General features: G+C 59.1%; 46 protein-coding genes and 1 CRISPR repeat array (2 of these 47 running past the window's edge). Of the genes, 18 read left to right on the top strand and 28 right to left on the bottom strand.

The annotated features are described in order from the left end of the window. The 5 genes from TGR7_RS09040 to cas1 form a co-directional block, all read right to left on the bottom strand. Positions 1–586, bottom strand: partial view of a hypothetical protein gene (locus TGR7_RS09040; RefSeq protein WP_012638368.1) — the 5' end (the start) only. Its footprint begins 716 nt before the window's first position; 586 of the gene's 1,302 nt are visible here — the first part of the coding sequence; the start codon lies at positions 584–586; its stop codon lies off the left edge, out of view. Between the two features lie 569 nt (positions 587–1,155). Next, positions 1,156–2,361: a TIGR02221 family CRISPR-associated protein gene (gene csx2, locus TGR7_RS09035; protein WP_012638367.1), complete on the bottom strand. Its 1,206-nt coding sequence runs from the start codon at positions 2,359–2,361 to the stop codon at positions 1,156–1,158. A 289-nt stretch (positions 2,362–2,650) separates the two neighbouring features. Beyond that, positions 2,651–3,373, bottom strand: a complete 723-nt coding sequence (locus TGR7_RS17120) for a transposase (RefSeq protein ID WP_012638366.1) — start codon at positions 3,371–3,373, stop codon at positions 2,651–2,653. A 166-nt stretch (positions 3,374–3,539) separates the two neighbouring features. Continuing rightward, positions 3,540–4,141: a CRISPR direct-repeat array (repeat unit 36 nt; unit sequence GGTTTCAACAGCCTTAACGGCTTCCCGGGTAGGGAC). 257 nt (positions 4,142–4,398) lie between these two features. Continuing rightward, the gene (cas2, locus tag TGR7_RS09025) at positions 4,399–4,683 is read right to left on the bottom strand and encodes a CRISPR-associated endonuclease Cas2 (protein ID WP_012638365.1); all 285 of its coding nucleotides are present in this window, start codon (positions 4,681–4,683) and stop codon (positions 4,399–4,401) included. A gap of 3 nt (positions 4,684–4,686) precedes the next feature. Next, a complete protein-coding gene (gene cas1 / locus TGR7_RS09020; RefSeq protein ID WP_012638364.1) occupies positions 4,687–6,762 on the bottom strand; it encodes a CRISPR-associated endonuclease Cas1 in 2,076 nt (691 codons plus the stop codon). Positions 6,763–6,870: 108 nt separating this feature from the next. On the opposite strand from cas1, the gene TGR7_RS09015 reads away from it, so the two are divergent. Further along, on the top strand, positions 6,871–7,410 hold the full coding sequence (locus TGR7_RS09015; RefSeq protein WP_148211486.1) for a hypothetical protein: 540 nt from the start codon (positions 6,871–6,873) through the stop codon (positions 7,408–7,410). A gap of 52 nt (positions 7,411–7,462) precedes the next feature. Here TGR7_RS09015 and TGR7_RS09010 read toward each other — a convergent pair whose 3' ends face one another. The 11 genes from TGR7_RS09010 to TGR7_RS08960 all read right to left on the bottom strand — a co-directional run bounded on the left by TGR7_RS09010 (position 7,463) and on the right by TGR7_RS08960 (position 18,183). Next, positions 7,463–8,617 (bottom strand): Card1-like endonuclease domain-containing protein, encoded by a 1,155-nt coding sequence (locus TGR7_RS09010; RefSeq protein WP_012638362.1) that lies wholly within the window; start codon positions 8,615–8,617, stop codon positions 7,463–7,465. Between the two features lie 3 nt (positions 8,618–8,620). Beyond that, entirely contained in the window at positions 8,621–8,944 is a 324-nt protein-coding gene (locus TGR7_RS09005) for a YddF family protein (protein ID WP_012638361.1), read from the bottom strand. After that, the gene (locus tag TGR7_RS09000) at positions 8,941–9,798 is read right to left on the bottom strand and encodes a hypothetical protein (RefSeq protein WP_012638360.1); all 858 of its coding nucleotides are present in this window, start codon (positions 9,796–9,798) and stop codon (positions 8,941–8,943) included. Before TGR7_RS09000 ends, TGR7_RS09005 begins: the two co-directional genes overlap by 4 nt. Continuing rightward, a complete protein-coding gene (gene cmr6, locus TGR7_RS08995; protein ID WP_012638359.1) occupies positions 9,795–10,613 on the bottom strand; it encodes a type III-B CRISPR module RAMP protein Cmr6 in 819 nt (272 codons plus the stop codon). Before cmr6 ends, TGR7_RS09000 begins: the two co-directional genes overlap by 4 nt. Then, entirely contained in the window at positions 10,610–11,008 is a 399-nt protein-coding gene (gene cmr5 / locus TGR7_RS08990) for a type III-B CRISPR module-associated protein Cmr5 (protein WP_012638358.1), read from the bottom strand. The genes cmr6 and cmr5 overlap by 4 nt, the downstream gene beginning before the upstream one ends. Further along, positions 11,005–11,889 (bottom strand): type III-B CRISPR module RAMP protein Cmr4, encoded by an 885-nt coding sequence (gene cmr4 / locus TGR7_RS08985; RefSeq protein ID WP_012638357.1) that lies wholly within the window; start codon positions 11,887–11,889, stop codon positions 11,005–11,007. The genes cmr5 and cmr4 overlap by 4 nt, the downstream gene beginning before the upstream one ends. A 19-nt stretch (positions 11,890–11,908) precedes the next feature. Then, positions 11,909–13,066 (bottom strand): type III-B CRISPR module-associated Cmr3 family protein, encoded by a 1,158-nt coding sequence (locus TGR7_RS08980; RefSeq protein ID WP_012638356.1) that lies wholly within the window; start codon positions 13,064–13,066, stop codon positions 11,909–11,911. After that, positions 13,059–14,972, bottom strand: coding sequence for a type III-B CRISPR-associated protein Cas10/Cmr2 (gene cas10, locus TGR7_RS08975; protein ID WP_012638355.1), 1,914 nt, complete (start codon positions 14,970–14,972; stop codon positions 13,059–13,061). Before cas10 ends, TGR7_RS08980 begins: the two co-directional genes overlap by 8 nt. Beyond that, entirely contained in the window at positions 14,969–16,126 is a 1,158-nt protein-coding gene (gene cmr1, locus TGR7_RS08970) for a type III-B CRISPR module RAMP protein Cmr1 (RefSeq protein WP_012638354.1), read from the bottom strand. Before cmr1 ends, cas10 begins: the two co-directional genes overlap by 4 nt. An 11-nt stretch (positions 16,127–16,137) precedes the next feature. After that, positions 16,138–17,274: a CRISPR-associated ring nuclease Csm6 gene (gene csm6, locus TGR7_RS08965; protein WP_012638353.1), complete on the bottom strand. Its 1,137-nt coding sequence runs from the start codon at positions 17,272–17,274 to the stop codon at positions 16,138–16,140. Between the two features lie 456 nt (positions 17,275–17,730). Beyond that, entirely contained in the window at positions 17,731–18,183 is a 453-nt protein-coding gene (locus tag TGR7_RS08960; protein ID WP_041441398.1) for an RDD family protein, read from the bottom strand. Between the two features lie 269 nt (positions 18,184–18,452). On the opposite strand from TGR7_RS08960, the gene TGR7_RS17115 reads away from it, so the two are divergent. After that, positions 18,453–19,238, top strand: coding sequence for a hypothetical protein (locus TGR7_RS17115; protein WP_012638351.1), 786 nt, complete (start codon positions 18,453–18,455; stop codon positions 19,236–19,238). Between the two features lie 89 nt (positions 19,239–19,327). On the opposite strand, the gene TGR7_RS17460 is transcribed toward TGR7_RS17115, so the two are convergent. After that, positions 19,328–19,570: a hypothetical protein gene (locus TGR7_RS17460; protein ID WP_148211484.1), complete on the bottom strand. Its 243-nt coding sequence runs from the start codon at positions 19,568–19,570 to the stop codon at positions 19,328–19,330. Between the two features lie 353 nt (positions 19,571–19,923). Between TGR7_RS17460 and TGR7_RS17625 the strand changes: the two genes are divergently transcribed. Then, positions 19,924–20,070 (top strand): hypothetical protein, encoded by a 147-nt coding sequence (locus tag TGR7_RS17625; protein WP_187148393.1) that lies wholly within the window; start codon positions 19,924–19,926, stop codon positions 20,068–20,070. Between the two features lie 233 nt (positions 20,071–20,303). Here the strand turns inward: TGR7_RS17625 and TGR7_RS08955 are convergent, their stop codons facing one another. Then, on the bottom strand, positions 20,304–21,302 hold the full coding sequence (locus tag TGR7_RS08955) for a helix-turn-helix transcriptional regulator (protein ID WP_012638349.1): 999 nt from the start codon (positions 21,300–21,302) through the stop codon (positions 20,304–20,306). 172 nt (positions 21,303–21,474) lie between these two features. Here TGR7_RS08955 and TGR7_RS08950 point away from each other — a divergent pair, with 172 nt between their 5' ends. Next, the gene (locus TGR7_RS08950; protein ID WP_012638348.1) at positions 21,475–24,831 is read left to right on the top strand and encodes a TM0106 family RecB-like putative nuclease; all 3,357 of its coding nucleotides are present in this window, start codon (positions 21,475–21,477) and stop codon (positions 24,829–24,831) included. 1,099 nt (positions 24,832–25,930) lie between these two features. Here TGR7_RS08950 and TGR7_RS08945 read toward each other — a convergent pair. From TGR7_RS08945 to TGR7_RS08930, 4 genes are all read right to left on the bottom strand, one after another. Next, positions 25,931–26,230: a hypothetical protein gene (locus tag TGR7_RS08945; RefSeq protein WP_012638347.1), complete on the bottom strand. Its 300-nt coding sequence runs from the start codon at positions 26,228–26,230 to the stop codon at positions 25,931–25,933. Between the two features lie 78 nt (positions 26,231–26,308). Then, positions 26,309–27,130, bottom strand: coding sequence for a uracil-DNA glycosylase family protein (locus TGR7_RS08940; protein WP_012638346.1), 822 nt, complete (start codon positions 27,128–27,130; stop codon positions 26,309–26,311). A gap of 15 nt (positions 27,131–27,145) precedes the next feature. Continuing rightward, positions 27,146–27,418 carry a hypothetical protein gene (locus TGR7_RS08935; protein ID WP_012638345.1) on the bottom strand — a complete coding sequence of 91 codons (273 nt, stop codon included), beginning with the start codon at positions 27,416–27,418 and terminating at the stop codon, positions 27,146–27,148. Between the two features lie 24 nt (positions 27,419–27,442). Then, positions 27,443–28,318 (bottom strand): hypothetical protein, encoded by an 876-nt coding sequence (locus TGR7_RS08930; protein WP_012638344.1) that lies wholly within the window; start codon positions 28,316–28,318, stop codon positions 27,443–27,445. Between the two features lie 537 nt (positions 28,319–28,855). Between TGR7_RS08930 and TGR7_RS08925 the strand changes: the two genes are divergently transcribed. The 10 genes from TGR7_RS08925 (at position 28,856) to TGR7_RS17455 (ending at position 46,650) form a co-directional block, all read left to right on the top strand. Beyond that, positions 28,856–31,255, top strand: a complete 2,400-nt coding sequence (locus TGR7_RS08925; protein ID WP_012638343.1) for a type I restriction-modification system subunit M — start codon at positions 28,856–28,858, stop codon at positions 31,253–31,255. Beyond that, positions 31,246–32,505: a restriction endonuclease subunit S gene (locus TGR7_RS16780; RefSeq protein ID WP_012638342.1), complete on the top strand. Its 1,260-nt coding sequence runs from the start codon at positions 31,246–31,248 to the stop codon at positions 32,503–32,505. Before TGR7_RS08925 ends, TGR7_RS16780 begins: the two co-directional genes overlap by 10 nt. A gap of 143 nt (positions 32,506–32,648) precedes the next feature. Beyond that, on the top strand, positions 32,649–33,257 hold the full coding sequence (locus TGR7_RS08910) for a DUF6088 family protein (RefSeq protein ID WP_012638341.1): 609 nt from the start codon (positions 32,649–32,651) through the stop codon (positions 33,255–33,257). Continuing rightward, positions 33,257–34,237 carry a nucleotidyl transferase AbiEii/AbiGii toxin family protein gene (locus tag TGR7_RS08905; RefSeq protein ID WP_012638340.1) on the top strand — a complete coding sequence of 327 codons (981 nt, stop codon included), beginning with the start codon at positions 33,257–33,259 and terminating at the stop codon, positions 34,235–34,237. Before TGR7_RS08910 ends, TGR7_RS08905 begins: the two co-directional genes overlap by 1 nt. Before the next feature lies 1 nt (position 34,238). Then, positions 34,239–37,364, top strand: coding sequence for a type I restriction endonuclease subunit R (locus TGR7_RS08900; RefSeq protein WP_012638339.1), 3,126 nt, complete (start codon positions 34,239–34,241; stop codon positions 37,362–37,364). Beyond that, on the top strand, positions 37,364–38,080 hold the full coding sequence (locus TGR7_RS08895; RefSeq protein ID WP_012638338.1) for a M48 family metallopeptidase: 717 nt from the start codon (positions 37,364–37,366) through the stop codon (positions 38,078–38,080). The genes TGR7_RS08900 and TGR7_RS08895 overlap by 1 nt, the downstream gene beginning before the upstream one ends. Positions 38,081–38,152: 72 nt before the next feature. Further along, entirely contained in the window at positions 38,153–42,880 is a 4,728-nt protein-coding gene (locus TGR7_RS08890; RefSeq protein ID WP_012638337.1) for a DUF3320 domain-containing protein, read from the top strand. A gap of 83 nt (positions 42,881–42,963) precedes the next feature. Beyond that, positions 42,964–44,823 (top strand): 3'-5' exonuclease, encoded by a 1,860-nt coding sequence (locus TGR7_RS08885; protein WP_012638336.1) that lies wholly within the window; start codon positions 42,964–42,966, stop codon positions 44,821–44,823. 123 nt (positions 44,824–44,946) lie between these two features. Further along, positions 44,947–45,600: an NADAR family anti-phage protein gene (locus tag TGR7_RS08880; protein WP_012638335.1), complete on the top strand. Its 654-nt coding sequence runs from the start codon at positions 44,947–44,949 to the stop codon at positions 45,598–45,600. 87 nt (positions 45,601–45,687) lie between these two features. Then, on the top strand, positions 45,688–46,650 hold the full coding sequence (locus tag TGR7_RS17455; RefSeq protein WP_012638334.1) for a hypothetical protein: 963 nt from the start codon (positions 45,688–45,690) through the stop codon (positions 46,648–46,650). A 27-nt stretch (positions 46,651–46,677) separates the two neighbouring features. On the opposite strand, the gene TGR7_RS08865 is transcribed toward TGR7_RS17455, so the two are convergent. From TGR7_RS08865 to TGR7_RS08855, 4 genes are all read right to left on the bottom strand, one after another. Continuing rightward, positions 46,678–47,382, bottom strand: coding sequence for a PD-(D/E)XK nuclease family protein (locus TGR7_RS08865; protein ID WP_012638333.1), 705 nt, complete (start codon positions 47,380–47,382; stop codon positions 46,678–46,680). Positions 47,383–47,433: 51 nt separating this feature from the next. Further along, positions 47,434–48,267, bottom strand: coding sequence for a hypothetical protein (locus TGR7_RS08860; protein ID WP_041441381.1), 834 nt, complete (start codon positions 48,265–48,267; stop codon positions 47,434–47,436). Continuing rightward, positions 48,264–48,545, bottom strand: coding sequence for a hypothetical protein (locus TGR7_RS17450; protein WP_012638331.1), 282 nt, complete (start codon positions 48,543–48,545; stop codon positions 48,264–48,266). Before TGR7_RS17450 ends, TGR7_RS08860 begins: the two co-directional genes overlap by 4 nt. Positions 48,546–48,639: 94 nt before the next feature. Beyond that, positions 48,640–49,731: a helix-turn-helix transcriptional regulator gene (locus TGR7_RS08855; protein ID WP_012638330.1), complete on the bottom strand. Its 1,092-nt coding sequence runs from the start codon at positions 49,729–49,731 to the stop codon at positions 48,640–48,642. Positions 49,732–50,017: 286 nt separating this feature from the next. Between TGR7_RS08855 and TGR7_RS16775 the strand changes: the two genes are divergently transcribed. Both TGR7_RS16775 and TGR7_RS08845 read left to right on the top strand, forming a co-directional pair. Further along, complete coding sequence (locus tag TGR7_RS16775) at positions 50,018–51,985, top strand: AAA family ATPase (protein ID WP_012638329.1); 1,968 nt, start codon at positions 50,018–50,020, stop codon at positions 51,983–51,985. Between the two features lie 133 nt (positions 51,986–52,118). Beyond that, on the top strand, positions 52,119–52,448 hold the full coding sequence (locus TGR7_RS08845) for a hypothetical protein (RefSeq protein WP_148211483.1): 330 nt from the start codon (positions 52,119–52,121) through the stop codon (positions 52,446–52,448). A 212-nt stretch (positions 52,449–52,660) separates the two neighbouring features. On the opposite strand, the gene TGR7_RS17445 is transcribed toward TGR7_RS08845, so the two are convergent. Continuing rightward, a complete protein-coding gene (locus tag TGR7_RS17445) occupies positions 52,661–52,840 on the bottom strand; it encodes a hypothetical protein (protein WP_148211482.1) in 180 nt (59 codons plus the stop codon). Between TGR7_RS17445 and TGR7_RS08840 the strand changes: the two genes are divergently transcribed. Both TGR7_RS08840 and TGR7_RS08835 read left to right on the top strand, forming a co-directional pair. Next, positions 52,833–53,966, top strand: a complete 1,134-nt coding sequence (locus TGR7_RS08840) for a metallophosphoesterase family protein (RefSeq protein ID WP_012638328.1) — start codon at positions 52,833–52,835, stop codon at positions 53,964–53,966. The two genes, TGR7_RS17445 and TGR7_RS08840, sit on opposite strands and share 8 nt — an antisense overlap. Positions 53,967–53,969: 3 nt before the next feature. Beyond that, positions 53,970–56,612: an AAA family ATPase gene (locus TGR7_RS08835; protein WP_012638327.1), complete on the top strand. Its 2,643-nt coding sequence runs from the start codon at positions 53,970–53,972 to the stop codon at positions 56,610–56,612. Between the two features lie 397 nt (positions 56,613–57,009). Here the strand turns inward: TGR7_RS08835 and TGR7_RS08830 are convergent, their stop codons facing one another. After that, positions 57,010–57,671, bottom strand: partial view of an integrase core domain-containing protein gene (locus TGR7_RS08830; protein WP_012638326.1) — the 3' portion only. Its footprint extends 94 nt past the window's final position; 662 of the gene's 756 nt are visible here — the last part of the coding sequence; its start codon lies off the right edge, out of view — the gene reads right to left on this strand; it ends in the stop codon at positions 57,010–57,012.

Here is a 57,671-nt window from a genome sequence, read left to right as displayed (position 1 = left end):
TGAATGGCGTGATTACGTACCATCCGCCATCCCCTGAAGGACGCGCTACGCGCACGTTCTCAGGCCCAGAGACCAGGTTACCATCCCGAGAGTACCCCGGGTAACTGTTCAGGGGCACGCGATAGTTGCTGCGCTGCGACACCTCAACGAAGATACCGGTAGGGCCAGTCAACACGACACCACCGCTCTGGATGACACCCACATTACGCAGAACCTGACCCTCGCCATCCACCTGGTAGAAGACAGTGAACACGCCGCGACGAGAGTCAGTCAGATCCACGTGCGGCTGGCGCACTGCAACCAGATACCCTTCGTCATTCTTCAGGAAGCCCTGAACATTACCGTAGCCACCCTCGACGATGAACCGACGCCCCTTGATGTAAAGGGCCGCCTCACCATCGGGTCGATACTGCCCAGGCACCCAGACGGTTTCAGCAGGCTGAAGGCCCACCTCCTCACTGGATACCGTGCGGGTCATGTCGACAACGTTCTGCTGTGCGGCAGGGCGGACATTCTCGACGCCGCCCACACAGCCAGCCAATGCGAGCACAGCCGAGGCCACGAACATGGATCTGAACTTCATCATTCTTGATGTATCTCCCTGTAATGATTCGAAATGCGTTGTTGAGACGTCGCAAATTGAACTTTCTTGTTGATCTGAACGCACAGGGCCGCTTGCAGATCAGGCAGGATGATCATGCAACTCTCAGCGCAACACTTGGATTGATTGCCAGATCGAAACCAGGGCTGGGTGATCAAGTCAGGTACACCTGATTCTTGTTCCTACGGCCACTGACCATGAAGCGAATCCACCCACCCGGCTTATCAGGTGATCAAATTCGCTTATTCACATCCTGTGTTTCAGTGCCCATCACCTGCCGCCAAACGCATCGCTCTCCAGCCTGTACTTGCAGGCATTGATCTACGCATCGCGATTGGGTCCCCTCAGCACTGGGCGACCGATCCGGCGGCGTGATTAAACAGGGTGGGGATTCATGGAGCTACTGTTGCGGTCATGAGCGGGTGAATTTTCTCGCTGAACGGTTGGCTGCGAATAGGCTGGGTGACATCAACACATCACCCGCCTGGATGACAGGCCGCGGCGGGGTGGCCGCGCCTGTCGGGGGGAGGGGGGCAGTCCTTCCGCCTGTGGCTTCAATCCAACAGACGTTGGAGGGACTCGGTGATGAACCTGCGGGTGTCCTGTTCGGACTTCAGCACCCTGAGCAGATCCTTGTCCTTGGGCGGGTTTCCGTGGGCCAGCGAGTTGCGCAGGTTCTTGATGGTCCAGTAGGCCTGCACGAAGTCCCTATCGCGTATTCCATTTCTGACATCCGCGTCCAGATCCTCGGCGGCGGCCTTGCGGCCCAAAGCGAAATCTCGTGGATCCCTGCCCGTGGCCAGGCAATGCCGGGTGATGACCGCCTCCCAGCCGAAGATCACGGCGCGTACGAAATCGCCCATGTGCAGGTAGGCCCTGGAGAGGCGTTTCTGGTAAGCATCCAGGCTGCTTTCCCGACTCCATTCCAGGTGCCTGAGGAGCACCGCCTGGAAAAGTCCCGAGGCGCCGCCCAATGGCGTATCGAGTACCGGCAGGAAGGTGCGCAGCTTGCGCACGGCATCCAGGAGATTGAAGGTGCGTTCGTGGAAGGCCGCCTCTTCCAGGCAGCGGGCCTTGTCCTCGGCCACGCCATCGGCCACCAGCAGCGATGCGAACACGCCGTAGTCGCCAGTGGCCTCGAAATGCGAGAGGGCCTCGATCCAGTGGCGCACGGCGGAGAGCCCGTCCAGACGCACTACCGGCGTGATGTTGTCCCGGCTCATGTCCAGGGCGCCATACCAGAGCCCGCGCACCCGCAGGTGGCCGATGCGCTCGAGCATGAAGGCGGACAGAAAGCCCAGCATCCCCATGTGACGGAAGCCGTGGGTGAGGTCGAAGCTGACCTCGCCACCGGGCACGTGGGTGGCTATGGTGTCGAGGATCGCCAACTGCTCGTCCTGAGCCTCGCCGAAGGGAATCAGGCAGGGGGTGAGGGGAATCCCCACGGCCCGTTCCATCAGGGGCCTGACACGTTCCAGAAGACGGGGTGTCACCGCGCCCTCGGACACCGCCTCCATGAGGGCCAGACGAGCCTCCTCGTCCTCCCCTGAACCGGCCAGGGATTCCACCAGCAGATCCCACTGGCTGGAACGTGTGCCGAGTATGAGCAGACGATCCGGCGCCAGGTGCTGGGCGAGCAACAGGCCGAAGAAGGCACCGCTCCGGTCCCGGTCGGCAAAGCGATAGGTGGTGCTACGATAACCGGTGTTCGGGTCCCGGGCGCCCTTGCCCAGGAAGGTGATGAGGGTGTGTCGGTTCATGGTAATGGCCGCTGTTCGAGTATCTGCGGCGATTATTCATGAGCTGAGAGTGAGAACCAAGGCTGCGGTGGTCCAGGGCTCCCGATTCATGCCATCCTCATCATAAAGGGGTCGGTGACAAATGCATATCATTCGCACCTGATAGACGTCAGGCTTGGGTGTTCACGCATGTCTGTTTAGGAAAGAAGAAACGCGAATCACCCTTCATCTATGCGTGATTACGGTGATGCCCGCTGACTTCACAAGCTTACTTGTATGGAATTGGGGTGCATGGCGCGAGCAATACAGATCAAGGCCCATGTGTCTTGATCGGACGCCCCGAAAATTGCTTTCTTGGTGGGCGGCCTGGCGCGTCCCGCCCAAGCTTTCTGCCCAGATGTCTTTCGATCTGTTCCTTGAATCGGTCATTTCCGAGTGGCATGCCTGCTTGACTGGCTCTGCGGATGGCGCGCAGCTCTGTGTCGCTGTGGTGGCCGCGAAACAGTTCCCGATAGGCAGAACACCGCTCCAACGCAGATCTTCCCAATGCCAGATATAGAGGATGCGGGCTGATCAGTGGATCGGTTCGACCGAGAGCGTTCGCGTGGAAACTTGACCAGGCATACTCACCCGGATGTTCAACCATACCGGCCCGGACCGGATTGAGTTCAATGTAGCGACTGCAACGGAGCAGATACTGCTCCTCCTGGATAAGGCATGCCTTATGGCGGCCTTCCCACAGCGTACCGGTGCGGCGATAGAGGTGATTGACGTACTGCACATAACGCCGGCCGATGGATTGAACCAGGCGCGATATCCCATCTTCGTCCTGCGGTGTCAGCAGGAGGTGGACATGATTGGTCATCAGCACGTAGGCATGAATTTGCACACGATAGCGTGAGGCGGCCTGGGCGAGGCAATCGAGGTAGACGCGGTAATCGTCGGGAGAGAAGAAGGTGGCTTCGCGATTATTGCCGCGTTGAACGAGGTGGCAAGGCACGCCTGGGACGTACATCCTGGGTTTGCGGGGCATGGTGAGTCCTTTCACGCATGTGAGTGTGGATACTGGGGAGGTTAGCAGGAAGCTGGAGAGAGGTGAAAGTGTTGACGCGAAGGGGTCGGTATCACGAGGAAATGATTCTCGTTTGTCACCGACCCCTTTTTTCTTTTCATAATCATTGACTTTCCCGTTATTCGGGTGTTTCAACAGCCTTAACGGCTTCCCGGGTAGGGACCGAGAAGAAAGCCAACGGTGAAGTGATTACCCTTTCGGGTTTCAACAGCCTTAACGGCTTCCCGGGTAGGGACCAAATGAGGTGTCTCATGACTGCTCTTATCGCTTGGTTTCAACAGCCTTAACGGCTTCCCGGGTAGGGACAGGAGAAATAACATGGCAGCATTTTCTGTTTGTGTTGTTTCAACAGCCTTAACGGCTTCCCGGGTAGGGACAAGCCATTCCCGTGCGCATGAAATTCAGTCAACGGTTTCAACAGCCTTAACGGCTTCCCGGGTAGGGACGCCGGTTTTACGATGACGTTGTTCTGCTCGTAACCAGGGTTTCAACAGCCTTAACGGCTTCCCGGGTAGGGACTCAGTGATGAGCAAGAAACTGGAAGTTTTGAAAGGGGTTTCAACAGCCTTAACGGCTTCCCGGGTAGGGACCATGAACATGTTCAAAATAATCGTGGCCGAAGAGGTTTCAACAGCCTTAACGGCTTCCCGGGTAGGGACGAACGAGTACATGAATAAAGTACTCAATATGCTAGGTTTCAACAGCCTTAACGGCTTCCCGGGTAGGGACAGCATGCCCTTTTTCTCCAGTTGGATCAACAGCCTGCAAGCCTTCCTGGTGAGCCCCCCACTGCGGGCAAGCATCGACCCGCCGCTGCAGCCGGAGTTGCTCCCTCAATACCGCGCAAGCCCTTGATTCCACTGCCTTGGTGGCAAATCGTTCACGCGCGTTTTCACCACCCGTTTCGAAGCCTTTGAAAACATGAGCAGAATCTCGAGCGCCACGGCTTGCGGACTCCGAGGATCGCATCGCGCCACCAGGCATCGTCACAGGATGATCACCGCAGGCAGGGGCGAGAGGGGCTCGCCGGACAGGGTGGCCGACTGGCGGCGGCCTTCCTCGGTGAGCCGCCAGGCGCGCAGGTCGGCGCCTTCCTCCTCGGCCAGTTCCTCGCGCAGGCGGGCGAGCAGATCACGCAACTGGGCCTCGCCGCGCACGTGGATCTCGAACACGGAGCGCTGCACCCGGGTGCCGTAGGCCTCCAGGGCCTTCATGGCCCGGCGCCGGGCGCGGTTGCCGCTGATGTCGTAACCGATGATGAAGGTCTGCATGGTTCAACGGGTCCGGAAGGGTTCGAAGGCCGGGGCCTCCTCGCGAATCCAGGCGATCAGGCTGCGGGCCTGGCGATGCAGGTGATCATGCAGGCTGCGGGCCTCGCTGTCACCCCGGGCGCGCACGGGGGTGAGCAGGCGCTCGCTGAGATCGGCCAGGTAACGACGGCGGGCCCCGGCTTCGATGCGGCAGGCATCACCCTGCTGCGCGAAGTCGCTGACACGGATGCGTCCCCGGGCGACGACATTGAGCGCAACCCGCTCCACCAGGTGGCGGAAGGGTTCCATGAGGTCCGAGGCGAGCGCCGGGTGCAGGCCATGGGGCTGGTGGTAGAAGCCGCGCCAGGGGTAGAGACCGTTGAGCCGCACCACCGTGTCCACGTGGGCGTGGAGTACGGTGTAGCCCAGGGAGAGCAGGACATTGAAAGGGTCCCGGGGCGGGCGGCGGTTGCGTCCGGTAAAGCCCAGTTCGGGGGGCAGCAGTTCAGCGAGGGCACCGAAGTAGAGTCGGGCGGCCTGGCCTTCCAGTCCGTTGAGACTGGCCCGGTCGGAGGCCGCGGCGGTCTTGGCGATGAGCCGGTCGAGGCGCGGCAACAGGTCGTCGCAGCGTTCCGGTGACATGCGGTTGCGCAGTACTTCACGCTGCTGGCGCAGGCGCGCATCCACCACGGCGCGGGCGGCCTCGAGGGCCCGGGCGTCATCCTCGAAACAGGCCGCCTGGCGCATCCATAGCCCGGGACCGGCATCGCCCGGGACGCCGTTCCAGAGCACGCCGCGCAGGCGACCCTGGCCCGTGGCCAGGGCCAGGGGGATGCCCCGGTCCAGCAGGGCGCCCAGCAACTGGGTGCTGACCTGGTGCGGGCCGAGGAGGGTGACGCCGGCGAGGGTTTCCAGGGGCGCGGAGAGGAGTTCGGCTTCACCCCGCTGCACCCGCAGGCGTCCGCCATCGAGGCCGACCCGGGCCGGTTCCCCGGCCAGCAGCAGCTGGGTGCCTTCGGCGGCCGCCTGGCCCAGGGCCACGGGCAGGTTCTCGGCCTCCATGTCGCCGAACCAGTCGATCTCCTCGGCGCTGCCTGGGGTTTCGTCCAGTCCGAACCAGTCGATGTCATCGCCGGTTTGCGCGCCAACGGGGTCGGCTGGCGCGACGGGTTCAGCGGGCCCTACCGGTCGATCACTGCCTACGGGCTGCTCGATGCCCCATTCGTCTTCCAGCCGGTAGCGTCCCCAGCCGAAGCTGCGCCGCTGGCCCAGTCCCAGGTGGCGGCCAAGTGCCAGCAGCGTGAGCAGTTCAGGCGCCAGCCGATCCGGTTGCAGTTCCAGGCTGGCCAGCAGGCCGCCCATGGGCTGGTCGCGGCCAGCACCATCACGGTAACCATGGTCGATCCAGCGCGCCTCGAGGACCTGTCCCGGCACAGGACCGAGGTCCAGGCGCGGCGGTGGCGCATGCCCGTGGCGGCGCAGGATGTCGGCCACGGTGTCGTGGAGCCGGGCGAACAACAGTGCCGGGGTCAGGTGTGCCGCCTCGCTGCAGTAGCGGGCCTCGCCTTTCGCATCGCCGCGCAGTGCCTTGGCCTTGAGAAGACGCACCGGGGAGGTGAAGCACAGCTGCAGGGAGGTCTGGCGGGCGAGGATCCGCACTTCGTGCTGCAAGGCTGCATCGTCCCAGGGCTGAAGGTCGGTGGCATGCTCCACGAACGCACGGGTGAAGCCGTCGAACAGTTCCAGGCAGCGCAGGTTGTCGCGCACCGGAAGGGGCTGGTCAAGACGCGGCGCGCTGCCGGGCAGGGCGCGCAGGCGATCCACGGCGCAGGCAAGCAGCGCCTCGCCGCCGGGCAGGGCGATGAGCGTGGCAGTCAGGGTGGCACCCTCGACCCAGGTTTCTCCCTCGGGGACCTGATCGACGCGCAGGCTCATGAGCCGGTCGAAATCGGCGGGGCTGCCCAGCAGGCTGCGCAGGAAGGCAGTGAGGGCGGGCTCCAGCCAGGACCTCGCCGGCGTGTCCTCGGTGAAGGCGAGGGTGAAGCCCAGTGCGCGCAGGGGCAACAGGGGGGCGATCCAGTGGTCGGCGTCGTGATTCATGGTGATTCAGCCACAAGCTTGCGAAGCCGGATACAGGCGAGCCGGGCCGGTAGTATGGACCCCGTTGACACACAACGAGAAATGAAACTCATCAGGGAGAACACCATCATGATCAAAATGATTCGAGTTGTACCGATCCTGTTCCTGCTGCTCCTCGCGGGCGGCGCCAAGGCGGAGACGGAGGCCGTGACCGTGCTGGGGCTGACCATGGGTCAGTCGACGCCCAAGGATGTGCGGGATGCCTTCCAGGGGGTGAGACAAACCGGTGTGAACCGCTACAGCAACGGGCCGATGCTCAACACGCGCGGCGACGTGGGTGTGCGCGGGGTGAAGGAGACCACCTTCATCTTCTCCGAGGACGAGCGGCTGGTGGCGGTCCTCATCGAGATGCCCAAGCATCGTTTCGAGGAGATCGTCGATGCCCTGGGCGCCCAGTACGAGCTGGTGAGGTCCCAGGGGCTGCGGTCCCGGGTGGGCAACCGCTCCGCCGAGTTCCGCCGCGGGGATGTGAGCATCAAGCTGGATGCGCCGCATATGTCCTTCGACATGAGCCTGCTCTACGCGAAGGAGGCCTTCCTGGCGCGGTTCGATGAGACGCAGCGCAGGGAGCAGGAAGCGGAACGGGCACAGGAACGCGGCCGTCTCTAGGACGGCGGCGGGGCAGGGAAGCCGAGGGGCCGGAAGGGATTCCGGCCCTTTTTCATTGGGCCGCGAGGCGAGCATGCAGGTGCCGGTCGAGATCGTCGAAGTCCCTGTAGGTGAGGGCGCACAGACGAGGGTTGTTGTCGATGCGCCGTTGGTCATTGACGCCGATGGGCAGTACGTTGACGAGCATGCCCCTGGCCAGGATGCCACCCAGCGGCGTGAGCAGGGCCTCGAGCTTGTAGAGGCTTTGCCGGGTGGCCTGATCCACGCGGTTTTGCGGAGCGAAGGTGTTGCTGGCCTTGCATTCCAGCACCCACAGGCGATTGTCCAGCAGCAGGGCGACATCCAGTTCGTTCTGCACGTAGCCGTTGTCGGTGTTGCGGCGGACCACCACGTTGGCAGCCAGGTCCTGCATGGCAGGGAGACTGTCTTTGAGTGCGAGCAGCCGGCTGAAGAGGTACTCCTCCAGCCACACGCCGTTGACCAGTCTTCTCGCCTGCTCGTCCGGGAACACGAGCCGTGTGCCTTCCCAGGACAGGAGTCCCTGCTCGGCGAACAGGCCCGGCAGCTCGTTGAGGAGCCTCTGGTGCTCAGGGGAGATTTCCTCGGAACGCAGGGTCTCCCTGGCGCCTTGGGCGTAGCGGTTGAGCAGGCCAATGCTGCCGTGCTTCTTCCACCGGCCACGCAAGCGGACGATCTCTTCATAGAGTGCCAGGCGCGACGCAGGGGCCGCTTGCCTTGAGAGATGGTGCACCGATGCGCCGTGGGCCTCGAGGAAATCCTCCAGGCCGACCCGGTCAGCGATGGCCTGCGCGGGGATGCCGGTGGGGTGGAGCCAGTCGAGGGTGTCGGTCCGGGGGTTGACGTAAAACACGCCCTGATCGGCATGGGCGAACACCTCGAAGGCCGCGATGCTCATGGGCTTGCTACCGCCGGAGACATTGACCGCAACGGGTTCGGTGCAGCGCTGCAGGTAGGAACGGAAAGATTGCCTCAGGCTGTCCAGGTCGTAGGCATCGTCCAGTGACAGCCGCTCGCAGTGCACGCCGTGACGTTCGAGCACGGTTGTGAGCCATCGGGCCTGATGTTCCGCCTGGGGCGTGACGGCGAGCACCGCCCGCTCGGGGCGGATGTCCGGATCCAGGGCCGGTGTGAGGTTTGGAGTGGCCTGGTCGGAGACCAGGTAGACATGGGTCTGGTAGCGGGTCACGGTTCAGGCGGTCCTGGTCAGCAGACCCAGCTCGAAGGGAAACTCGCGCATCTCCGACGCATCGAGCACCCGGCCTTCGGGCAGGCGGGCATTGAGGCGCAACACCAGGGCGCTATCTCCAGCCTGCATCTGGATGCGCGTGCGGTTGACGGGTACCGCTTGATCCAGCAGTTCGCTCATGAAGGCGGCAGCGGCGTCATGGCCGATGGCGGACACGAAGCCCTGCGAGGCCAGTTCACGGGCCTGTTCCGTGGAGAGGGGGCCCTCGAAGCGCCACTGGCCGTAGTCGCTCAGCACGGGGGAGTTAAGCAGGTAGAGGGTGCTCACAGCATGGTCCCCAGGTTGTCGCGGGTGGTAGCGGTGACGTTATAACTCAGCACGCTCTTGTTGCCCTCGGTGAGCACATATTGGAACGATGCCGATGGATGGTAGAGCGTTGCCAGAGCGCCGCCTATGGTGGCGGTCTTGGTGCCACCGGTGATGTCGATCACGATGTCTTTTTCTTGATAACCACTCTGGCGCAGGTCTTCAATGGCCTTGCGGATCGCAAACAAGACGTCATCGGGTTCCGCAAAACTGACCGAAGGCAGGGACTCGATATGAACATCGGGGAGGTAAAAGGCCAGTAGCCTGGCGAGGTCGCCGGCCTGTGAGTGGGAGCCTCCTTCACCACTGGAAACCAGCAAACGAATTTCCTTCAGGCTCTGTTTGTGAGGTTCGATGGCGCGCAGCAGGGGTGTCCAGTTCCAGCGCGATACTTTGTCCAGAGTGGAATAGTCGCGTTGCAGGTCTGCCGTCAGCGGAATGGGCGCTTGGTCGTCACCATTGCGCGACATGAACTTCAGGCTGGCCTTGTCGCCTTCCCGCAGGAAGTCGAACCGATTCGTATTCGAGACGGACAGGATGAGCGCCTTTTTGGATTTGATTTGTGCCTTGGGCTTTAGGATGTCCACATACTGGAAACGCGTGCTCAGGACATAGGCAAGTACCAGCGATGCCATCAACAGCATGGGCGCGATCAGCCATTCCAGCCAGTGGCCAACGAGCTCGGGATGGCGCACCCAATGGATCATGAGGTCAGTAGTCCAGCTCGAGCTGATGATAAACAGCACGGCGGTAAATGCGATCAGCATGAACCGCCGGGGAGGATGCTTGAGCAGGGCGTCTGGTGTGAGTCTCATGCGATGTCCCGCATCCGCCCATAGCCCGCGGCGGTCTTGGCGCCCGCGCCAAGCCAGTCCAAGGCATCGCCGAGCGCCTCCATGACCTGATCCAGCTCCCCTTTGTGCGCCGGGTCCCGGGGGGCGATGGCGAAGCGCAGGTGCGGCTTTTGCGCCACCAGGAAGGGGACCGGGATCGGGTCGTGCCAGTCGGCGGGCACCGCTTCGGGTTGCCGGGCAGGGTCTTCGATGTTGCCGCCCTGCTCGTACCACTTACCCGCGTGCGGCGTCATGACATCACGCACCAGCGTGACTGGCTTGATGGGCAAAGCATCGAAGAAGATGAAGCCGCCGGTCCGGAAGCCTTTCGGGTTGCCGGTGTCATCGGAACCGAACCAGTCCAGCAGGCGCTGCTTGCGCGCCTCCTCGCTCGGTGCATCCCACCATTGGGAGACCCAGGCACGCACCAGGCCCTTGACCGCGGCGCCGGGCAGATAGGGCACGCCGAGGGTGTGATGCCAGAGGAAGCCGTTTTCCACCGGGTGGGCGAGACCGAGGCCTGTGACGAAACGCCAGTCGGCCTCGAAGTCCTGGCTGCGGCCACCCAGATCCTTGGCCAAGCTGGACTGACGGTCCGTGGCTGCGCGCAGGGCCTCCCGGTCGCCGTGATCTTTTCCGGCGATGCTATCGATCCATCCGGATTTCGCGGTGCTATCGCCAAGCTGCCAATCGGCATCGAAACGGTCGAAGAAGCGCTCGAACCACAGGCCGGCGTGACCGCCGGAAGGGAGGCCCAGCGGTTCGCCGCGGGCGGCTTCATAAAGCGGACGGTTCATGATTCGGCTCCCGCGGCGGTGGTCTGCTCATCCTCGATGAACGCCCTGGCAAAGCGCTTGACCCAGGGCAGGTACGCGAGGGCCTCGGCCTGGGCGAGACGGTAGTGGTGCATGTCGCCCGCGGTGATACCCGCCAGCAGATTCGGCTGGCCGTGGTAGACACTGCCCTCGCCGCACAGCCACTCCGACAGGAGTCCATAGAGGGCCTTGTGTTCGGGCGTGTCCTTGCCCTGGCAATAGGCGGCCGCCTGGCCCAGGCCGTTCATGAGGATCAGGGCGGGCAGGTCGTTGGCGGCGGATTTGAGCGCCTTGTTGTCGATGCTGCCATCGATGAGGCGCGCCTGGACCCAGGCCAGGGCATGGGCGGCGCGCCGCTGCTGCTGGGTCTGTCTCATGCGTTTTGCCTCTCGATGAACTTCACGCTGCACCAGCCCATGCCCACGGTTTCATTGCCGCCCAGCTGCAGCCAGGGATGATCGCCGAAGAGTTTATCGGTGATGAGCTTCAGGACTTGCCCGGCTTCGAGCGCATGGCCCTGCCTGCGCGAGGGCAGGGCCATGAGGGGCGCATAGAGCAGGGTCTCGGGGGGCAGGGTCTCCTCGTACCAGAGGGCGCCGCGTTTGACGGTCTTGTTTTCGTCCAGGGCCACGTGGGCATTGACCGGGGTCGCGGTGCGAGCCAGATGGCTGAACATGTCGTCGTGGATGACGGTCAGGCGCTGTTCCAGTTGCTCCACACCGTTGTCGCGCCCCAGCAGACGGTGCAATGTAGTGATCAATCCGTCCAGGCCGGCATTCTTGGTCGTGAAGCGATATTCCTCCAGGAACAGCGACTCTCCACCGCCCGTGGACACCAGGGCCGTATCCTCGTCAGTCACGCGAGGGGTGTTCCAGTTTCCGGGCGAGAGTCCCAGCCGCTCGCAGTCCTTGTAGAGGCGGTCCAGGGCGCCGGGGCAGGTGACCCAGCGGAAGGTGCCGGTGAGCGAGCGCACCGGCAGCAGCAGCAGGCGCGCATCGCCCACGGTCAGCGCGCCGGCATGTTCCGAGGCATTGCCGGTGGCGGGACCGAATGCGGCCAGCACATCGGCTGCGTCCTGACCCATGCGCTGTTCGGCTCGGGTGCGCAGGGCGCCCTTGACGGCGGAGCCGAACACGCAGGGCCAGCCGGTGTGGCCCTCGCGCTGGATGGGCAGGTCGATGATGTCGCCCGAACTGCCGGTGCCGGCGTGCAGGCTGGTGTCCGTGGTCAGTGCCAGCAGTGCGGTGGCCTGATGCATGGTGTGTTCTCCTGGAGGTTCAATTCTGATCTTCGGATTTTTGCCACAGGGCGCAGGCCAGCAGGCCGCGCCCCAGTTCGGTGTCGCCGCCCACCTGGGTGCCGTGCAGTGCGTCGATGGCAGCAGCCACCGTGCCGCTTTCCACCCGGCAGTACCAGGCGCTGCCGGCGGGCAGCAGGCTGGCGACGGGGCGCGGTTCGCGCCGCGCCATGTCCCAGCCGCCTTCTCGCAGGGGCTTGCCGATCACGGCGGCATGGATGCTCAGTCTGATGCCGCTCAGTTCGCCCCGGAAGCAGAGCGCGTCTTTCGTTTCGACCTTGTCAAAGCCCGGCGGCAACCAGGTGCCGGGGTCGACCCGGGCCGGGGTGAGCAGGGTGAGGATCAGGCCCACCGTGTCGGCATCAGGTCGCGGCGGCGCGGGCAGGGCGGCGGCCGGCTTGCCCATGTCGAGATGGGCCATGCGGCCCTCACCGCCCAGGCGCACGAGGCCGTCGAACGCCGGCAGGCCCTCGGGCAGGCCGTCGATGTCCAGTTCCAGATGCATCTCCGGCACGGGGCGCAGATGGCGGGTCTGGTAGAGCAGGCCCTCCTGGGCGGTGCGGGTCTGGTTGTTACGGCCGATACCGAGGCGCGGTTCCGCGCTGAACAGCTCCGCCGAGTGGTGGATCTGGTCCGGGGCGGGGCAAGCGCCGGACAACACCTGTGCCAGACCGTCGGCGGTCAGCCAGTGATCGTCCAAAGGCTTCAGACCGCGCTCGCCGCCAGGCAGGGTGGGCAGGCGCACGGTGCCGAGATGGGTTTTGGCAGCCTTGCCGATCTGCAGCCTGGCCAGGCGTTTGAACTGATCGGCGGCCAGCAGGTAGAGCGGCGCCGGGTAGAGGCGTTCGCCCGCAAGGCAGGGCCAGGGGCCGCGCAGCCGCAGGACGCCCGGGTCCTGGCCGTCGCCGATCAGGTCCTTGAGGCAATGTCCTCCGATTTCATAGCCATCAGGGTCCTTGTGAAAAGCCGCCCAGTCCACCCCCAGGGCCTCGGCAATCCGCGCCTTCACGGCACCGGCCAGGGCGCGGGGTGGCGGCGGGAACACACTCGCCAGCTCGCTGCCACCGACCGCATCGAAGGGACGGGATTCACGGAAGAACAGGGTGTCGAGCGCGCTGATGCTCAGGGTGTTAGCCATGGGCGGTCTCTCCCCCGGTCTCGCCGTACTGGGCCAGGAAGCGCAGCACCCGAAGGCCGTCGCGCTGAAAGCCCGGTTCGACTCGGATCTCCACCTCATCCTGTTCGTTGCGCACCCGCTTCTGTGGGCGGCACTGTTTGATCAACGCGTCCATCAGAGCTTCCACCACCTTGAGATCCAGCCGCTTTGCGCGCAGGGTGGTCAAGTACTCGGCCATCACCAGGGCCTTGAGCGTGGCATCGTCGAGCGCCATGCCGCCCTGATCGCCAGAGAAGGGTTCGAAGCGTTCCATCAGGCGGTAGAGGAAGCGGTGGCTGAATTGCTCATCCCCATGGCTCGCGTTGGTCAGATGCCGGGCGAGGGTTTGCAGAGCCGGCTCATTCTCGGCAAGAGCGACCTCCCAAGGCTGACTCCACTGATGGGGCGCGCCGCCCGGTTTCCAGATGCGGCAGGCCACGGCGTCTCGCCCGGTGCGTTCTTTGGCTACGTCATCCAGCAGGCTGTGAGACTCGTGCAGCACGCGGGTGAGCGGCACCTGCACGTGCGCATAGATGATGGCGGCGGAGATGCTGGTCTGCACAGGCTTGTTCTCGAAGCACTGGAGATAATGTTTGCGTAGGGCTGCGGCCGCGGGCAGGGCGTCTGCCACAGGCAGGAGGGCGAGCACGTCGTCGCCGCCGGCGTAGACCAGGAAACCGTTGTGCTCGTAAACCCGTTCCTGCACACCGTTGGTGAATTTGGCAAGTCCTTCTGTGATGTGCTGCTGCTTGCCGGCATCACTCATCTGCTTGCCCAGTTCATCGCCGTCCATGAGCAGCACGGCGTAGAAGGGTGAGGGCCGGCCGCAGCCGCTTTCCCTATAGATGGCACGCAGATGTTCGAGCGTCTGTTGGGCCTTGCCGGTATCTGCCCAAAGGCGCTTGTTCTCCAGCATGTGTTCGTAGAGCACCGAGCCGTCCAGGGCCTTCCAGAGTTTGCGCCCCGGGGCCTCTCGGATGCAGCAGATGTTGCTGTCCATCTCGCCATGGGCGCCGGTGAGTTCGTAAGCCTCATCATGAAAGCGCTGCAGCAGGTCTTCCTGTTTTTTGATATGGGCCCAGTGGAACACCCGCGCAAGCCAGGGGGCGGCGGCCAGGTAGTGGGTGGAGGGCACGCCTGCAGGCAGTTTCCAACCGTGCAGCGTCCAGCCACCGGGCATCTCCGGCACCTTGATTTGTTCGAAACAACGTACAAAGCGGCGTTTGACGTAGGCGATGGCGCACAAGTGCTCACCTTCGCGCAGGTCGGTCTGGATGCCCGTCAGTCGGCTGTTGCGCAGTTTCTCCCAGAACGACCGCAACTGCGGCATGCCGGGCGCGCTCGCCCCCGAGAGCTCCTGCCAGCCGTCCATCATCATGCATTTCACACCCGGCTCATCCGGGGGCAGGTGGGTGCGCCAGTTTTTGAGACGGTCGAGTACCGCGGAGTCAGTCGCGTCCTCGGTCACGGCCCAGCTGATGTCCCAGAAGGCGTCGATCTGGCGGTTCCAGATGGCTTGGGTCTGTCCCTGCGGATCGAGCTGGTCGAGCCGGTCGTCTTTGAACACAGCCATGGCCAGCTCACGCCAGGCCCGGTGGACTGCCTCGGCGACGGGTTCTCCGTCGAAGTCATCGCCGACCTCTGCCATGAAGCGGTTGGGTACGTTGCCCTGTTTGGGGGCATTGCCCTGCTTTCCTTCGATCGCAGCGAGGAAGGCCGCATCCGGCTGCGGGAAGCGGATCGTTCCACCTAGCGCCATGGTTGTACGCATGGCCACGGTGGACAGCCAGGAGAGGATGAACGAGCCCGCCCAGAAGTCGCGAGTACGACGCGCCTGGGCCACGAAGCCCTGCACGGGGCCGAGGGTGAAGTGGAAGTAGCGGCTCATGGGAATAGTGGCTCACTCATTGAAAAACGGTCCATGTAAGCGTGAAGTACCTGCCAGTCTGGATCGGGGGCCGGAACCGGAAACTTGCCCCGATTGATTTTGGAACCCTTAGGCAAAAAGCGAGCGATCATCATGGTCTGTACCAGAAGGCACTGACCGTTTGGCAGGGCTTGAATGTGCACAAGCAAGGGCGACGCGCGGCGCGTGCGGCCCGCATCGGAGGGCGCTATGTCCATCTTCTTTTTGATCGAAGAGAAGAAATAGTTGTGTGGCAGGCCGAAGACAGTGCGGCGGGGCAATTGATTGCTCTTTTCCTCTCGATTGATCGCCCTGAAAATCAGATCGTGATCGTCTCTGAAGTTCTGCTCTGCCTTTTTTCCATTGACCTTGTTCTTGCGTCCGAAGCTGCGAAAGAGCTGCATTTCCTCACCAGCGCGAGACAACAATGCCGTGGCCGAGGAATCGGTGTCACTGACATCGATTCGAGTCTGCGTAGAAAAGGCACTATATGGCGGAATACCGGGATACGCCTGACTGCCATTGAGTAGACTGCGAAGCGTGTCGAAATAGGTATTACGGTCAGCAGGCGTCTGACGGCCTTCATGATCGCCTTGAAGATCCGTGATGGATACCGAACCCCACCCTCGACGACTGCGGCTGCCGAGACCCCCCAGGAGTCCGAATAGCAACAGGGTATCCGCCAACTGTCGGCGTTGCTCGTCTGATACGCGTGGCCGCAGACGCAGGCGCAGGGTGAATGAGCCGGAAATCAATGCATCGCGCGTGGGTCCGTTCCTGAAATGGTGAAGCCCCTGGCCAAGCAGATACGCTTGACCGGAATCAATATTATTCGGGCGACCTGTCGTCTTGACATCTGATTCGACCTGCAGCAGGAACTTACCCTGACCGCCGCTTTTTTCGTCTGCCGCAGCACCGAACAGGGCCGCCTCTTCCCGGTGTACTTTTTTCAGGGTACTGGCCTCATTCCCATCATAGAGGCGCGACCAGGCCATGGCACGCCACCAGAAGCGCAGGGCACCCTTGACAGAGGGAGGACGAATCGCATCGGCGACCCGTTTGGCGTCACCATCACCCAGAAACATGGGGGTGACGATTTGATAGCTAGCCTCGATTTGGTGTGTTCCCTGACCCATGTGAAGTCTTCCTACGCGAAATGGATGGCGTCGGGCGGCAGACACAGTTGATAGCGGGTCTCACCGCGTTTCCCAACGGATTCAATCAGGTACGGTTTGGAAAGTGTTGAACCCAGCTCGTACATAATGGCCTTGTTGGTTCTGGATTTCGTTTGCTCCAGGTAGACCTTGAGCTGCTCCAGGTGTGCGCTCTTGCCATTGATCTCGGGAAGCGTTTCGGTACCAAGTTTATCTATCTTGAAACCATCCCTGATCACTTCGGCATACTTTTCAAGAAGCTCTTCGCGCAGGCCGTCATCCTCATAGCGCACACCAGACAGGCCAGAAGCGCATCGCCACGCAAGCCAGCGGTAGAAGCTGTACTTGATGGGCTCCAGGTTGAAAGTCTTGTCTCCGGCAGTGATCCGGTAACCCTCGTGAAAGGTCAGTTTCACCTGCTCCGGTTCCAGGGCGCGCTGGGCCGCCTGGATGACGTCGCTGAATCCGGCCCTGCCCGATCGCAGTTCATCAGGCAGCCCTTGACGCATGCGCACGAAGGGAATCAGCCCCAGGCTGACCTTGGCCTCCTGGGCGTCGATAGGACGCCGCTCCGGTTCCCGGGTGTAGATGACCTGGCGATAGGGCGTCGGGTAATAGAAATCCTTGTTGCTTTCGAAGGGCTCCGAGACAAGGACATGTGACAGACGGTCCTGGGGGCGACCACATAGCGACAGGGCATAGCCGGCGTAATAGCCCATGGTCTTGCGCCCTCCAGCGATGGAGACATGGACGGCACTGTGTTCGTCTGCCGTCAGCTGGCGCAGGATGTCGAGGATGGTATCCGCGGCATGCTGGTTGTCTGCCTCGCTGCGGATGTCATCCATCGGCAGGCCGTCGGCGTTGCGGATAACGTGAATCGTGTCCTTGTCGAAACGGATGTCGGGCAACCCGTAGTCCTTGCGCAGGCGGTGAAACCAGCCTGGGTCGGGACTGAGCAGTGTCAGATCCGCGCGTTTGGCGCCTTCGGATGTGGTGATCAGGTGGATCTCTGTGGGGATGAAGGGTTCCGCCTGTGTTGCAAGTGCGTAAAGCGTCTCGGTCAGGATCTGGGGCGAGAGTCCGGTCACCGCCACCAGGATTCTTTTGGGGAATTCCGCAGGTTTTTTCATTGTCGAGTCAGGTCGTAGCAGATGTTGGTTTATGTAATGCCACAGTACAGCGACCTGACAGGCCGTACCGGGATGGAAAGCTTGCTAAACCGGTAGGTCTCGGAGTCAACACCAGGAATCGAAAAGTGACTGTTTGGTACTTCCATGACCTTCGAATGGTTTGAATCTAGCCCTTATCTATTAATGACCACCCTTGGCCACATGGATCTGTAGTGCATCTGGCCAGTGGGTGAAGGGGCTATGAGGCACGGTCCTCATACGCGGTGAGGAAGCGCCTGATTGCAGTGTGACCATAGCCCTCTAGTTAATGTGAGATTGTTCACATCAGAGCTATCGTCCAGCAAGCCGGATGCGGATGAACGGTCGAGTTATTGGGATCAGTGGGATATGTCCCGAGGGGTGATTCACTGGCCACGAACCGTTCGCCGGGGCTTGCCCCGGCGAACGGTGGCCCCCTTAGGCCCGGTTGGTGACCAGGGTGCCCGCGATCATGTCGTGCAGACCCTGCTTGCGTGCCGTGAAGGCGACCATGATGAAGCCAATCAGCAGGATCAGTCCGGAGAGAATCTTGGCAAAGAACCGCCCGGAAGCCTTGCCAAAACTGATCTGCTCACCATTGGCGTCGCTGACCTGGATGGAAAGGGCGCGTTTGCCCAGCGTGCCTCGCCAGGAGGAACTCTCCATCACGGCGAAATACAGCCATGCCATGATGAACGTCGCGACCTGGGCCAGGAATTCGGCACCAGCGGCGGCTGGCTCGATTTCGCTGAAGTCGGTGACCCCGCTCATCACCACGAAGCCGATGATGCCCCCCAGGATCATGCTGGGAATCAGCAGGATCAGTGCATCGATCAGGTAGGCGGCGACGCGCTTCCAGAAGCCAGCATAGGTGATGTTTTCAGTGCTCACGTGGTGTTTCTCCCTTTTATATGGATATTTTTGACTGCCTTGGGCCTTGGCCATGACCCGGTCGGTGCCGGACAGGTTTCGGCCTCGGATGACATGATGCCTGCCAACCATGCGGGTTTCCGGAATGACAAGCTTGCGGGGCAATGTCCGAGCCAAGTCCCGGATGGATGTTGGATATGAGGCCGTTGAGGAATCCAGCCTATGTCGATGAATGGTCGAACTGAAGCGACGGAGTGGATTGGATTATTTCCACTCCCATGATTCACTGAATGTCAATTCCTCAATATAGGAACTTGACATTCACGCCAAGTAAGTCGGTTAGTGCTTGTTTTTTCGCGTTGCTCACCACAAATGCATCGATTACAGCAGGCGTTATCCACAAGGAGAAACCAGTGCCACTGAGTAATACACAAGTACGTAGTCTCAATGCAGCGATAACCAACTATGGATTTCCAGCGGTATATTTTGATTTCAATCAAAATGCGCCAGTTGAAGCCGCAAATATCGCGGCAGTCGAAGAGCACATACGCAGTCAGCTAAAATCCGAGAATCAACAAAGGGTTTTGCATGGGTTAGCCAATGTTCTTTACTGGGGCTACGCACAGATTGGCTATCGTGAAGTACGTGTAAATAATTTCCTAAAAGGCGCTAATACTGCCCATGCATCAGCATTTAAAAAGTTGCTGGTTGGAGGAGTTATACCAAGCTTGTGTCAAATAAAAGATATCCACATGCCGCAGTTTTCTGGCATATCGTTCATTTCAAAAGTACTGGCATTTTTAGACCCGGATAATTACTGCGTACTTGATCAACAATTGGCGCGTATAGCCAATGGGGGAGGGAATAGAGCCTTAAACCAACTTGTACAGGGACAGCAGCTTAGGGTCACAGCCAACAATCAAGCAGCTTATGACGTGTGGCGCAATGAGTGTTCGGCAATATCTGATACATATTTCCAAGGCGCTTATCGAGTTGTCGACATCGAGCGAGGTTTCTTCCATCTTGTACAAACAGATCAATTACAATTGGCTCAATTAATTTACACAAATGCATAAGATAGCGCTCAAGCCATCCCGTTAGGAAACGTGTGATTAAGTGATTTCCGGTAGCTAGCCGGCATACATAAAGGACGAGATTTCCTTTACTAAGTTCGATATTTTGCTATTGAGTTGAAAACACAAAGAGTGAAGATGCCAAAATAAGCCCCACCAATATAGCCAGCAACCCTGGATGACGTCTCCGAAACCCCCCAAATGTCGGCTAATGCCATGGTTAGACCAAAGCCCCAGATGGACCCTGCAATAACACCGGCCATCATGAAACCACCGACAACGACGATGCCGAGCAGGTTGGCAAGAAATGCATGAGTCTGGACAAGGAAATTCATGGTTTTATCTGATCTGTGCAGTGACTATGTTTCCTGAAGTCTCGTTGGAAGCTCAACCGGCTGAGCGTCTAGTATCAGCCGAATTGTTTCCAGTAATTATTTAAGGCATACAGTCGACGAGAATCACGCGATATTCCTGGGCACGCGCACCCAAGCCAATCAAGTACATCGGAAAGGTCTGAGCCTGATTCGAGGATTAAACGCCCACACATAAGTGCTGCACGATCTCTCGATTCGTGACAGTGCATGACGACGCAGCCGCCTGCATCGAGTGTTCTCTGAAAAATTCGAGAAATCCCATTCCAGTACGAATCAAAACAGACATCAGGTAGCGTGCCGGGTAGCAGAGGTACATGAAACCAACCGTGTCTACCAAATATGGCACGTGCCTCAGTACCGAGATACTCAAGGCGCAGATTGTGAATCTCGGTCACATCAAGCAGTGTGATCAGGATATCGGTGCCTTGATTCTTGAGCGTGATGAGATCCTGGTTGAGTAGGTGTCTGTTCACCACCCTGCGTCCTCGGTGCCTCAAACCTGGACACCCTGAGATACCCACCCGACCTTGATTCGGCAGCTCGAAGAAATCGACTGCAAAGTCTGTTGTGGGCTGTACCTCGTTCCTTGTGGTTTCTTGGGAGCTCATTTGGGCCAATCCTCCTGGGTGCAGGAAGATTACGTCCGTGGTGCGACATAATGCGTCGCATAACGAGCCCCAGCCGGACGTGAGAATCAGGCTTCGTAGAGTCTGGCGGCTCCCTTGAGTGTGTGTGCGATTTCGTCTCTCAACGCTACGGGCTTTCGGACTCTGATCTGTTCGCCGAGTCCCAGGATCCACCAGCGAAGCTGGGCCGTGTCGGGTACGGTCGCCTTGATTTGAACCCAGCCCTCTGCGTCAGGACCTTTGATTTGCTGGTCTTCCGAGAGTGGGGTCTCGGCCAGGTGTTGCGCGGTTTCTGCTTTGAGATCGAGTCGAAGGGATAGGGTGCCGCCGAGCCTGAAATCCAGACCTCCCTCTTTGAGGTAGGCATCCAGGTCGAAATTTCCGGGACGCTGGGCCGGGGTCTCCAAGGGCTCGGCTTGACTCATGCGATGCAGTGCAAGCTGAAGAACATCTGTGTATTCAAACAGGGTGCAGACCAGATAGATCATTCCATCGCGAAACACCAAACCCAATGGGTTGACCACATATTCCTTGACCTGCTGGTCGGTTCGTCTTCTGTAGTGACAGCGAAACTGCCGGTCCGTGAACAAGGCCTCATAGACGATCATGAGGATGTCCTGATTACCCTTTGGAGGGATGAGGGACTGGCCGCGGCTCAAAATTCGGACCTTACTGGGCCAGGCGCTTAGATTACCGGATGTACCCTTAAGTACTTGACGGGCCTGCTGGAAGTAGGGGGAGAGTGCCGCGAGGGTGCTCGGGGCCATAAGTGGCTTCAGAAACTGCTCGGCCAGCCTGAATGCCAGGGCCGTCTGCGGCTCAATGCCGGGGATGTCGAGGATTTTCACATCCCTCCCCCACTGCCAGCCGTGGGGACGGCTGCGATCATCGACCACCAGTGCAAAACCTTCGCCAGACAAGGCCACCAGGTCGCGCTCGATGGTCCGCTTGGTGGTCATGAAACCCTGGGCATCAAGCTTTTCCTTGAGCTGAGATGCAGTGATCTTGCGTGGATGGCGGGGAATCATGCTTAACATGGCCCACTGACGCAGCAGTGTCGATGACATCGTGGTATCTCCTCTGCCGGGAGGCTTCAAGGTCGGTGCGGGCGCAGTGTATCGGAAAGCGAGTCAGTGAGGTCTTTTTTAGCGACGTATTATGTCGCATTGTGTCGGTACTATAGCACTCTCGGACTAGTGCCATCACTGTGAAGACTCAATAATAGGATGGGGTGGATATATGCATAAAGTTCAGAATAATCTGATTTTCTCAGCTTCAGACCTGAGCTATTTCCTCGAATGCCCCCATCGCACTACGCTTGACCGCCTGAGCCTCGACCAGCCTATGGACAAGGCTGTAGCCGGTGAGGAGACGAGACTCATCCAAGAGAAGGGTGTCGAGCATGAGCGGGCCTACCTGGAATCACTGAAATCCAGTGGTCGGAATGTCGTTGAGATAGATGACGCGCTCGGTTTGGATGAGCGGTGTGCAGCCACTCAGGAGGCCATGCGGGGTGGAGCAGATATCATCTACCAGGCGGTCTTTATGAATGACCGCTGGTTGGGCTATGCGGATTTTCTCAAGCGTGTAGAAGGGGCTTCGGAGCTGGGCGATTACAGCTACGAACCGGTGGACACCAAACTTTCCACACAACCCAAAACCAAGCACCTGATCCAGCTATGTGTCTATTCTGATCTGCTGCAGGACGCCCAGGGAACAGTGCCAGAGTCTATGCACCTGGCACTTGGCAATGGCGAGAGCCGCAGTTTCCGGGTTGAGGACTATCGGCATTACTACGCCCGATCTCGGGATCAATTCCTCGGCTTTATTGAGAACCCGACAGAAACCCGGCCGGAACCCTGTGATTTCTGCAACTTCTGCCACTGGCATGAGCGCTGTGAAAAGCAGTGGGAAGTTGAGGATCATCTGAGCCTCGTTGCCAATATCACTAAAGGCCAGATCCGCAAGTTGCGGGATGCAGGTATCCATACGGTGGCCGACCTCGCAGGCCACGATCAGTCTGTAGCTATTTCTGGCATGAACAAAGAGGTCCTGGAGCGGCTTCGTGAACAGGCCTCCCTTCAGGTCCAGGGCAGGACTTCCGGCAAACCGGTCTACCGTCTTTTAAAGCAGGATCCAGATGGCCGAAAAGGTTTCTTCCGGATGCCTGAACCGTCGGAGGGCGATCTCTTCTTTGACATGGAGGGCGACCCGCTCTATCCGGAGGGGCTTGAGTACCTCTTCGGTGTCTATTACCTGGAGAACGGGGAGTGGCGATTCACCGCGTTCTGGGCCCATGATCACGATGCCGAGAAGAAGGCCCTGGAAGATTTCGTCGATTTCGTTGTCGAGCGACTGAAGCAGTATCCGGATGCCCACATCTACCACTACAACCACTATGAGGTGACCGCGATCAAGCGCCTCATGAGTCGCTACGCCACCCGTGAACGGGAGGTGGATGATCTGCTGCGTCGCGAGCGTTTCGTGGACCTTTTCAAGGTGGTTCGGGAGTCGATCCGTGTCTCAGAGCCATCCTACTCCATCAAAAATCTTGAGCATTTCTACATGGATGCCCGTGATGCGGACGTCAAAACGGCCGTGGGTAGTATCGTCTGGTATGAACACTGGCGCGAGAGCCGGGACGACGACCTGCTGGAACAAATCCGCAAGTACAACGAGGATGACTGCCGTTCCACGCTCCTGCTCCGGGACTGGCTCCTTGGGCTCCGTCCTTCCAATCTACCCTGGTTCAGCGGGGAGGTGCGGGGGGAGTCCGAGGGGGTGGATAGGATCACCGAGCATGAACAACGTCTGGCCCGATATGAAAAGGCCCTTCTGGGCAACAAGGCGGAAGATCCCGAGACCCTCCATCACAACACGTTGATCTATCAGTTGCTGGACTTCCATCGCCGAGAGGCGAAGCCCCAGTGGTGGGCCATGTTTGCCCGTCAGGATATGGAAACCGCTGATCTGATCGAGGATTCAGAGTGCCTCGGCGGCCTTGAACTCGTGTCGACAGAAAAAGCCACCACCAAGTCAATGGATTGCGTCTATCGGTTCCCGCCCCAGGAGACCAAACTCAAGGCTGGCGATGTGGTTCACGTGGCTGAATCAAGTGATCGTCTGGGGACGATTCGTTCGCTGGATGACGAAAATGGCACCGTTACGATCAGGACAACCTTCGCCGAGATCCCCGAGAGTCTTTCGATCGGGCCAGGTGGTCCTGTCGAAACCCGGGTGCTGAGCGAGGCGTTGTTCCGCTACGCCGATGCGCATCTTGCGAAAAAGGCCTGTTACCCAGCGCTCGATGCCTTCCTCACCCGTAAGCCCCCGCGTCTGAAGGGCAGGGAGGCCCCTGAGCCGCTGGCGCCCCATGGCCATCTGGCTCAGATTCTCGATGCCGTGGAACGGCTGGATGGCAGTCACCTGTACATCCAGGGGCCGCCGGGTGCGGGCAAGACCTACACCGGCTCCCACCTGATTGTCGCCCTGCTGCGCAAGGGGTTCCGCATCGGCGTGACCTCGAACAGTCACAAGGCGATCGACAACCTGCTCGAGGCCGTGGAAAAGGTGGCCCAGAAAGAAGGTGTGGCGTTCAGGGGCGTGAAAAAGACCACCCAGAAGAACGATCTGGGTTTTGAGGGGCACCAGATCGAGGCCTGTACTTCCAATCCTGACATCGAGAGCGATGAGGACTATCAACTGGTGGCTGGGACGGCATGGCTGTTTGCCCGGGAGGGCCTGGATCAGCGCTTTGATTACCTCTTCATTGATGAGGCAGGGCAGGTGTCACTGGCCAACCTGGTGGCCATGGGGACCAGTGCGCGGAACCTGGTATTGCTCGGCGATCAGATGCAGCTCTCCCAACCGATCCAGGGATCGCATCCGGGCCACTCGGGCGACTCGGCCCTGGACTATCTGCTGAACGGGCGTTCGGTGATCGAGCCGGAGCGGGGTGTCTTCCTGGAAACCACCCGGCGCATGCATCCCGATGTGTGTCAGTTCATCTCGGACGCCATCTATGCCGGTTGTCTCATGCCCCATGAGGATAATCACAAGCAGCGCCTGATGCTCAGCTCCACGGCTCACCCGGAGCTGGTCCCTAACGGAATCCGCATGGTCGAGGTGATGCATTCGGATCGCGGTCAGCAGTGCCCGGAAGAGGCGGATGTAATTGAGGCCATGTACCAGAGCCTGCTCAAGCAGAGTTACGTAGACAAGCACGGCAAGGAGCACCCGATGAGGCAGGAGAACATCCTCGTGATCTCGCCCTACAACATCCAGGTGAACCTGCTTAAAGGCAGGCTTCCGCCTGGGGCCAGGGTCGGCACCGTGGACAAGTTCCAGGGGCAGGAGGCCGAGGCTGTGTTGATCTCCATGGCGACCTCTGACGCCGACAACATGCCCCGCAACGCGGATTTCCTTTTCAGCCGAAACCGGCTGAATGTGGCCATCTCCCGTGCCCGCTGTCTGGCTGTGGTGGTGGCAAATCCTGCCTTGCTGAACGTGCCCTGCAAGAGTGTCACGGAGATGGAGTTGGTCAATACCTTGTGCTGGCTGAAGTCATACTCCGATCAGCTCCGCGCTCGCCATTGAATCGACTGCGACAAAACCGTGATCAAAACTGATTTTTTCTTCCCTTTTACACCAAGGCGAAAAAATTTTCGTTCTGAGCGTAAGGCCCTGTGAAATTTTCCCTATACCCCCTAGCGTCGGACTGAAGACTGTGAGCTGTCGACCGGCGCTCTGGCGGGCTTTATGCGTCACGGCGGTTGCCGGTCACGGTTGGAGTCGTCAGTACAGGCCTGATGTACAGGCCGAGGGGGTGAACAATGGGAATCCACACAAAGCCCCCACCGAAGACTGCTCAGCACCGTTCCGCGGCTGGATTGGATCAATCCACGCCTGCGGAGCGTCCGTGCTGGGAGGCCGAACCGGGTGTGGAGTAGCGCCTTTTGCTACGAATCGGCCAGTGCAGGTGAATCAGCCAGCCTGCGCCCGTAACGCGACCGACACGATAGATGGGCATGCGTAATCGGCATCAGTCCGGGAGCCGCCATACATGGCGGCCCTTGGGTGACTGTTGCCGTTTAGCTCTCTCTCCTCCTGCTGAGCATACAGTGATGTTGATTTAAACCACTGTGGTTTATTTAACCACTAGGGTTAGTTAAACCACTGTGGTTAGTTAAACCACCATGGTTGGTTAAACCACTATGGTTGTTGATGACCAGGGGAAACAGTCTGTATCGATACGAAGAAGTACGGGGATACGGGCAAGTCTGGGTCGGGTCTCTGGTTACAGATGGGGGTCTTTTTTTTCAACTGGGTGAAAATCTGCTGGAAAAGTCGCTATACATGGCAGCTGGGCATTCCCACCGTGTAGGTGGCTTAGCAGTACCTCCCCGCATCAGCGGGTTATGTTCCCACCGTGTAGGTGGCTTAGCAGTACTTCCCCGCATCAGCGGGTTATGTTCCCACCGTGTAGGTGGCTTAGCAGTACCTCCCCGCGTCAGCGGGGCATGTTCCCACCGTGTAGGTGGTTTAGCAGTACTTCCCCGCGTCAGCGGGGTATCGCCCAGCAAAAGAAAGCCCCTCAGGTTCGCCCTGGGGGGCTTTTTGTTTCCAGGCCAGGTCGAACCGATTTGATTCTTTCTCAGAGCATGTCACCTAGTGCTCCCTGAGAGGCTCAAACAGCCTACAAACCCTCTGCCACCACTTCATGCACGGCCCGCCCTGCGATCCTGTACAGGCCCCTCGTGCTGCCATCCAGCGATGCACAGCGCACCGCAAAGCCCAGATCCAGTACCTTGCGGAGCATGGTCTCCTCGTCCACCTCCTCGCCGCAGGCCAGGGTGTTTCCCCCGGTTCCACCGCGTGAGACCCGAAAGGCGAGGTTCCCTGTGTCCCTGCGTTTCATCATGACCGGAAAGACCTCCAGTCCGTTCTTGAGAATGAAGCTTACCCTTCTGGAAACGCGCTCTTGGTGGATGCTCATGTGTCCCTCCTCTGTCCAAAAGTTTGATGATGTGTTTACCCATTCGTGACGCAGACAGCGTCACTCTCTGGGGCGGTCTCAGCTTGTGATCGCAGCCAGGTCCGTCCGCGCAGACCCCTGCGCCAGGAGGTCACGAACCTGCGTCAGGGCCTGTTCCTTCAGTATGTCGAGTCGACGCGTGTCGCACTTCGCAGAGCACTTCTCCTCGGGCTTGGTGCCAAGAAAGTAGGCAATGCGCTCGGCGTTGGCACCAGAGGGGTGCGGAAGTGACTGCATCACCCGGCTTGCATCGATACGTCCGGATTCGACCAAGGCGGCCATCACCTGCTGCGGAACCGAACCCAGGGGGATGAAGATGGCGTCCCCAAGCAGGTCCACTTCCCTGGCAAACCACTGGTCGATCTGCCCCTGCAGCAGTTGGGATTTCCTTGGGGCGGGGTTGCCACTGTAGTTCTGTCCGCGCAAAAAGACCGGATAGCGCAGTACGGACGTGTAGTGCACCAGCCTCGACTCCGGGGAGAACACCTCGCTGGTTGAGGCCAGCCCAAGCCATTGGTGGATCCCTACCGCATCCAGCAGCCTGATCAGATTGTTCCGCATGGGGCCGCTGAAAGAGGCCGCCGTTTTCGCCAGACGCTCGGCCTCCGCAAGGCTGGCGCCGCGAGAGATCTGGCGCTGTGCCTCCAGCAAGGCGTTGCGAGCCTGGGTAAGCCCCGGTGTGATGCCGACGAGCACCAGCCGCGCATCCCGCTCGATGTAGTCAAAGGGGGCGTAATAGGTCTCGATATCGCCTTCCTGCGCCATGCGAAGTGCCTCGTTGAGCCCGGAGGCGCTGCACAGGTTTTCCGACCGCATCAGCGGGGCGTATTTCTCGAACAGGCTGTTGGTGTTGTTGTCCATGTGTTTCCCTTGGTTTCAGGCAATGAATTGAGTGGCCTTGATACGACGATTCCGGTGCATCACGGTGACGACCCGGTCCTGCTCTCCCTTGACCACGCAGATGTTTCCTGCCCGATCAATGGCCTTGCGCAGCTGCTTGAGCTCTTCCTCCCGGATTTCCAGGATCTCGGCGCCGCCCTTCTGGTAGCGGGCCACGCCGAAGGTCTCGAACAGGCGCAGCATGGTCTCGCTGATGCCTCGCTGCTGCATACGCTGGGTGGCGTGTACGGTGCGTTCTGGATGTGCCATGTCTGCTCCTCCTGTCTGTCGGGTTCAGGCAGCGCCTGTCAGGGCCTTGTACTGCTCCGGGTAGAAGCAGCGCATCAGCGTTTTGAGAAACTCCGTGCGATCTAGCTGATAGAAGTCGGCCAGCGGGAAGGCCGCGTCCAGGGTCAGGGTGAAGACTCCATCCTCCAGGTCATTCAATATCTGCGCGCTCGCGGCCGGATGGGCCGGGGGCAGGATGTCCCGGTGCTCATCCAGCTTGAGCTTCTCCCTGCGCTCCCTGAGCAGGCTTGCCAGGGCCAGCGGCGAGGTCACTTCCTCAAGCGCCACTCCGCGCATGTTGATGATTCGGGTGGGCTTGAATCCACGGCGCCCGTGCAGCCAACGCACGGCGGAGTCATGCTCGATGTGCTGCTCCCCCATCACCTTCATGGCGTCCAGCTCCCCCGCGCTGATTGCATTGCGCACGGTCCTGAGATCCACATTCGCCAGTAGGGCCAGCCGCTCGGGGCTGATGGAGGAGCCGTCGTGCAGGCCGAAGCGGGCATCCCCCATGGCCACGATGTCGAACCAGGCATCACTGGGAGATGAGTGTTCAGTACTCAGAACCTGAAGGATCTCCTGGCCGAACAGGACCAGGTCCTCCGCATGGCTGCCGTGCTCCAGCAGGCCGTCGACGGCGTAGTCGTACAGTCCGGACAGGGTCCTCCAGGCATCGGAGGCCTCCACATGGTCCCGAGCCTCTGGACCGAAGACCGAGTCGCCTTCGAAGTCACTCGTATTCCTCTCGGGCATGTGACCCCCGAACACCTGCCCGCACAGGCCACTCACCTGAAAGGTGGACTCGATGTGTGCCATGCCCTGCCAGAGGGCCAGCAGGTAATCGTTGAAAAGGGCCTGCTTGTCGTATCGTTTCTTGGCCATGCCTGATTCCTTCGTGTCAATTACTGGGAAAACATCATGAAGCGGATAATGAATCAGGCTATGCGGCGAGTCAACAAAAAAATGAAGAAATCATAGAAAAAATCATAATTAAATGGTGGAGCAAGAAAGACTCATTGCTCGTTAGGCGACTGGGATAACATATAAAACAATGGGATAGCCGCCTGGTGGTGCCTGCCTGACGTCGCTCACGACCGTGCCGCCCGCTCTTGCAGACGCCCGCCCCGATCTCCGGGCCGTCAATCCGCTGCGCGGGCAGGGCGGTGCGGTCAGATCTCCCGGCGCGATTTGCAGCCCCACCCCGGCCCCGTACACTCACTCAAAAGCCCTGCGACACCCTGTGTCCGCAGGGCAGGGGATAATCACAACCGGACGCTTCCCGGAGCACCTGCAGGTCCCCCGGGCCCCATGGCTGCGGCCTACGGCGGGGAAGGGACCCCTCCGGGCAGTCCAGACAGGCAACCACAGGCCAGCCCCCAAGGGGCATCGGCAGAACAACCCAGGGAAAACAGGCACTCCATGGCCCTCAAGAAATCCGAACTCTATTCCTCCCTCTGGTCCGGCTGCGACGAGCTGCGCGGTGGTATGGACGCCAGCCAGTACAAGGACTACGTCCTCGTCCTGCTGTTCATTAAGTACGTCAGCGACAAGTACGCCGGGCAGCCCTACGCGCCCATCACCATCCCCCCAGGGGCGAGCTTCAAGGACATGGCCGCCCTCAAGGGCAAGCCCGACATCGGCGACCAGATCAACAAGAAGATCATCGCCCCCCTGGCCAATGCCAACCAGCTGTCCGAGATGCCGGACTTCAACGACCCCAACAAGCTGGGCAGCGGCAAGGAGATGGTGGACCGGCTCACCAACCTGATCGCCATCTTCGAAGACAAGCGCCTGGACTTCTCCAAAAACCGCGCCGACGGCGACGACATCCTGGGCGATGCCTACGAATACCTCATGCGCCACTTCGCCACCGAGAGTGGCAAGAGCAAGGGACAGTTCTACACTCCCGCCGAGGTGAGCCGGGTGATGGCCCAGATCCTGGGCATCCGCAACGCCAGCACCAGCGCCGACACCACGGTCTACGACCCCACCTGCGGCTCCGGATCCCTGCTGCTCAAGGTGGCGGACGAGGCGGGCACCGATGTCACCCTCTACGGGCAGGAGAAGGACGCCGCCACCAGCGGCCTGGCCCGCATGAACATGATCCTGCACAACAACCCCACCGCGCTGATCATGCAGGGCAACACCCTGGCCGACCCCAAGTTCCTGGACGGCCAGAGCCTCAAGACCTTCGACTACGTGGTGGCCAACCCGCCGTTCTCCGACAAGCGCTGGAGCACCGGCCTCGACCCGGCCAGCGACCCCCACGAGCGCTTCAAGCACTACGGCATCCCCCCGGACAAGCAGGGTGACTACGCCTACCTGCTGCACATCCTGCGCAGCCTCAAGAGCACCGGCCGGGGCGCCTGCATCCTGCCCCACGGCGTGCTGTTCCGGGGCAACGCCGAGGCCGACATCCGCCGCAACCTGGTGCGCAAGGGCTACATCAAGGGCATCATCGGCCTGCCGCCCAATCTCTTCTACGGCACCGGCATCCCCGCCTGCATCGTGGTGGTGGACAAGGCCGAGGCCCACGGGCGCGACGGCATCTTCATGATCGACGCCAGCGGCGGCTTCATGAAGGACGGCCCCAAGAACCGCCTGCGCAGCCAGGACATCCACAAGATCGTGGACGTGTTCACCAAACAGGCCGAGCTGCCCGGCTACGCGCGCCGGGTGCCTCTCGCCGAGATCGAGAAGAACGACTACAACCTCAACCTGCCGCGCTACATCGACAGCCAGCAGGCGGAAGACCGTCAGGATATCGAGGGCCACCTGCGTGGCGGCATCCCCGAGGCTGACGTGGACGCCCTGCAAAGCTACTGGGACGTCTGCCCCGGCCTGCGCCAGGCTCTGTTCCGCCCCAACCGCCCCGGCTATCTCGATCTGGCCGTGGACAAGGCCGACATCCGTGCCACCATCTACGGACACCCGGAATTCACCGCCTTCATCGACGCCATGAACGCCCACTTCGAGGCCTGGCGCGCGCGTGCCGTGCCCGGCCTCAAGGCCCTGGCCGCGGGCTGCCATCCCAAGGAGGTGATCCACACCCTCTCCGAGGACCTGCTGGCCCACTACAAGGGCCGCCCCCTCATCAACCCCTACGACGTCTACCAGCACCTCATGGACTACTGGGCCGGGACCATGCAGGACGACGCCTACCAGATCGCCGCCGAGGGCTGGAAGGCCGAGACCGCGCGCATCATCGAGAAGGACAAGAAAGGCAAGGAGAAGGACAAGGGCTGGACCTGCGACTTCCTGCCCAAGGCCCTCGTGGTGGCCCGCTACTTCCCCGACCAGCAGGCGGCCATCGACCGGCTCGCCGCCGACCTGGAGGGCGTGAGCGCCCGCCTGGCCGAGCTGGAGGAGGAACACGGTGGCGAGGAGGGCGCTTTCGCGGAGCTGGACAAGGTCAACAAGGGCAACGTCAACGCCCGCCTTAGGGAGATCCGGGATGACCCGGAGAGCAAGGACGAAGCCAAGGTGCTCAAGGAATGGCTCGCCCTGAGCAAACAGGAATCGGACCTCAAGAAAGACCTCAAGGACGCCGAGGCCGAGCTGGATGCCGCCGCCTATGCCCAGTACCCCAAACTGACCGAGGACGAGATCAAGACCCTGGTGGTGGACGACAAGTGGATTGCCGCCCTGGACAGGGACGTCCACGGTGAAATGGACCGCATCAGCCAGTCACTCACCAAACGGGTGCGCGAACTGGCCGAGCGTTACGACACGCCTCTGCCGGAGCTCACCGCCCGGGTGGCCGGGCTGGAGGCGCGGGTCAACGGACACCTGGAAAGGATGGGCTTCGCATGGAAGTGAGGGAGGCAAGTGCGAAGTATCTGCCGCCGGAGGCCGAGGGGTGTCCGGCGGGGTATAAGCAGACTGAGGTGGGTCTGGTGCCGTTGGATTGGGAGGTCATATCTCTTGATAAGTTCGCAGACGTCACGAGCGGCAAGCGTCTGCCTTTGGGGCGTTCACTGACAGAGCATGAAACGCCACACCCGTACATCCGCGTCTCGGATATGCGCCCTGGATATGTCTGCGTTGATGAGATTCGGTACGTTCCAGTGGATGTGTTCCCGAAGATTAAGCGGTACCGGATCTATACAGACGATATTTTTATATCCGTGGCGGGAACGCTCGGGATTGTCGGTAAGATACCGAAGCGACTCAATGGCGCGAACTTGACTGAGAACGCTGATCGCATAACGAATATAAAGTGCTCACAAAATTATCTTCTGCATGTTCTGATGTCGCCGTTGATTCAGAGCAAGATTGAATCTATTCAAACAGTCGGCGCACAGCCAAAACTGGCTTTGACGAGGATTCGGAAGTTCGAGATTCCGCTACCCCCAACAGATAGAGAGCAGCAAGCCATCGCCTCCGCCTTGAGCGATGCGGACGCCCTCATCGAATCCCTCTCGCAGCTCCTCGCCAAGAAACGCCAGATCAAACAAGGCGCCATGCAGGAACTGCTCACCGGCAAGCGGCGCCTGCCGGGGTTTAGTGGGGAGTGGGATGTGAAGCGGTTGGGTAGTGTTTTGAAATTCCAAGTGGGATTTCCATTTAGTTCAATTTATTTCAACGATGAATTTCAAGGGATCCGACTGATCAAGAATCGTGATCTTAAAGCTAGTGACCAGATCATTAGCTACACCGGAGATTATCGGCATGAATTTCTCGTCAAAGATGGAGATTTGCTGATTGGAATGGATGGTGATTTCATCCCATGCTTGTGGGGTGAAGGGGTTGCTCTTCTGAATCAGCGGGTTGGGCGGGTTATTCCGCTTTCTGGATTAGATGCAAAATTTGCCTACTACTATCTAATTGCGCCGTTGAAGAAAATCGAGGATTCAACGTCAAGCACAACTGTTAAGCACTTGTCTCATGGGGATGTGGAAGGTATCGAAGAGCCTCTTCCGGAAGTTGAGGAACAAATCGCTATCGCTACCACCCTCTCCGACATGGACGCCGAAATTGCCACACTGGAGGCGAAGCTCGCCAAGGCCCGCCAGCTCAAGCAGGGCATGATGCAGGCGCTGCTCACCGGTCGGATCCGGCTGGTATGAACGTAGGGGCGCCTCACCCGCCCGGGTGGATCGCGCCCCGGTCCCGCAGGGCGCTTCGCCCGCCGCTATCGCGGCAGGAGGGGAACTGTGCTATTTTCAGGAAAACGCGGCATTTTTCCTGAAAAATCCAGCGCCCTGAAATAATGCAAGCCATTGATAAAAAAATACTTTCAAGAATATACGGGCGCGGCAGGGGTTGGGCGTTCACCAAGGTGGATTTCGTCCTGGATTTCGACGAGGCCAGCATCCACAAGGCCCTGTCGGACCTGGCCCGGGCCGGGACGATCCGCCGGGTGTGCCACGGCGTTTACGACTATCCTCGCCACAGCGAGCTGTTGGGGCAGGACCTGAGCCCGGACATGGACCAGGTGGCCCAGGCCCTGGCGCGCAAGTTTCACTGGCGCATCCAGCCCTCCGGTGATACGGCCCTGAACGTGCTGGGGCTCTCCACCCAGGTGCCGGGGCGCTGGCTGTATCACTCCAACGGCCCCAGCCGCCAGTACCGCATCGGTAACCAGACCCTGGCCTTCAGGAAAGCCGCCCTCAAGGACACGGGCTTCCGCCACCGCAAGAGCGCCCTGGTGGTGGAGGCGCTCAAGGCCCTGGGGCGCGAGCGGGTGGACGCCGCCACGATCCGCACCATCCGGGAGTACCTGGGCGCGGAGGATTGTGCCCGGGTGCTGCGTGAGACGCGCGCGGTGACCGGCTGGATCTACCAGATCATCAAGCAGGTGTGCGGGGAGGAGGGCTGATGCGCAAGGTCGCCCGCCTGGCCGAAGCGCAACGCCGCGAACTGTTTGCGGAGGCCGCGGCCCGTCTGGGCACCACCCCGGCGGTGGTGGAAAAGGACTTCTGGGTGACCTGGGTGCTCGACCGGCTGTTCAGCGATCCGGCGCTGGCCCGGGTGCTGATGTTCAAAGGCGGCACCAGCCTGTCCAAGGCCTACGGCCTGATCGAGCGCTTCTCGGAGGACATCGACCTGGTGCTCGACTGGCGGGTGCTGGTGGGGGAGGACCCGTTGGCCGAACTCTCCCGGACGCGGCAGGAAAGGCTCAACGAGGCGATCAACCAGCAGGCCCAGCGCTACCTGCGGGACGTGCTGCTGGGGCAGGTCAACCAGGTGCTGGAGGGGCTTTGCCAGGGTGACATCCCGGAAGGCGAGCCCCATGTGATCGCGCTACGCTATCCCGCCGCCTTTCCCGATGCCTATCTGCGCCCGCAGATCCTGCTGGAAATCGGCCCGCTGGCCTCCTGGCTGCCGCATGAATCGCGGGAGATCCGCCCCTATGCGGCGGAGGTGTTTCCCGGGGTGTTCGAGCGGGGTGCCTGCACGGTGCAGGTGATCAAGGCGGAGCGGACCTTCTGGGAGAAGGCGACCATTCTCCATCAGGAGGCCCACCGTCCCGACGACAACCCTCAGCCCGCGCGTTATTCCCGCCATTACTACGACCTGGCCCGCATGGCCCGCGCCCCCGTGCGGGCAGCCGCCCTGGCGGATCCCCGGCTGCTGGCGGATGTCGTGGCGTTCAAGCAGCGGTTCTATCCACGTGCCTGGGCGCGCTACGAGCTTGCACGAGCAGGCTCCTTGAGACTAGTTCCCGGAGACACCGTCTTGCGCCGGGTCGAGTCCGACTACCGGGCCATGGGCAACATGATCTTTGGCGACATCCCCTCATTCGATGACATCCTGACCGCCCTGCGCGAGCTGGAAACGGAAATCAACAGGACATGACATGAGTTCGATCGGACAGCCTGAACGCGTGACCCAGAACCGGGTCGTCCAGCTCTTTCGCGATGAGCTGGGCTACGACTACCTGGGCGACTGGGGCGAGCGCGAGGGCAACAGCAACATCGAGGAGGGGCTGCTGACGCAGTGGCTCGCCGGGCGGGGTTACAGCCAGGCCCAGATCTCCCGTGCCATCCACAAGCTGCGCGCCGAGGCGAACGATCACGGGCGCGAGCTCTACGAGAACAACAAGCACATCTACGGCCTGCTGCGCTACGGCGTGGCGGTGAAGACCGAGGCGGGGCAGCACACGCACACGGTGCACCTGATCGACTGGCAGTCCCCGCAGAATAACCACTTCGCCATTGCCGAGGAGGTTACCCTCAAGGGCAAGCTGGAACGGCGTCCCGATCTGGTGTTGTACGTGAACGGCATCGCAGTGGGTGTGCTGGAACTCAAGAACAGCCGGGTGTCCCTCGGCGACGGCATCCGCCAGAGCCTGTCCAACCAGCAGCCCGAATTCAACGCCTGGTTCTTCAGCACCGTGCAGTTCATCTTCGCGGGCAACGATTCCGAGGGGCTGCAATACGGCACCATCGGCACGCCGGAGAAGTTCTTCCTCAAGTGGAAGGAGGACGAGGCGGACAACAGCCGCTACAAGCTGGACAAGTACCTGCTCAAGATGTGCGACAAGCAGCGCCTGATCGAGCTGATGCACGATTTCGTGCTGTTCGACGGGGGCGTGAAGAAACTGCCCCGGGTGCATCAGTACTTCGGCATCAAGGCGGCGCAGACATACGTGCGCCGGGGCGAGGGCGGCATCATCTGGAACACCCAGGGCAGCGGCAAGAGCATCGTCATGGTGCTGCTGGCCAAGTGGATCCTGGAGAACAACCCCGATGCCCGGGTGGTGGTGATCACCGACCGGGACGAGCTGGACGCCCAGATCGAGCGGGTCTTCCGGGACGCGGGGGAGAGCATCTACCGCACCAGCAGCGGGCGTGACCTGGTGAACCAACTGGGCCAGGCCAGGCCCAGGCTGTTGTGCTCTCTGGTGCACAAGTTCGGCGCCCGGGGCGTGGAGGACTTCGACGCCTTCATCCGCGAGCTGAAAGCGCAGCCCAGCCCCACGGTGGGCGAGGTATTCGTGTTCGTGGACGAATGCCACCGCACCCAGGGCGGCAAGCTGAACCAGGTGATGAAGGCCATGATGCCCGACGCGGTGTTCATCGGCTTCACCGGCACGCCGCTGCTGAAGCGGGACAAGGCCACCAGTCTGGAGGTCTTTGGCGGCTACATCCACACCTACAAGTTCAGCGAGGCGGTGGAGGACCAGGTGGTCCTGGATCTGGTCTACGAGGCCCGGGATATCGACCAGAAGCTTGGCTCCCAGGCCAAGATCGACGAATGGTTTGCCGCCAAGACCAAGGGTCTGAACCCGTGGCAGCGGGATGAGCTGATGAAGAAGTGGGGCACCATGCAGCAGGTGCTTAGCTCCAAGTCCCGTATGAGCCGGGTGGTGGCCGACATCCTGTTCGATTTCGGCGTGAAGCCACGGCTGTCCAGCGAGCGGGGCAACGCCATCCTGGTGGCCTCCAGCATCTACGAGGCCTGCAAGTACTTCTCCCTGTTTCAGCAGACCAGCCTCAAGGGCAAGTGCGCGGTGGTGACCTCCTACAACCCCATGGCCAATCACGTGACCCTGGAGGAGACCGGCGCCAACACCGAGTCCGACAAGCAGTTCATCTACAGCATGTACACGGAACTGCTCAAGGACGTGGACGCCCAGCCGGGCAAGACGAAGACCGAGACCTACGAGGCCTGGGCCAAGGACCGGTTCACCCGGGAACCGGCCAACATGAAGCTGCTGGTGGTGGTGGACAAGCTGCTGACCGGCTTCGACGCGCCCCCCTGCACCTATCTCTACATCGACAAGTCCATGCAGGACCACGGCCTGTTCCAGGCCATCTGCCGCACCAACCGCCTGGACGGCGAGGACAAGGACTTCGGCTACATCGTCGATTACAAAGACCTGTTCAAGAAGGTGGAGAACGCCATCGCCGTGTACAGCTCCGAGCTGGACCACAGCGCCCCCGGCGCCGATCCCGAGGTGATGATCCAGGACCGCCTCACCAGGGGCCGGGAAAAGCTGGACGAGGCCCTGGAGGCCCTGGTCCTGCTGTGCGAGCCGGTGGAGCCCCCCAGGGGCGAGCTGGAGCACATCCATTACTTCTGCGGCAACACCGAGATCCCCGAAGACCTGGCCGAGCGCGTGCCGCTGAGAACGGCCCTCTACAAGGGTGTCGCCACCCTGATGCGCACCTATGCCGGGCTTGCCGACGAGATGGAGCCCGCGGGTTACTCGGCCAAGGAGGCAGCAGAGATCAAGCGCAGGCTGGAGGATTATCTCAAGCTACGGGACATCATCCGCAACGCCAGCGGCGAGACCCTGGACCTGAAGGCCTACGAGGCCGACATGCGGCACCTGATCGACACCTACATCGAGGCGGACGAACCCCGCAAGATCTCCGCCTTCGAGAACATCGGCCTGCTGGACCTGATCGTGAAGACCGGCGTCGCCGACGCCATCAATCAGCAGCTCGGCAACCTGAAGGGCAGCAGGGACGCCATCGCCGAGACCATCGAGAACAACGTCCGCAGCAAGATCCTCAAGGAACACCTGACCGACCCGGCCTACTTCGAGAAGATGTCCGCCCTGCTCGCCGAGATCATCGAGGCCCGCAAGGCCAAGGCCCTGGAGTACGAGGAATACCTCAGGCAGATCGCCGAGCTGGTGAAGAAGGTGGCCGAAGGCAAGGATGAGGACGTCCCGCCCGCGCTGGATACACCGGGCAAGCGGGCGCTGTACAACAACCTGATGCTGCGGGTGCCTGCGGCTCAGCCAGCGGGGCAGGTGTTGGAGGTCAGGCCGAGCTGCCCGGAACTGACCCAGGAGGAGGCCCTGGAGCTGGCCCTGAAGCTGGATGAGGTGGTGCGACAAGTCAGGCCGGACGGCTGGCGCGGTTTACAGCCACGGGAGAACACCATCAAGCGCGCGCTCTATGAGGTGCTTAAGGATCCCGATGAGGTGGATCGGCTGTTCAGCATCATCAAGGCCCAGGCGGAGTATTGATGAGCAACACCCTGGACCTGGGCGGCACCATCGTGGAGGTGGTGTACAAGGACATCAAGCACGTGCACCTGAGCGTCTACCCGCCCACGGGTACGGTCCGTATCACCGCGCCCAGGCGAACGAATATCCAGACCCTTCGCGCCTTCGCCATATCCAAGCTTGGCTGGATCCGCGATCAGCAGAAGAAACTGCGGGAGCAGGATCGTCAGCCTCCCCGGGAATACCTGGACCGCGAAAGCCACTACCTCTGGGGCAGGCGCTACCTGCTGAGCGTTCAGGAAGCCGATGCCGCCCCCAGGGTCAGCCGCAAGCACAGCCGCATTCTGTTACAGGTGCGCCCGGGTGCTGACGTGGAGACCCGTGATGCGGTGATGAATCAGTGGTACCGGGAGCAGATTCGGGCGGTGGCGCCAGGGCTCATCGCCAAGTGGGAGCCGGTGATGGGGGTGAAGGTCTCCCGTTATTACGTGCAGCGCATGAAGACCCAATGGGGCAGCTGCAACCCGAACGCCGCCACCATCCGCCTCAACTCGGAGCTGGCCAAGAAGCCCAGGGAATGCCTGGAGTACATCATCGTGCACGAAATGGTGCACCTCCTGGAGCGCAACCACACAGAGCGCTTCAGGGCCCTGATGGACCGGTTCCTGCCCCACTGGCAGCACGCCCGGAAACGGCTGAACGCCGAACCGCTGGGGCATGAGGAGTGGGCGTACTGAGATAGCAAGCCGGGCCTGAGAGCCGGGCGCCATACCATAACAAGTTGTTTTTCGGGGAAACGGAACGAACACATGAGCATCAAAGCGCAGCTGGAGCTTGCCCGTCAGGAATTGCTGGATATGGGGCTTCGGGGGAACCCCATGTTGCATGTACCCAGGAACAGCAAGTTCCTGGAGATCATGGAGGGAGACACGTCCTTCGTCTTCCAGACACTGACTGCCGAACGCAAGGCATTTGGTTTCCGGGGGCTGGCCGAGGATGGGGAGGGGGATGAACAGGACGATCTCGAAGGCGAGATTCTGTCCGAAGCGGGGGATGAAGCGGAAGCTGCCGTGGACTTCGCCTGGGAAGCCCTGAACACCCGGCAACTGCCAACCCGTCTCTCCGACGATCGCCTGGACGCCCGCCTGATCAAGATGGAGAGCGAGGCCCATACCCTGCTGCAGGAGCAGGGTATCGACGTTCTGTACCTGGCCCTGGGTTTCCTGGAGTGGTACGAGGACCCAAATGCCCAGACGCCCCGCTTCGCGCCTCTGGTGCTCGTGCCCGTCGAGCTCAGCCGAGAGTCCGTCAAGAGCCGGTACAGAGTTACCTACACCGGGTCGGATTTAGGCCCCAACTTGAATCTCGGCGCCAAACTGAAGGGCGAATTCCGCCTGCAACTGCCCGATTTCGAGGATGAGTTCGATTTCTCGGCCTACCTTGAGGCGGTGGAGACGACCATCGCCAACCAGGCGCGTTGGCGGGTGCATCCGGATCGCATGGTCCTTGGCTTCTTCTCCTTCGGCAAGTTCCAGATGTACGTGGATCTGGATCCAGGCAACTGGCCGGATGAAAGCGCATTGCTGGAGAACATGCAGCTCAAGAAACTCTTCGAGAGCGGTTTTCAGAGCGATGCGGACCTTCTTGAAGGGGTCACCGGGCATGATGCCCTTCGGGAGCCGGAGACCCTGCATCTGGTGAAAGATGCAGACTCAAGCCAGATGGAGGCGATTCTGGCTGTCATGGAGGGGGCCAACCTTGTCATCCAGGGGCCTCCCGGGACGGGCAAATCCCAGACCATCACGAACCTGGTCGGGGAGGCCCTGGCCCGGGGTAAGACGGTGTTGTTTGTCGCCCAGAAGATGGCGGCGCTGGAGGTGGTGAAGACACGCCTGGACGAATGCCACCTGGGCGATTCGGTCCTGGAACTGCACAGCCACAAGAGCAACAAGAAGGCGGTGCTTGAGTCCCTTAAAGCGGTATTCGATCAGGGCAAGCCGACCTCGCCTGACAGGGAGGCGGACTATCGGCGTCTCAGGGAAGTGCGTGAGTATCTCGATGGCTATGTCGAGGATGTGGGCGCGCCGGTACTCAGTTCCGGTCTGAACTACGTGCAGTGCCTGGGCCACATGCTGCAGCTCAGGAAGGATTCGCGCCTGGACGAACTGCCGCTGATCCCTTTCGACCTGTTGCGTCACTGGGATCGCGAGGCCCTCGGCCGGGGTGAACGCGCCATGGCGGGTGTGCGTGACCACCTGCGAGAATTCGGACCGAGTGATGACAACCCGTTCAATCGCTCCAGGCGGGATTCCCTCTCTCCGAACGAGGATCAGGTACTGACGCGACTGGTGTCTGACTCGTCCACACGCTTGCAGCAGCTCATGGACGATGCCCATGGCCTGGCCCAGGCCATGAAAGTCCCGAGCCCCACCAGCTTCTCCGACATCAGCGTCCTCCACCGGGCGGGAAAGCGGGCACTGGATGCGCCGCATCTCCAGGGTATCAGGGTCAGTACCCATGAATGGCAGGTACGTCGAGACGATATTCGCGAGGCCGTCTCCAGCGGCGCGGAAATGGCACGCTTGAGGGCCGCATTGTCTGAGGTGTTCATCGACGCGGCCTTCGAGGCGGACCTGTTGCCGGTCCGCATGGGGCTGGCCGGGCGCGCGGATAAATGGTGGCGGGTGTTTTCCGGCGCCTATCGCAAGGCAAAGACGGATCTGCGCGGACTGATGAAAGGGCCGCTGACGGGGAAGCCCACCCAGTGGCTGGCCTGGGTGGATGACCTCCTGGCTTACCAGAGACACAGCAAGCGATTCCGGGAGCTTGAACCCGTTTGCCGTTCCCTGTTTGGCGCGCAGTGGCAGGGTGTCCGCTCCGACTGGCCTGTGCTGGAGAGGCTGTCTTCCTGGATCATCGAACTCTACGAGGCCATTGGGAAAGGTGACCTGCCCGAGGGGCTCGCCGATTTCCTTGAGGGCGATCCGGACCTCAAGTCCTGGGAAGGACATGTGGAGGGTCTGGAAAAGCAGTCATCCCAGCTTCAGTCCATGCTGGGTGATCTCAAGCTTTTGTTGCGTTGGGAGGTCCAGGAGGGCGTCGAGTACAGCCTGGCGGACTGGCGGAATTTGCTCCAAGGCTGGAGGGACACCTCCAGACTGTATGCCATGACGCGTTTCAATCAACTGGAGAAGGAGATCGAGGCGGCTGGTCTGGGCAGCCTGATATCACAGCTTCGCGACTGGCGGAAATCTCCGGACGTGCTCGTGGACTGGCTTCGGCACAGCTATTTCTCCGGGTTGGTGGATAGCGCCTATGCGGACAAGGCACGTATCGGACAGTTCGATCGTCTGGCCCATGAGCGCATGATCCGGGAATTTTCACAGTTGGATCAGTCGGCGTTCAGTTTTGCCCAGGAAAAACTGGTCAGTCACCTCCATGAGGCGCTGCCATCGTTCCATGCTGCCGGTGAAATGGACATTCTGCGACGGGAATTCTCCAAAAAGCGTCGTCATCTTCCGATTCGACGTCTTATGAGCGAAGCGGGTAGTGTCATCCAGCGCATCAAGCCGGTGTTCATGATGAGTCCCATGTCCGTGGCCACGTATCTGCCACAGGGCAAGATCCATTTCGACCTGGTGATTTTTGACGAAGCCAGTCAGATCCCTGCTCCGGAGGCGCTGGGAGCGATCATCCGCGGCAACCAGGCTGTGGTGGTCGGTGACAGCAAGCAGATGCCGCCCACCAATTTCTTCAGCCGGGCAGTGGAGATCAGTGACGAGGAGGCTGAACTAAGCGCGACCGCCGACGTGGAAAGCATCCTCGGCCTGATGCTTGCGCAGGGCGTTCCGGAGCGCATGCTGCGCTGGCACTACAGAAGCCGCCATCATTCGCTGATTGCGGTATCGAACGATCAGTTCTACCAGAATCAATTGCTGATCTTCCCGAGCCCCGGGAGCAACCCGCATGCGCGTGGTCTGCGTTTCCATCATCTGGCGCATACACACTATGACCGGGGCGGGTCCCGGGCAAATCTGGGAGAGGCACAAGCGGTGGCGCGTGCTGTCATGGACCATGCCATGGCGACACCGGAGTTGTCCCTGGGGGTCGTGGCATTCAGTACCGCACAACGCGAGGTCATCCTGCTGGAAGTCGAACGCCTACGCAGAGAACATCCGGAAACCGAGGCGTTCTTCCGTCACCATGACGGTGGAGACGAGTTTTTCATCAAGAACCTTGAAAACGTACAGGGTGATGAGCGGGATGTGATTTTCATCAGTGTCGGCTATGGCTTCACTGCAACGGGGCAGCTGGGGCAGAACTTCGGCCCTCTGAACGGGCAGGGGGGAGAGCGCCGACTGAACGTATTGATTACACGTTCAAGGCTTGCCATGGATGTGTTCGCGAACTTCCGGGCAGACGACCTCAGAGTCGACGCGAATTCACCCTTCGGTGTCAGGGCGCTTAAGGCCTTCCTGCATTATGCGGAGACAGGGGACCTGCCCAAAGGACAGGAGACAGAGCGGGAGCCGGATTCCCCGTTCGAACTCGAGGTCATGCGGGCTATTGAGAGGCTGGGGTACGAAGTCCAGCCCCAGGTGGGAAGCAAGGGGTTCTACATAGACCTCGCCGTGCGTGACCCGGCCCAACCGGGACGCTACATACTGGCCGTGGAGTGTGATGGCGCCAGCTACCACAGCAGCGCTATCGCCAGGGAACGGGACAGGTTGCGACAGTCGGTGCTCGAAGGTCTGGGTTGGAGTTTTCACCGGATCTGGAGCACCGAGTGGTTCCGAAATGCCCGTGGAGAGATCGATCGTCTCCGAGAATCTATCGAATCCGCTCTTCGCAGTGCCGAGGCCTCGGTAAAGGGCGTAAACGTAGTTAAAAACCCGCATGACGGAGCGAATAGGACTCCAAAAGGACCGTTGATCGAGCGGGTGGCTGTGCCCGCGCAGGGCAGCCAGGCCAGTATCCCGCCTTATCAGCCGGTGGATGTGAAGACGCTTGGCCTTCCCAGGAACGTTGTAAATTTCCTGGATATTACCGAAGCCAAGCTATCTTCGGCCGTTCTGGCAGTTGTTGAGGGGGAGGGGCCTGTCCATACCCAGGTCCTGACAAGCCGAATTCTGAGCGCTGTGGGTCTGTCACGAGCCGGTTCGAGGATCCAGCAAAGGATTCTCGATATCATCAACAAGTTGGAACGCGGTAATCTGATCAGCTTCGATGGGGAGTTCGCATATCCCAAGGACGAATCTTCTGTTCCTGAGATCCGGGACTGGTGTGCATCCCCTGATGCGCCGAACAAGTTCGAGTATGTCCCGGACACCGAGCTGGTGTATGCCCTGTATCACACCGTGAAGGACGCGCATTCAATCCATCCTGATGACTGCATGGCCGCCGCGATTAATTTGCTTGGATTCAAGCGGCTTACCGCAAGCGTGCGGGAACGTCTGCAGGTGGTACTCGACGAAATGATCGAGACGCGCGCCCTGAGGTCTGTGTCCGATCGACTCCAGATCGGGGAAGAGGGCTGATCGAAAGTTGTTCCACCCAAAAGCGGATCTGGGCGTCACAGGGAAGGCGATGACATGGCTATGACATTGTGTGGTGAGCATCCATGGCAACGTTGATTCCATCACTCAACAGTTGCCTTGGTCGCATGCAGGCCGGTGAGAAGCGTTTTGCGCGTCGTCTCGAGAGTCATCTGGAAGATGACTATCTCTGCTGGTACGAGATGCCAGTGGGACGGCGGCAACGATATTCGGACTTCATTGTCCTGCATCCCGCCCGTGGTCTTCTGTTGCTCGAGGTCAAGGACTGGAAGATGGAGACCATCCACAGCCTTGATAGAAGCAGCGTAACCCTGCTGACGCCCAATGGGTTGAAGACCGCCAGCAATCCCCTGGAACAGGTGCGCCAGTGCGCTTACCAGCTGGTCAACCGTCTTGAAAGCGATCCGCAGCTGGTCAACCCCTCTGGACGCTATCAGGGCAAGCTCTGCTTTCCTTATGGCTATGGTGTGGTCCTGACCCAGATCAGCCGCGAGCAGTTCAATAGCAGTGGCATGGCTGAGGTCATGCCAGAGCACCAGGTGATCTGCCGTGACGAGATGATGGAGAGCACTGATCCGGAGGAGTTCCAGAAGCGTCTCTGGGATATGTTCAATGTCAGCTTTGCGCGCCAGATGAGCCTTCCACAGATCGACCGGGTGCGCTGGCATATCTTTCCTGAGATCCGGATCGGGGACGGTCAGGCGGGGTTGTTCGACGAGACACCTGCTGATGGGGCAGGGGGCGAGGAAGGCAACTCAGCTGACGAACTGATTCCTGACCTGATCAAAGTGATGGACATGCAGCAGGAGCAGCTGGCCCGGAGTCTCGGCCAGGGGCATCGGGTCATCCATGGTGTGGCGGGCTCTGGCAAGACGCTGATTCTAGGGTACCGCTGCCTCTACCTGGCCCGCCTTCTGCACAAGCCCATCCTCGTCATCTGTTTCAATATCACCCTGGCAGCCCGGTTGCGCGGCATGATGGAGGCGCAGGCCATCAACGATCGGGTCCACGTTTACCACTTCCACGACTGGTGCGGTGAGCAGCTCAAGCGCTACCACGTGCAGCGACCCGCACCGGGTGATCGTTACCTGGAAGAACTGGTTGCCAGGGTGATCGAGGCCACTGACAAGGGGCAGATCCCACGTGGACAATACGGCGCCCTGATGATCGACGAGGGCCATGATTTCGATGCCGACTGGCTCAGGCTGGTCGTTCAGATGGTCGATCCCGACGAGGGGTCCCTGCTGCTGCTCTACGATGATGCCCAGTCCATCTACAAGAAGAACAGGGCACTTGATTTCAGCCTCTCCAGCGTCGGTATACAGGCCCGTGGCCGTACCACGATCCTGAAGCTCAACTATCGCAACACCAATGAAATCCTCGATTTTGCCTACCGATTCGCCAAGCATTACCTGAACCCGACGGACTCTGACGAGGACCATGTGCCACTGGTCGAACCCCAGGCGGCTGGTCGCCATGGGCCACCGCCGTATCTGAAGCTGTGTTCATCTCTCGATGAAGAGATCCGCTACATCGCACACACGCTGTCACGGCTCAACCGTGAAGGTGTCCTCTGGCGAGATATGGCTGTCACCTGCCACTCCCGCAATCTTGCCAAGCAGCTTACAAAGGGATTGGGCGCATCGGGTATACCCGTTGATAGTCTCGTGGAGTCCGTCGAGAAGAAGGCCTTTGACCCGGCCCGGGATAGCGTCAAGGTCATGACGATGCACAGCAGCAAGGGTCTGGAGTTCCCGGTTGTAGTCATTCCAGGGATAGGGGGTCTGCCGGGTCAGTACGACGATCCTGCCTCGGATGCGAAATTGCTCTATGTGGCCATGACCCGTTCAACGGACAAGCTTCTGCTGACCGCAAGCCAAGAGTCCGAGTTCGTTAAGCAACTCATAGGAAATCAATCCCGATGAACGCTTCTGAAAGGAAGGACAAGGATTAATGCGACGCATGGTGTCGTATATGTGTCTGATAATCAGCGGTTCCTCAGCCCAAAGGTTGGGGCGCTTGATTCATTCACTCGGGAGGTATGATCAATGAGCTATGAAATTTCGCTTGATGAGCTGGACAGTGAAGTTCGCACCTACCATCGAAAGGAATCGGCGGTGTTTTACAAAACCAAAGAGACCTTCGGTGCTCTGTCAAATATGGCATCTGGATATCCCCTTCGGGTTAATTGTGTACGGATTCTCACGTCGGAAGCGCTCTATCAAGCCTGTCGATTCCCGCACCTCCCTGAAGTTCAGAGGGTCATCATCGATCAAAAAAGCCCAATAGCCGCAAAGATGAAAAGCAAACCCCATCGGAAGGATTCACGTCCAGACTGGGATCAAGTGCGAGTTGGCGTAATGCGGTGGTGTCTTCGTGTGAAGCTGGCGCAGAACTACAAGGAGTTTGGTCGGTGGCTTCTGGTGACAAAAGACAAGGAAATCGTGGAGCAGTCGAAGAAGGACGCTTTCTGGGGTGCAAAGGTGATCGATGATGATGGTGAGATCCTGGTCGGGCAGAATGTGCTGGGCAGGTTGTTGATGGAGCTTCGGGAGCTGTACAGAAACGATGATGAAGAGCGGCTTAAGATGGTTGCTCCGTTAGAAATTAAAAACTTCATGCTGTTTGGTGAGTCGATTAAGGCTATTCCTGAGGATGGTTTGATAGGCCATCATGAACAACGACAGCCTTGTCTCTTTTAGAAAAATGAGGACGCATGCTTATCACTAGCAGCGGTTTGGAATGCTTCGATATACTCACAAATTAAGGCTGTTAGAGGTTTATGGAAAATGAATAAACAACAATTTAACGAAGATAGGGATGTCAAAGGATTCATAAGTTGGGCTGTCTACAATTTGAATAGTATTGAAATCAATCTCCGCGTATCACGTTCAGGAACAGGGATGGCAGATGGAAGGAAAGGTCCGGGAGTCTCCGGTAGGTTTGTCGGAGTGAATGCAGTCGTTCATGCGTATCAATGGAGATCCGAGCTGGTTGATAGAGATGGGAAAAAACTGGTTACGCAGGATTGGACATCAACACGCAAAGCACTCGAGGGTCTTGGTGTCTGGCTACGAGAAGAGGTTGACAATGGAAACCAAGATGGCGCCTTGGAGGCTTGTCGTCAGATTGTTAAATGGGGTGGTGATAGAAACTCAAATGTCGGAGCGATTCCTTTTTTAGAGAACAAGGAGGATCTTCCTATATATCTAAAGAAGACAAGGGATTTATTCCATCTTGAATGTGCAGATACCAATATTCTTGAATATGTTGGCAAAATGAATGCGATGCTGACAAAGGTTCATGCCCTTAATTCACGTGATGGGCTACCAATTTATGATTCGCGTGTTGCAGCAGCTATTTCATCTCTTATTGAAGTGTACCGCGTTCATCAAGAGATGAGTTGGAAAGAAATGCCAAAGTCCCTTGATTTTAAAGCAACCGAGCGTAGGTCGAAAAGGGAAAATGGAAAATATATAAGAAAATACGATCGGGAGGTGCAGGGAATGCGTGATGTTTATCAGCCTGTAGTTGGTGGTGGGCTGATGCCGGTAGATGAGATTGCAAAGGCAAAGACTTGGTCCTCGTGCAAAATCAGACTGGGTTGGTTGTTGGAAGCGATCATCTGTGAGGCGGATCAACAGAATAGATCGTTATTTGACGAAGAAGTCACGGATGGCTCGATGAGATCAAAAATGCATGCTTTTGAGGCCGCGCTATTCATGATGGGGTTCGATGTGGGCTGTTTTTGATTGTAAGTCAAAGTATAAAGCCAGATATCATGTCAACACTGCATTCGTGCGTTCCCGAAGATAACGGCAAACATCACACTCAGAACCCGCATCAGGAACAAGATCCTGCTCCAGGCACTCAATGGCCTCGTCCACAGCCTGTCCGACCCAGCTGTCATCCCCTTCGTAGGGTATCAGCGTTGTCTCAAAGCGCATGCGGCCCTGAAGGCCCTCATCGTAGAAGCCACCTTCCTTGCTGCCATTCACATATAGGAAATAGGCCACAGGGCTGATAGTGAATCCCGACTGGCGCAGCAGCCACTGATAGATCTCTGCCTGGCGCTTGTAGGAATCCCCGAATCCCGAGTCAATATCGGGAACGCCTTTCTTGGAGGTGGACTTGTAGTCCACAACGTGGAGCTCTCCGGTCTCTCGATCTTCCCAGATGTCATCAACCGCACCGAAGACTACGGCACCATCTGATCGCTGCACCCGGACGCCGTGTCGATTGCTGCGCCAGGAATCCATCTGTTCGTGATTGCAGGCCCTGACATTGAGCCCCTCGCGCTCCCACAAAGGATGCATTGCCCCGGTGGGTCGTACCGCATCGAACTCGTTCTTGAGCAGGGCATCTGTCGCCACCGCCAGGGTGAGCGGGACCATCTTCAATGACTTGACCCCACGACGACGCTCCATGTAGAAGCACTGGGGGCAACGCAGGTATTGCTCAATCGCGGTTCTGGATAGGTCCATTGCTCTCTCCTCGGTTATCCTGTCGCTCATGCTTTGAAACATTTACTCGGCTCAGCCGGTCAGTTCATCAAGATTGGTTATTTCACGCTTGGAATTCAGTAGGATCTGTCTGATATCCGGCGTGGGTGTTTCGCAGTGCAGCTCGAGCGTCCCATTTGAATTCCCAACCGCCATAGCGGCTTCTGCTGTCAGTCTGGGAACCGTGATACGTAAATGCCCGGTGAATTGGGCGAGCATCCTTAAGATATCAGGGCTGGGTTCAATCCCCAGTTCTATAGAGAGAGCATGCCCACCATATTGTGACAGTTCGTCAGCAGCCTTTACGGAGACCGAATCCTCGCTGACGCTGATCTGCAGCTCCTCACTGGCGAGGGATCTGGATAGCGCGGTGGCAGCGTCATCACACAGACGAGGGACCTCAAGCATCAGCAACTCTGTTCGCACCCTGGACAGGTGGGCAGCTGTCACTTCATCCAGCCGGTCCAGATGTAGCAATAGCTGGTGGCCCTGAAATGCACTCAGTACATCAGCTTCTTGGTGACTTAAATCTGATATCCCTTCGAGGTTCACACTCTCTGCATACCTGGATAGCAATATTAGGTTCATGCGCTCCATTCGTCCGAGATATTCGGATGCACCCCAAATTCTCCCGATCGACAGCTTTACATGTTCTGCCATCTCTAATACGAGACTCACACATGCATCGTTCATCAGTGGCAGTTCTGTGAACTCAATTGTCTCGGCACTGGATGAGGCAAGCGCCTGCGCTGCCGACAGGGTGATTGAGCAGTAATTCAGATGAAGAACACCGGGTAACACCGCCAACTCCCTGGCGGTGTTACCCTCGAGTTCCTTACCCGTAAAACTGTTCGTGTGTGTACTCACAACTGAATTTTCTCTTTGATCATGAAATCGCAGTACTTCTTACCAGTCTTTTTCTGTAGTTCAGTAAAACGTTTCTTTTCCTTGATAGCTACTGATCTGACGATTTTGCGATATTCCTCTGGAATTTTGTCGAACCACTCCTTTCTTTGTTCCTTATCGAACCGAACAGTTATGTATTTACCTGATTCTGTCTTGACCCATCGTGAACCTTTGTACTGTAACCAAAGCAGTGCAGAGACCCATTGTCTGACCTGATGATCGTTTTTCTCCTGATCCATCTACTGACCCCCGTCTTGTCTGGAACAGGGGTATTATCAGGCATGACGGCGACGCCAAATGTCGCAAAAGAGCGCGCTTAGTCGGTCCTTTATGTCATTGATAATGCGAGGAATAAATCTTTGAGAGCTTGGTGGAGAGTTCCTTGAAATAGGCTCTGTATTCCTTGGGTGAGAGCACCTCGATATCATCCGCGAAATCATGGAGTTGCGTGAGCAGATCTCGGGTGTTGTTCACTGTGGCCTCGATTCTGACCCGACCGTCGCGGGTCTTTTTGACCATCTGATCATCACCGAACGGCCTTTCCTGAATGTATTTGGCAGTGTGGGGCTTTGCCAGGATCTTGAGCTTGAAGGTGGCACCAATCTCCCTGAGAGAGTCGACCGGCGGGGCGCCCAGAAAGTCAGGTGAACGAATGTACTTGTCCAGATCAAAACCCTCTGGCGCACGCGCGACATCTCCTTCTATGACCCGGACGGCTGTGAACCTATGCATTGGCCAGGCCATAACCTTCTCCTTGTCTATGTCGTTCCCTACTTCGTCAATCACATGAATCAGATACAACGTATCAAATCGGCTCACGATGCCCAGGGGGGATATCTCGCATATTTTTCCTGACTTTGAGCGAGTCGAGACGGGCCGATAGGTGATCAATGCCTTGCGATTGCGCATCAGGGCGTCATGAATCCCAGTGAGCACCTGTGGGGCGATTTCGGCAGGTAATCGGCTGCCACTGCGGGGGAGAATGCGAATCTTTCTCGATAACGCCTGTGCCTTGCCGCCGCTTTGCAAGAGGACCATCCGTGCACGCCGGAAATCAGGCTCCATGGTGGCGAGTACGGATCTGGGCAGGACAGCGCTGGCCAACTGACCGGCCATTTCGTAGGTGATGGCTGTTGCCGGGTCCATGTTGCCAATGGTCGGGCGCCCCGTCTCGCTGGGCCATGCCCACTCGTAGGGATGCCCGCGATCCGTGGTGCGCTTTCGTCCAACAAGCCCAAACTGCATTTCGAAAAACTTCAGTATTCTCTGAATTGTTCGATCCGTGACCTCCAACCCCTCTGCCTCGAGTGCCGTGCTCAAGTCGCGGACGGTCTTGAATCTTGGTGCTGTCTCCAGGGTAGAAAGGAGATGCCACATCCGCAGAAATTCGGCAAATTCGTAATTCTCTTTCTTTCTCTTTGCCATTCTTTCCCCCTGTCCTCGAAGCCGAGAGCTTGAACCCCTTATGCGACATTGCGTGTCGCATGCGACCCTTACTATAAGGTCCCGTTGCAGGACGGGGCAATGAAGACTTGGTCGGGGGGTATACATGAAGGTATCGGGTAAAAGGGTTCGCCACAGAAAGTACCGTCAGGGGCCACTTGAAGATCAGTATCGCGCCCAGATCCGCCTATGGATCCTGCGTATACTTGTAAACTTGAATGGATTTCAGATGGGTGGAAGGTCATACGGAGTTAATCTGCGATTTATCATGGACTTCGTCGCGCCACATCTGGTTGAGGAGATGGATAATGACGAATCAGGGAAGATCACCCTGTCCGCATTGAAAAGCATACTGTTCGATGCGGAGTTGGACTTCGTGCCAGAGTCCACCGCGCTTGGATTTGGTATTGATCTACTGGTCGAAGTGCTTGGCATTAACGCAGCAGAGCGCGAAGTACTGGAATTTTTCATTCTCTGTAAATACTCCAGAATGCTCAATGACGCGCTTGAGCTCACTCCCCAAAATCTGGACATGGCAAGTGCCTGTTCAATTCTCAGTGTGATTCTGAATAGGCCTCTCCAGGCAATCGAGAACGCCCTGTCGTCTGACGGGATTCTCATTAACGCGGGCTTACTCGAATCAGATGGGCACCCGGTCTCCCTGGAAAGAAAGTTCAACGTACCAGGGCAACTGGTCGACAAGTTATCCGTCGCGCATAGCTCTTCGCTGGATGTCCTGGACACTTTTCTCAATAGAGCGCCCGAGTCAGTCCTCGTGCGGGAGGATTTCGCCGAGCATGCAGACAGTTTTGATCTCGTGAGCGAGTATCTGTCGGCTGCAGTCCGTGATGGACTCTCGGGCGTGAATATTCTGCTTTATGGAGCACCCGGGGTTGGTAAAACACAGATTGTGCGCTGTATATGCAACACCCTGAGAATTGACCTGTTTGAGGTGCCCGATCAGGACAAAGAGGGTGGTGTCTATGCTCCCGCAGAGCGGCTCTCGGCTTACCTCTTCAGTCAGAAGCTGCTTGAGAATAAATCTGATACTGCGATTCTTTTTGACGAGATGGAAGATGTTTTTCCACAACCCGATTTTTTCGATTCGATGCGTCCGAGGAGGATGCGAACCAAGGGACGAAAGTCGTGGATCAACCGGCTACTCGAGACCAATAAGAGACCCGCATTTTGGGTAGGAAACAATATCGATCATCTGGACCTTGCCTATCTGCGCAGGTTCGACCTTGTTCTTGAGATCCCGAAACCAAGTCAATCGATGCGCAAACGGATCTTGAACAAGTTCCTCGCTGAAAAAGGTATCGAGACGAACGGATGGATCGGCCGGGTTCCGGACAGCCCACACCTGACCCCAGGCCTGATCGAGAAGTCGGTGCGCGTAATCCAGGCAATTAATCCGGGTGAGGCGGGAGCCGCGCAACTTTACAAGCGTTTGACCGGCAATGTGCTCAAGGCCATGGGGTATCAGGCACCCACGGTCCCTGATAAAGAGTCCGTCATCAGCTATGACCCGGAGGTGATCAACATCGACGTGGACCCGACTACGCTGACTCGGGGTATTTCGGACATGCAGGATGCACGAATTCTGTTTTACGGGGCACCGGGTACCGGGAAGACGGAGCTTGCTCGGCATCTGGCCAAGTCCCTCGAAAAACCACTGATCGTACGCAAGCCCTCTGACCTCCTGGACAAGTTTCTCGGTGGTACAGAGAAAAACCTGGCCGCGGTTTTCGAAGAGGCGGAACAGGAAGGTGCCGTTCTCCTGCTCGATGAGGTCGACAGTTTTCTCATGACCAGGGCTGCGGCGCACAGAAGCTGGGAGATCACCCAGGTCAATGAGCTGCTCGTTCAGATCGAGGCCTTCAAGGGTGTCCTGATTGCATGCACCAATGCCATGAGTCTTCTGGATGAAGCAGCAATGCGCCGATTTGATGTCAAGGTGCGGTTTGAATGCATGAGTGCCAGCCAGGTGCGAAAACTGTTCTGCCAGGTGCTCAATCAGTTGGGATCAGAGGCTTGTGAAACTAACTCGCTCATCGAGCGCAGGCTGGGAAGACTGGATTCGCTCACACCCGGGGACTTCCATGCAGTGATACGCCGTCTGCGAATCACTGGGCTCGAGCTCTCTCCCCAGTCGCTCTGTGCTGCATTGGAGCAGGAGTCCTCGAAGAAGGCTGAAAACAAGGGTAGGGGGATCGGGTTCTCTGCGCATCTTTGATGTGCCGATGGAGTACCGGTCTCGGAAAAAGCGCATTCAAATCGACCGAGAGCCAAGCATCAATTACATGATCCGATGTGGATTCGAATTATTACATGTGAATCCAGATTGTGCTGTCAAAATAATAACATTCATGAATAAAACGCAGGCTCGTAATGAGGGTGAACAAATGACAGCTTCGGTCAGACTCATCAGGAAATCCGCCTTCACGGCCTGGGATCGAGTGGCGTTGACCTACAGTGAAGGGAATGTGGATCATCTTCATGTATTCGCAGACCGATACTCCTGTCTCGAGTTATATCGGCAGTTGAACATTGGGTACTTCCGCCAGCATCAGGGTGTGATGACGTTGAGCGTTGATGAGCGAACATTCCACTGGTCAGAAGACCTTTGGCGACAGGTCCATGCGGTCCTCGATGTCTGGTTTGAGCAATACATGGTCATTGTAGAGTTCAGGGAATGAGTGTCACTGGCAAGGGCGGCTCAGGGCCTACTGCTGATGACGAGGTGTTCAAAACAGTGGGTGATCTTTTGGTTGAACGGAACGACCCTGATGACTTTCAGGCGTCCCAGGTGCTCCGGGTCAATCTCCAGGATCTAACGCGTGCTTTGAGGCCATATGGAATAGTACCCTGCAACTGGTGCGCCAAGCGCTGGGTGCTTGTTCCCCCGGGTTCAGATGGCGACACTTGCAGTCATTGCCTTTCCCTTGGTTGTGCTGAACTCAGCCTGGATCTCATGGAGGAGCTGGGTGTGTTTACCGAGGATGAGGCCACGATGATTCAGCACAAAATCAACGCGCATAAAGCGCAACATAATGATAAATAAGAAATCGAAGGGGTGATCGGTGAGCATCCGTCTCTTACATACGGCCGACTGGCAGATCGGCAAGCAGTTTTCATGGATCGAAGGTGATGCGGGAGCGCTGATCCGGACACAGCGACTGGAATCGGTGAAACGTATTGCCGAACTCGCCAGGGGCCGTGAGGTGGATGCCGTGCTTGTGGCGGGGGACGTCTTCGAGATGAACACGGTCTCTGACGAAACCCTGAGACGGACCATGGACGCACTGTCCGGGTATCCGGGTCCCTGGCTACTGCTCCCAGGCAACCATGATGCGGCGCTCCAGGAGAGTGCCTGGACGCGACTCAGCCGCATCGGCTTGCCTGGTAATGTGCGCCTTCTTCTGGATTTCGAGCCTGTCATCCTCAAGGATCGCAAGCTCGCGGTACTGCCAGCACCGCTTACCCGGCGTCATGAGGCTCGGGATCTCACCGAAGGTTTCACTGCCATGGAGAGCCCGGAAGGGGCGGTTCGAGTCGGATTGGCCCATGGCAGCGTCGAGAACCGCCTTCCCGATTCTGCCGAGCTCCATAATCCCATCTCGGACCGTCGGGCCGATGAATCCGGGCTTGAGTACCTGGCCCTAGGGGATTGGCATGGCACGCTCGAGATCGCCAACCGGACCTGGTATGCAGGCACCCACGAAACCGACGGATTCCGCGATAACGACTCGGGGAACGTGCTGCTTGTCGAGATTGATGGGCCGGGGGCCACGCCACGTGTTGAAAAGGTCCAGACCACCCACTACCAATGGTCTCACAAGAGTCACGAGGTCCACGGTTCGGATGACATCAAACTGCTGGAAGCGGATCTGGCTGCCCTGGGGCAGCCCTTTGAGCGTCACGTCTTGAGGCTCGATCTTCGAGGGGCGCTGGACCTTGCTGGGCACGGTGAGTTGCAGGCGCTTCTGGATACCTGGCGTGCAAGACTGCGTTACCTGCGCGCATCGGACTCAGGGGTACTGGTGTCCCCCAGCGAAGAAGATCTGGACAGGATGGGCGCGAGCGGTTTTGTGAGCCGGGCCATCGAGCGGTTGCGCGACATGGCCAAGGATCCGGATCCCGGGAAGTCAGCCCAGGCGGGTGCTGCGTTGCAGCGTCTGTATGTGGAATACATGACCCTGACCGGAAGGGGCTGATCCGTGCTCGTTATCAAATCCATAGAAGTCAGTCACTTCCGAAAGCTGAAGGGTCCAGTACGCATCGAGGGGTTGGAAGACGGACTGACCATCATTGCCGGGGATAACGAGGAAGGGAAGTCGACATTGCTCGAGGCCGTTCGTGCGGCCCTGTTCGAGAAACACAGTCTGACGGGTGAGGTCGCGGAGAGTTTTCAACCCTATGAGTCCTCGGTCCGTCCCGAGGTCTCCGTGGAGTTCTCGCTCAATGGGGGTCTGTATCGAATCGAGAAGGGTTTCTGCCAGAAGCCGACGGCGGAACTGACCACGCCAACCGGGAGTTTCTCTGGGCAGGCTGCGGAGGACCAGCTCAGGGAGTTACTGGGTCATTCCTCTCCTGCGCGGGGGGCAAGCAAGCCGGAGCATCAGGGCATCTGGGGCATGCTTTTTGTCCAGCAGGGCAGTGCATTCCAGCCGATCCCCGTCAACGAGTCAGGTCAGCGGACTTTGCGTACCGCCCTGGAAGCCCAGGTGGGCGATGTATTGGGAGGCCCTGAAAGCGAGATGCTGATCAGCAGTGTCAAGGACTCCTATGACCGCTATTACACCCCAACCGGACGCCCAAAGGGCGAACTCAAGCAGGTGCATGACGATGTCGCCTTCGTTGAGGTGGAACTAAGCAATATTGACGGCCAATTGAGCGACTTCGACCACAAGCTTGACGAGCTCGTAAAGCTCGATCTCGAACTCTCAGGCCCGTTTAATCCTGACAGGATGGCGGATCTGCAGGAACGTCTGCAGGTCGCCCGTGATGCGGCGAAGGGGCTCGAATCCCTGGAGCAGACGTTCAACCAAACCGGGCAGGCACTTAAGGTCGCCGCAGTCGAGGCCGAGCAAGCACGGCAGCAATGGGATGTCAGGCAGCGCCTGATTCAATCCCTCGAGGACAACGCGAAGAGCCTTGAAAAGCATCGTGAAACGACTGCGCGAATCGCGCGTGAGCTGGAAGTCCTGGATTCTCAGGTGGCCGAGCGGCAGGGGCATTCTGAGCACGCACAAACTGCAGTGCAGGACGCCAGAAGCGTACTGAGGCTGATGCAATCTCTGCGTAATGCCAAGGATATCGAGGTGCAGCTGGAATCACTCCGGGCTCAGCTTCAGAAGGGCCAGGATGCGGAGGCAGAGATCCGGGATACCAAAAGACGCATCGCCTCTGTTGAGCTACCTAAGGAATCTCTCGACAGACTGAGGACCTTATCCAGTCAGATTGATCATGCCCGGGCAAAGCGGAGTGCACTGGCCACGACCCTCGCCCTTGATCTGAATGGATCCGCGGAAATGGGGGGTCAAACCCTTGATCCAAATGCCCGGGTCGAGATCTACAAGCAGGAGACCCTGAACCTAGGGCAACTGGGCAGGCTCACCATCACGCCAGGTGGAGCGAATGTCAGCGGGATCCTGGCTGAGTTGGACAGGCTGGAACGCGAGCTTTCAGAGTCTCTCGAGACGCTCAGTGTTGCGAGCCTCACGGAAGCAGAGGAGCGTGAGAGGCGAGAGCAGGAACTCAAGAGCCGCCTTGCTACCGAGCTGGTCAGGCTAAGCGCGGTCGCCCCAGATGGCCTTGATCCCCACAGGGAGCGAATAGACGTGCTTGAAGTCCGCCTCTCTGCCATTCGTGAGCAACTCGGTGATCATGGTGACGAACAGCGTGCCGTAGATGACCGGGCATTACGGGAGGTAGAGGAAAAGCTGGGACTCGCAGAAGGTGAGGAGATGGAGGCCAGATCTCTCCTTGATGAAGGGCGTAAGCAGCGAGAAGGGATCCTGAGTGTACTGGCCGAGGCCCAGGCGGCGCTGAAAGCCAACCAGGCTGATGCCGATCGATTGACCAGGGACCTACAGTCAGCGCGTTCTGACCATCCCGACGAGTCACTGCACGACAAGGTTCATGCGTCTGAGCAAACCCTGCTTACTGCCCAAGAGGCACACGAGAAGGCTAAAACAGCCCTCGAACAGGCGGATCCCGAGGCGGTCAGGTCAGACCTTGCGACTGCGGAACGTGCAATTGAGAACTTCACGAAGCAGCACAATCAGATCAATTCCAGAATCACCGAGCTGCGCGGGGAACTCCGGGGACAGGGACACATGGGGCTGGGTGAAAAACGCCAGGAGCTGCAAGGAAGGCTGGATGCCACTCGCTTGCGTGCGGAAGCGCTCGACAGACAAGCTGGTGCCATCTCACTTCTACACCAGGTCCTTTCTGAGGCAGAAGGGGAGGCCCGTGATCACTTCCTCCAGCCGATCTCGGAACGCGTGGCCCCACTGCTCAGGCGTTTATTTCCGGACCATCGCCTCGTGCTCGGGGATGACCTTGATATCGCGTTTCTTGACCGGGATGGCCTCAAGGAGCCTTTCTCAAGCCTCAGTGTAGGCACACGTGAGCAGCTCGCGATCCTGACCCGGCTGGCATTCGCTCAACTGCTTGTGGAGCAGGGAAAGCCCGCCATGGTGATCCTGGACGATGCCCTGGTGTACTCAGACCAGGAGCGCTTCGAACGCATGAAGCTGATCCTTTCCCAGGCGGCGCAGCACTACCAGATCCTGCTGCTGACATGCAGGCCAGGGGACTATCTGTCACTAGGGGCGCCGAGAGTAATACTCAGTTAAGCAGCAATGTGCCGGAAATCCAGGGCTTGAAGTAACCCCACGAGGGTTTTTACGGCTTCCATGCTACTCAGATGCAAACACAGATTCTGTGCATTAACAGGCTGTTGAAAAGCTCGCCGAGCCGGGCATGATATTTGGTTTTTGGCCACAGGTACCATTAGGTCTTATGGGTTAACGTTTTGCCTGATTTTAAGTAGACGTTTTGTTGCCAGATTTTGCAATTTTTATTGTATTTTCTGGCAACATTTCCATTATTTTTTATAGTGGTATTTCGCTAGTTGCCAGATTTTACAATTTTTGTTGTATTTTCTGGCAACATTTTCCTGCGCCTTCCGACCTCTAAGAAAAGTTGCCAGTGTAAAGCCCCTAAAATTCTGGACACTCACATGCACTAATTTCACGCCGCCATTGCCCGGCTCGGCCGGTACGCTGCACGCACCTGTGCCGGTGTCCGATGACCATGACGCTGGAGCAGCCAATGCTGGTTGTACCGCTCCTTGAATGCCAGCAGCTCTCGCCTGAGCTCCTCGACACTCTCGAATCGCCGGACCCAAAGCAACTGCTCCTTGAGGGTGCGGATAAAGCGCTCGGCGCTCCCGTTCCCCTGCGGGGCTCGCACAAAGCTGGGGCTGGACTCCAGCCCAAGAAACCTAAGCTCGTTCTGGAAATGGCTGCTGATGTACTGCGGCCCGTTGTCGTGGCGGAGGACCAGCCCAGTGGCGATCCCCTGCTCAAGACAGCCAAAGTGCTCCCGAATGCCCTGATAAATCGGCTCCAGTGCTTCGAAGCGGGTCCCCGGTCGGGCAGCATGCAAACCGACCACATCACCGACAAAATGATCGACGACCACGAACACGGTCGCCGTACCCTCATCGGTCAGCGCCAGGGCCGCATCCGTCCCCCACATCCGGTTGGGGGCCTCGGGGATGATGGTGCCATCATGGACCTGCGGACCCCGAGCCGTGCCCTGTCGATGTGGGGCCTGCAGCCCATGCTCGCGCAGCAGCCGACGCAGCCGCTCACGACAAACGACGACACCCTTAAGTTTCAGCCTTGCCC

This window comes from Thioalkalivibrio sulfidiphilus HL-EbGr7 (assembly GCF_000021985.1).
Taxonomy (GTDB): domain Bacteria; phylum Pseudomonadota; class Gammaproteobacteria; order Ectothiorhodospirales; family Ectothiorhodospiraceae; genus Thioalkalivibrio_A; species Thioalkalivibrio_A sulfidiphilus.
Note: the sequence above shows the minus strand (reverse complement) of the source record. Positions and strands in the feature narration are given on the sequence as shown.

Excerpts from the sequence above, each read along its gene's own strand:
- TGR7_RS08950 (WP_012638348.1), top strand. The coding sequence starts at position 21,475 with ATGCATAAAGTTCAGAATAATCTGATTTTCTCAGCTTCAGACCTGAGC.
- TGR7_RS08865 (WP_012638333.1), bottom strand. The coding sequence starts at position 47,382 with ATGGACCTATCCAGAACCGCGATTGAGCAATACCTGCGTTGCCCCCAG.
- TGR7_RS08880 (WP_012638335.1), top strand. The coding sequence starts at position 44,947 with ATGAGCTATGAAATTTCGCTTGATGAGCTGGACAGTGAAGTTCGCACC.
- TGR7_RS08910 (WP_012638341.1), top strand. The coding sequence starts at position 32,649 with ATGCAAGCCATTGATAAAAAAATACTTTCAAGAATATACGGGCGCGGC.
- TGR7_RS08845 (WP_148211483.1), top strand. The coding sequence starts at position 52,119 with ATGAATAAAACGCAGGCTCGTAATGAGGGTGAACAAATGACAGCTTCG.
- csm6 (WP_012638353.1), bottom strand. The coding sequence starts at position 17,274 with ATGAAAAAACCTGCGGAATTCCCCAAAAGAATCCTGGTGGCGGTGACC.
- TGR7_RS09000 (WP_012638360.1), bottom strand. The coding sequence starts at position 9,798 with ATGAGACTCACACCAGACGCCCTGCTCAAGCATCCTCCCCGGCGGTTC.
- TGR7_RS08925 (WP_012638343.1), top strand. The coding sequence starts at position 28,856 with ATGGCCCTCAAGAAATCCGAACTCTATTCCTCCCTCTGGTCCGGCTGC.
- TGR7_RS17455 (WP_012638334.1), top strand. The coding sequence starts at position 45,688 with ATGAATAAACAACAATTTAACGAAGATAGGGATGTCAAAGGATTCATA.
- TGR7_RS08895 (WP_012638338.1), top strand. The coding sequence starts at position 37,364 with ATGAGCAACACCCTGGACCTGGGCGGCACCATCGTGGAGGTGGTGTAC.
- cmr5 (WP_012638358.1), bottom strand. The coding sequence starts at position 11,008 with ATGAGACAGACCCAGCAGCAGCGGCGCGCCGCCCATGCCCTGGCCTGG.
- TGR7_RS08890 (WP_012638337.1), top strand. The coding sequence starts at position 38,153 with ATGAGCATCAAAGCGCAGCTGGAGCTTGCCCGTCAGGAATTGCTGGAT.
- TGR7_RS17625 (WP_187148393.1), top strand. The coding sequence starts at position 19,924 with ATGAAACCAACCGTGTCTACCAAATATGGCACGTGCCTCAGTACCGAG.
- TGR7_RS08905 (WP_012638340.1), top strand. The coding sequence starts at position 33,257 with ATGCGCAAGGTCGCCCGCCTGGCCGAAGCGCAACGCCGCGAACTGTTT.
- TGR7_RS08935 (WP_012638345.1), bottom strand. The coding sequence starts at position 27,418 with ATGGCACATCCAGAACGCACCGTACACGCCACCCAGCGTATGCAGCAG.
- TGR7_RS17450 (WP_012638331.1), bottom strand. The coding sequence starts at position 48,545 with ATGGATCAGGAGAAAAACGATCATCAGGTCAGACAATGGGTCTCTGCA.
- TGR7_RS08900 (WP_012638339.1), top strand. The coding sequence starts at position 34,239 with ATGAGTTCGATCGGACAGCCTGAACGCGTGACCCAGAACCGGGTCGTC.
- TGR7_RS17445 (WP_148211482.1), bottom strand. The coding sequence starts at position 52,840 with ATGCTCACCGATCACCCCTTCGATTTCTTATTTATCATTATGTTGCGC.
- TGR7_RS17115 (WP_012638351.1), top strand. The coding sequence starts at position 18,453 with ATGTCAATTCCTCAATATAGGAACTTGACATTCACGCCAAGTAAGTCG.
- cas10 (WP_012638355.1), bottom strand. The coding sequence starts at position 14,972 with ATGAGCCGCTACTTCCACTTCACCCTCGGCCCCGTGCAGGGCTTCGTG.
- TGR7_RS17460 (WP_148211484.1), bottom strand. The coding sequence starts at position 19,570 with ATGAATTTCCTTGTCCAGACTCATGCATTTCTTGCCAACCTGCTCGGC.
- TGR7_RS08930 (WP_012638344.1), bottom strand. The coding sequence starts at position 28,318 with ATGGCCAAGAAACGATACGACAAGCAGGCCCTTTTCAACGATTACCTG.
- cmr6 (WP_012638359.1), bottom strand. The coding sequence starts at position 10,613 with ATGAACCGTCCGCTTTATGAAGCCGCCCGCGGCGAACCGCTGGGCCTC.
- TGR7_RS09015 (WP_148211486.1), top strand. The coding sequence starts at position 6,871 with ATGATCAAAATGATTCGAGTTGTACCGATCCTGTTCCTGCTGCTCCTC.
- cmr4 (WP_012638357.1), bottom strand. The coding sequence starts at position 11,889 with ATGCATCAGGCCACCGCACTGCTGGCACTGACCACGGACACCAGCCTG.
- TGR7_RS17120 (WP_012638366.1), bottom strand. The coding sequence starts at position 3,373 with ATGCCCCGCAAACCCAGGATGTACGTCCCAGGCGTGCCTTGCCACCTC.
- TGR7_RS16775 (WP_012638329.1), top strand. The coding sequence starts at position 50,018 with ATGGACTTCGTCGCGCCACATCTGGTTGAGGAGATGGATAATGACGAA.
- csx2 (WP_012638367.1), bottom strand. The coding sequence starts at position 2,361 with ATGAACCGACACACCCTCATCACCTTCCTGGGCAAGGGCGCCCGGGAC.
- cas1 (WP_012638364.1), bottom strand. The coding sequence starts at position 6,762 with ATGAATCACGACGCCGACCACTGGATCGCCCCCCTGTTGCCCCTGCGC.
- cas2 (WP_012638365.1), bottom strand. The coding sequence starts at position 4,683 with ATGCAGACCTTCATCATCGGTTACGACATCAGCGGCAACCGCGCCCGG.
- TGR7_RS08955 (WP_012638349.1), bottom strand. The coding sequence starts at position 21,302 with ATGTCATCGACACTGCTGCGTCAGTGGGCCATGTTAAGCATGATTCCC.
- TGR7_RS08885 (WP_012638336.1), top strand. The coding sequence starts at position 42,964 with ATGGCAACGTTGATTCCATCACTCAACAGTTGCCTTGGTCGCATGCAG.
- TGR7_RS08945 (WP_012638347.1), bottom strand. The coding sequence starts at position 26,230 with ATGAGCATCCACCAAGAGCGCGTTTCCAGAAGGGTAAGCTTCATTCTC.
- TGR7_RS08980 (WP_012638356.1), bottom strand. The coding sequence starts at position 13,066 with ATGGCTAACACCCTGAGCATCAGCGCGCTCGACACCCTGTTCTTCCGT.
- TGR7_RS08940 (WP_012638346.1), bottom strand. The coding sequence starts at position 27,130 with ATGGACAACAACACCAACAGCCTGTTCGAGAAATACGCCCCGCTGATG.
- cmr1 (WP_012638354.1), bottom strand. The coding sequence starts at position 16,126 with ATGGGTCAGGGAACACACCAAATCGAGGCTAGCTATCAAATCGTCACC.
- TGR7_RS16780 (WP_012638342.1), top strand. The coding sequence starts at position 31,246 with ATGGAAGTGAGGGAGGCAAGTGCGAAGTATCTGCCGCCGGAGGCCGAG.
- TGR7_RS08855 (WP_012638330.1), bottom strand. The coding sequence starts at position 49,731 with ATGGCAAAGAGAAAGAAAGAGAATTACGAATTTGCCGAATTTCTGCGG.